At 63.7% G+C, this 57,671-nt stretch carries 48 protein-coding genes and 1 pseudogene (2 of these 49 cut by a window edge); 22 read left to right on the top strand and 27 right to left on the bottom strand.

Going from position 1 to position 57,671, the window contains the following annotated elements:
* From dnaJ to hrcA, 7 genes and pseudogenes are all read right to left on the bottom strand, one after another.
* Positions 1-813: the 5' portion of a molecular chaperone DnaJ gene (dnaJ, locus tag PQR42_RS30955; protein WP_091796668.1), read on the bottom strand. Its footprint begins 330 nt before the window's first position; 813 of the gene's 1,143 nt are visible here — the first part of the coding sequence; the start codon lies at positions 811-813; the stop codon falls past the left edge of the window.
* A gap of 280 nt (positions 814-1,093) precedes the next feature.
* Positions 1,094-3,046 carry a molecular chaperone DnaK gene (dnaK, locus tag PQR42_RS30950; RefSeq protein ID WP_408216878.1) on the bottom strand — a complete coding sequence of 651 codons (1,953 nt, stop codon included), beginning with the start codon at positions 3,044-3,046 and terminating at the stop codon, positions 1,094-1,096.
* A 153-nt stretch (positions 3,047-3,199) separates the two neighbouring features.
* Positions 3,200-3,432 (bottom strand): annotated as a pseudogene (locus PQR42_RS30945) (thioredoxin family protein); the annotation flags it as partial.
* A gap of 128 nt (positions 3,433-3,560) precedes the next feature.
* Positions 3,561-4,145, bottom strand: coding sequence for a nucleotide exchange factor GrpE (gene grpE, locus PQR42_RS30940; RefSeq protein ID WP_408216881.1), 585 nt, complete (start codon positions 4,143-4,145; stop codon positions 3,561-3,563).
* A 524-nt stretch (positions 4,146-4,669) separates the two neighbouring features.
* Entirely contained in the window at positions 4,670-5,077 is a 408-nt protein-coding gene (locus PQR42_RS30935; protein ID WP_408226906.1) for an RNA-binding S4 domain-containing protein, read from the bottom strand.
* A gap of 8 nt (positions 5,078-5,085) precedes the next feature.
* Positions 5,086-6,156: a ferrochelatase gene (gene hemH, locus PQR42_RS30930; protein ID WP_408216887.1), complete on the bottom strand. Its 1,071-nt coding sequence runs from the start codon at positions 6,154-6,156 to the stop codon at positions 5,086-5,088.
* Between the two features lie 174 nt (positions 6,157-6,330).
* Positions 6,331-7,350, bottom strand: coding sequence for a heat-inducible transcriptional repressor HrcA (gene hrcA / locus PQR42_RS30925; protein ID WP_408216890.1), 1,020 nt, complete (start codon positions 7,348-7,350; stop codon positions 6,331-6,333).
* Positions 7,351-7,680: 330 nt separating this feature from the next.
* Here hrcA and PQR42_RS30920 point away from each other — a divergent pair, with 330 nt between their 5' ends.
* Positions 7,681-8,583: an NAD kinase gene (locus PQR42_RS30920; RefSeq protein ID WP_168792627.1), complete on the top strand. Its 903-nt coding sequence runs from the start codon at positions 7,681-7,683 to the stop codon at positions 8,581-8,583.
* Positions 8,584-8,654: 71 nt separating this feature from the next.
* On the top strand, positions 8,655-10,325 hold the full coding sequence (recN, locus tag PQR42_RS30915; RefSeq protein ID WP_408390122.1) for a DNA repair protein RecN: 1,671 nt from the start codon (positions 8,655-8,657) through the stop codon (positions 10,323-10,325).
* A 175-nt stretch (positions 10,326-10,500) separates the two neighbouring features.
* Here the strand turns inward: recN and glnE are convergent, their stop codons facing one another.
* Positions 10,501-13,293 (bottom strand): bifunctional [glutamate--ammonia ligase]-adenylyl-L-tyrosine phosphorylase/[glutamate--ammonia-ligase] adenylyltransferase, encoded by a 2,793-nt coding sequence (gene glnE / locus PQR42_RS30910; RefSeq protein WP_408216894.1) that lies wholly within the window; start codon positions 13,291-13,293, stop codon positions 10,501-10,503.
* A 186-nt stretch (positions 13,294-13,479) separates the two neighbouring features.
* Here glnE and PQR42_RS30905 point away from each other — a divergent pair, with 186 nt between their 5' ends.
* The 6 genes from PQR42_RS30905 (at position 13,480) to PQR42_RS30880 (ending at position 22,578) form a co-directional block, all read left to right on the top strand.
* Positions 13,480-17,670 (top strand): YhdP family protein, encoded by a 4,191-nt coding sequence (locus PQR42_RS30905; protein ID WP_408390119.1) that lies wholly within the window; start codon positions 13,480-13,482, stop codon positions 17,668-17,670.
* A 128-nt stretch (positions 17,671-17,798) separates the two neighbouring features.
* The gene (locus tag PQR42_RS30900; RefSeq protein WP_106284499.1) at positions 17,799-18,650 is read left to right on the top strand and encodes a carbon-nitrogen hydrolase family protein; all 852 of its coding nucleotides are present in this window, start codon (positions 17,799-17,801) and stop codon (positions 18,648-18,650) included.
* A gap of 120 nt (positions 18,651-18,770) precedes the next feature.
* On the top strand, positions 18,771-20,237 hold the full coding sequence (tldD, locus tag PQR42_RS30895; protein ID WP_408216901.1) for a metalloprotease TldD: 1,467 nt from the start codon (positions 18,771-18,773) through the stop codon (positions 20,235-20,237).
* 378 nt (positions 20,238-20,615) lie between these two features.
* Positions 20,616-21,689 carry a 3-deoxy-7-phosphoheptulonate synthase AroG gene (gene aroG, locus PQR42_RS30890; RefSeq protein ID WP_012431785.1) on the top strand — a complete coding sequence of 358 codons (1,074 nt, stop codon included), beginning with the start codon at positions 20,616-20,618 and terminating at the stop codon, positions 21,687-21,689.
* Between the two features lie 189 nt (positions 21,690-21,878).
* Positions 21,879-22,226, top strand: coding sequence for a type II toxin-antitoxin system RelE/ParE family toxin (locus PQR42_RS30885; protein ID WP_408390117.1), 348 nt, complete (start codon positions 21,879-21,881; stop codon positions 22,224-22,226).
* 19 nt (positions 22,227-22,245) lie between these two features.
* A complete protein-coding gene (locus PQR42_RS30880; RefSeq protein ID WP_408390114.1) occupies positions 22,246-22,578 on the top strand; it encodes a helix-turn-helix domain-containing protein in 333 nt (110 codons plus the stop codon).
* A 75-nt stretch (positions 22,579-22,653) separates the two neighbouring features.
* Here PQR42_RS30880 and PQR42_RS30875 read toward each other — a convergent pair whose 3' ends face one another.
* Positions 22,654-23,208 carry a cob(I)yrinic acid a,c-diamide adenosyltransferase gene (locus PQR42_RS30875; protein ID WP_408216908.1) on the bottom strand — a complete coding sequence of 185 codons (555 nt, stop codon included), beginning with the start codon at positions 23,206-23,208 and terminating at the stop codon, positions 22,654-22,656.
* Positions 23,209-23,435: 227 nt separating this feature from the next.
* Here PQR42_RS30875 and PQR42_RS30870 point away from each other — a divergent pair, with 227 nt between their 5' ends.
* The 6 genes from PQR42_RS30870 (at position 23,436) to proC (ending at position 30,499) form a co-directional block, all read left to right on the top strand.
* Positions 23,436-24,851: an FAD-linked oxidase C-terminal domain-containing protein gene (locus PQR42_RS30870; RefSeq protein WP_408390112.1), complete on the top strand. Its 1,416-nt coding sequence runs from the start codon at positions 23,436-23,438 to the stop codon at positions 24,849-24,851.
* 71 nt (positions 24,852-24,922) lie between these two features.
* Entirely contained in the window at positions 24,923-26,416 is a 1,494-nt protein-coding gene (locus PQR42_RS30865; protein WP_408390109.1) for an FAD-linked oxidase C-terminal domain-containing protein, read from the top strand.
* Between the two features lie 150 nt (positions 26,417-26,566).
* The gene (glcE, locus tag PQR42_RS30860) at positions 26,567-27,655 is read left to right on the top strand and encodes a glycolate oxidase subunit GlcE (RefSeq protein WP_408390106.1); all 1,089 of its coding nucleotides are present in this window, start codon (positions 26,567-26,569) and stop codon (positions 27,653-27,655) included.
* Between the two features lie 8 nt (positions 27,656-27,663).
* On the top strand, positions 27,664-28,890 hold the full coding sequence (glcF, locus tag PQR42_RS30855; protein ID WP_408390103.1) for a glycolate oxidase subunit GlcF: 1,227 nt from the start codon (positions 27,664-27,666) through the stop codon (positions 28,888-28,890).
* A 37-nt stretch (positions 28,891-28,927) separates the two neighbouring features.
* Positions 28,928-29,626 carry a YggS family pyridoxal phosphate-dependent enzyme gene (locus PQR42_RS30850; protein WP_408390100.1) on the top strand — a complete coding sequence of 233 codons (699 nt, stop codon included), beginning with the start codon at positions 28,928-28,930 and terminating at the stop codon, positions 29,624-29,626.
* A gap of 57 nt (positions 29,627-29,683) precedes the next feature.
* Positions 29,684-30,499, top strand: coding sequence for a pyrroline-5-carboxylate reductase (proC, locus tag PQR42_RS30845; protein ID WP_408390098.1), 816 nt, complete (start codon positions 29,684-29,686; stop codon positions 30,497-30,499).
* Between the two features lie 214 nt (positions 30,500-30,713).
* Here proC and ubiA read toward each other — a convergent pair whose 3' ends face one another.
* From ubiA to PQR42_RS30795, 10 genes are all read right to left on the bottom strand, one after another.
* Positions 30,714-31,577: a 4-hydroxybenzoate octaprenyltransferase gene (gene ubiA / locus PQR42_RS30840; protein WP_408390094.1), complete on the bottom strand. Its 864-nt coding sequence runs from the start codon at positions 31,575-31,577 to the stop codon at positions 30,714-30,716.
* A gap of 192 nt (positions 31,578-31,769) precedes the next feature.
* Positions 31,770-32,267: a Dps family protein gene (locus tag PQR42_RS30835; RefSeq protein ID WP_132376013.1), complete on the bottom strand. Its 498-nt coding sequence runs from the start codon at positions 32,265-32,267 to the stop codon at positions 31,770-31,772.
* 154 nt (positions 32,268-32,421) lie between these two features.
* Positions 32,422-32,580, bottom strand: a complete 159-nt coding sequence (locus PQR42_RS30830; RefSeq protein WP_408216928.1) for a hypothetical protein — start codon at positions 32,578-32,580, stop codon at positions 32,422-32,424.
* 86 nt (positions 32,581-32,666) lie between these two features.
* Positions 32,667-34,121, bottom strand: coding sequence for a catalase (locus PQR42_RS30825; RefSeq protein WP_408390091.1), 1,455 nt, complete (start codon positions 34,119-34,121; stop codon positions 32,667-32,669).
* A 76-nt stretch (positions 34,122-34,197) separates the two neighbouring features.
* Positions 34,198-34,335, bottom strand: coding sequence for a hypothetical protein (locus PQR42_RS30820; protein ID WP_408390089.1), 138 nt, complete (start codon positions 34,333-34,335; stop codon positions 34,198-34,200).
* 179 nt (positions 34,336-34,514) lie between these two features.
* Positions 34,515-35,474, bottom strand: coding sequence for a LysR substrate-binding domain-containing protein (locus tag PQR42_RS30815; RefSeq protein ID WP_408216935.1), 960 nt, complete (start codon positions 35,472-35,474; stop codon positions 34,515-34,517).
* 265 nt (positions 35,475-35,739) lie between these two features.
* Positions 35,740-36,486: a PqiC family protein gene (locus tag PQR42_RS30810; protein WP_408390086.1), complete on the bottom strand. Its 747-nt coding sequence runs from the start codon at positions 36,484-36,486 to the stop codon at positions 35,740-35,742.
* Positions 36,483-38,141: a PqiB family protein gene (locus tag PQR42_RS30805; protein WP_408216940.1), complete on the bottom strand. Its 1,659-nt coding sequence runs from the start codon at positions 38,139-38,141 to the stop codon at positions 36,483-36,485. The genes PQR42_RS30810 and PQR42_RS30805 overlap by 4 nt, the downstream gene beginning before the upstream one ends.
* Positions 38,134-38,796, bottom strand: a complete 663-nt coding sequence (locus PQR42_RS30800) for a paraquat-inducible protein A (protein ID WP_408216943.1) — start codon at positions 38,794-38,796, stop codon at positions 38,134-38,136. Before PQR42_RS30800 ends, PQR42_RS30805 begins: the two co-directional genes overlap by 8 nt.
* A 7-nt stretch (positions 38,797-38,803) precedes the next feature.
* Positions 38,804-39,580 carry a paraquat-inducible protein A gene (locus PQR42_RS30795; RefSeq protein WP_408390084.1) on the bottom strand — a complete coding sequence of 259 codons (777 nt, stop codon included), beginning with the start codon at positions 39,578-39,580 and terminating at the stop codon, positions 38,804-38,806.
* A 416-nt stretch (positions 39,581-39,996) separates the two neighbouring features.
* On the opposite strand from PQR42_RS30795, the gene PQR42_RS30790 reads away from it, so the two are divergent.
* The 4 genes from PQR42_RS30790 (at position 39,997) to PQR42_RS30775 (ending at position 43,325) form a co-directional block, all read left to right on the top strand.
* Entirely contained in the window at positions 39,997-40,557 is a 561-nt protein-coding gene (locus PQR42_RS30790; protein ID WP_408216949.1) for a cytochrome b, read from the top strand.
* A gap of 8 nt (positions 40,558-40,565) precedes the next feature.
* Positions 40,566-41,129, top strand: a complete 564-nt coding sequence (locus PQR42_RS30785; RefSeq protein WP_408216951.1) for a YceI family protein — start codon at positions 40,566-40,568, stop codon at positions 41,127-41,129.
* Between the two features lie 67 nt (positions 41,130-41,196).
* A complete protein-coding gene (locus PQR42_RS30780) occupies positions 41,197-41,766 on the top strand; it encodes a YceI family protein (protein ID WP_408494392.1) in 570 nt (189 codons plus the stop codon).
* A gap of 281 nt (positions 41,767-42,047) precedes the next feature.
* Positions 42,048-43,325, top strand: coding sequence for an MFS transporter (locus PQR42_RS30775; protein WP_408390081.1), 1,278 nt, complete (start codon positions 42,048-42,050; stop codon positions 43,323-43,325).
* A gap of 128 nt (positions 43,326-43,453) precedes the next feature.
* Here the strand turns inward: PQR42_RS30775 and secF are convergent, their stop codons facing one another.
* From secF to queA, 5 genes are all read right to left on the bottom strand, one after another.
* Positions 43,454-44,404: a protein translocase subunit SecF gene (gene secF, locus PQR42_RS30770; RefSeq protein ID WP_408216956.1), complete on the bottom strand. Its 951-nt coding sequence runs from the start codon at positions 44,402-44,404 to the stop codon at positions 43,454-43,456.
* A gap of 18 nt (positions 44,405-44,422) precedes the next feature.
* The gene (secD, locus tag PQR42_RS30765) at positions 44,423-46,486 is read right to left on the bottom strand and encodes a protein translocase subunit SecD (protein ID WP_408216959.1); all 2,064 of its coding nucleotides are present in this window, start codon (positions 46,484-46,486) and stop codon (positions 44,423-44,425) included.
* A 117-nt stretch (positions 46,487-46,603) separates the two neighbouring features.
* Positions 46,604-46,933: a preprotein translocase subunit YajC gene (yajC, locus tag PQR42_RS30760; protein ID WP_007179286.1), complete on the bottom strand. Its 330-nt coding sequence runs from the start codon at positions 46,931-46,933 to the stop codon at positions 46,604-46,606.
* Between the two features lie 197 nt (positions 46,934-47,130).
* Positions 47,131-48,321, bottom strand: a complete 1,191-nt coding sequence (tgt, locus tag PQR42_RS30755) for a tRNA guanosine(34) transglycosylase Tgt (protein ID WP_408390078.1) — start codon at positions 48,319-48,321, stop codon at positions 47,131-47,133.
* Positions 48,322-48,428: 107 nt separating this feature from the next.
* Positions 48,429-49,487 (bottom strand): tRNA preQ1(34) S-adenosylmethionine ribosyltransferase-isomerase QueA, encoded by a 1,059-nt coding sequence (gene queA / locus PQR42_RS30750; protein ID WP_408390075.1) that lies wholly within the window; start codon positions 49,485-49,487, stop codon positions 48,429-48,431.
* A gap of 148 nt (positions 49,488-49,635) precedes the next feature.
* Between queA and recG the strand changes: the two genes are divergently transcribed.
* From recG to PQR42_RS30730, 4 genes are all read left to right on the top strand, one after another.
* Positions 49,636-51,987: an ATP-dependent DNA helicase RecG gene (recG, locus tag PQR42_RS30745; protein WP_408390072.1), complete on the top strand. Its 2,352-nt coding sequence runs from the start codon at positions 49,636-49,638 to the stop codon at positions 51,985-51,987.
* Positions 51,988-52,210: 223 nt separating this feature from the next.
* The gene (locus PQR42_RS30740; RefSeq protein WP_408216970.1) at positions 52,211-53,503 is read left to right on the top strand and encodes a THUMP domain-containing class I SAM-dependent RNA methyltransferase; all 1,293 of its coding nucleotides are present in this window, start codon (positions 52,211-52,213) and stop codon (positions 53,501-53,503) included.
* A gap of 219 nt (positions 53,504-53,722) precedes the next feature.
* Complete coding sequence (locus PQR42_RS30735) at positions 53,723-54,106, top strand: VOC family protein (RefSeq protein ID WP_408178339.1); 384 nt, start codon at positions 53,723-53,725, stop codon at positions 54,104-54,106.
* A 66-nt stretch (positions 54,107-54,172) separates the two neighbouring features.
* Positions 54,173-54,913, top strand: a complete 741-nt coding sequence (locus PQR42_RS30730; protein ID WP_408390070.1) for a helix-turn-helix transcriptional regulator — start codon at positions 54,173-54,175, stop codon at positions 54,911-54,913.
* A 59-nt stretch (positions 54,914-54,972) separates the two neighbouring features.
* Here PQR42_RS30730 and PQR42_RS30725 read toward each other — a convergent pair whose 3' ends face one another.
* The 3 genes in view from PQR42_RS30725 to PQR42_RS30715 are tightly spaced (at most 12 nt apart) and all read right to left on the bottom strand, a layout consistent with a single transcriptional unit that may run on beyond the window.
* Positions 54,973-56,427: an NAD(P)(+) transhydrogenase (Re/Si-specific) subunit beta gene (locus tag PQR42_RS30725; RefSeq protein WP_408443751.1), complete on the bottom strand. Its 1,455-nt coding sequence runs from the start codon at positions 56,425-56,427 to the stop codon at positions 54,973-54,975.
* Positions 56,427-56,759, bottom strand: coding sequence for an NAD(P) transhydrogenase subunit alpha part 2 (locus PQR42_RS30720; RefSeq protein WP_074763055.1), 333 nt, complete (start codon positions 56,757-56,759; stop codon positions 56,427-56,429). Before PQR42_RS30720 ends, PQR42_RS30725 begins: the two co-directional genes overlap by 1 nt.
* A gap of 12 nt (positions 56,760-56,771) precedes the next feature.
* A protein-coding gene (locus PQR42_RS30715) for a Re/Si-specific NAD(P)(+) transhydrogenase subunit alpha (RefSeq protein WP_408443748.1) crosses the window boundary here: on the bottom strand, positions 56,772-57,671 show its 3' portion. The gene runs 243 nt beyond the window's last position; the window shows 900 of its 1,143 coding nt (coding positions 244-1,143); its start codon lies beyond the right edge, outside the window; the stop codon is at positions 56,772-56,774.

The following is a 57,671-nucleotide window of genomic DNA, read 5'->3' as shown; positions in this document are numbered from 1 at the left end:
ATCGTCGCCGTCGCGCTCGAACACCGAGTGCTGTTTGATGTGAATCTCGACGTACAGATCGCCCGACGGCCCGCCGTTGATACCCGGCTCGCCGTTGCCGGCGGAACGGATACGCATGCCGTCGTCGATACCTGCCGGGATCTTCACTTCCAGCGTCTTGGTTTCCTTCACCTTGCCCGCGCCGTGGCAGTGGCCGCACGGGTCAGGAATGTAGGTGCCGGTGCCGTGGCACTTCGGGCAGGTTTGCTGAATGCTGAAAAAGCCTTGCGACATCCGCACCGAACCCGAACCGCTGCAGGTCGGGCAGGTTTCCGGCTTGGTGCCGGGCTTGGCGCCCGAACCGTGACAGATTTCGCACGACACCCAGCTCGGCACGCGAATCTGTGTGTCGTAGCCGTGTGCGGCCTGTTCCAGCGTGATTTCCATGCTGTAGCGCAGATCGGCGCCGCGATACACCTGCGGGCCGGCGCGGCCGCCACCGCCGCGTGCGGCACCACCGGCCGCCTGGCCGAAGATGTCGCCGAAAATATCGCCGAATGCGTCGGCAAAACCGCCGAAGCCTTGCGCCCCGGCACCGCCCATGTTCGGATCGACGCCCGCGTGGCCGTACTGATCGTACGCGGCACGCTTTTGCGAGTCCGACAGCATTTCATAGGCTTCCTTCACCTCTTTGAAATGCCCTTCCGCATCCTTGTTGCCCGGATTGCGGTCGGGGTGGTGCTTCATCGCAAGCTTGCGATAAGCCTTCTTGATTTCGTCGTCGCTCGCGTTCTTTGCGACGCCCAGAACCTCGTAGTAATCCCGTTTCGCCATATCGGTTCAACGCCACTCGCGCAATGCGCACGGTGGCTCCTCTTGAATGCTGGAGTCTCACGACTCGTCCGGCCGTCGTTTCATGCCGCCTGAATGCGGCTCAAAACAACGCCCTCCATAAAACAAATGTGCCCGGAGAGCCTAAAAGGCTCGCCAGGCGTGATAACCGCTCTTGCACGTTTCTGCTGTCCTGCCGTTCGACAAAGCAGGCGCGGTCTCTGGTGCAGCCGGGCCGCACACAAGGCTGTGTGCGGCTTTACGGTCGAAACGCGACCTGGCTTTAGTCTTTCTTGACTTCCTTGAACTCGGCGTCGACCACGTCGTCCTGCTGCTGGCTCGCGCCACCAGCCGAAGCGCCCGCGCCTGCCGCGCCCGCTGCCGCTGCTTCCGCACCTTGCGCAGCCTGCATGTCGGCGTACATCTTCTCGCCCATCTTCTGCGAGGCGGTGGCCACCACTTCGATCTTGGCTTCGATCGCGGCCTTGTCGCTCGAACCGCTCTTCAGCGTTTCTTCGAGGTCCTTCAGCGCGGCTTCGATCTTTTCCTTCTCAGAAGCTTCCAGCTTGTCGCCGTATTCGGTGAGCGCCTTCTTCGTGCTGTGGACCAGCGCGTCGCCCTGATTGCGGGCATCGGCCAGTTCACGCAGCTTGTGATCTTCTTCCGCGTTCGCTTCGGCGTCCTTCACCATCTTCTCGATTTCGGCTTCGGACAGACCCGAGTTCGCCTTGATCGTGATGCGGTTTTCCTTGCCGGTCGCCTTGTCTTTCGCGCCGACGTGCAGAATGCCGTTCGCGTCGATGTCGAAGCTCACCTCGATCTGCGGCGTGCCGCGCGGTGCCGGCGGAATGCCTTCCAGGTTGAACTCGCCCAGCAGCTTGTTGCCCGCTGCCATTTCGCGTTCGCCCTGGAACACCTTGATCGTCACGGCGCCCTGATTGTCGTCAGCCGTCGAGTAGACCTGTGCGTGCTTGGTCGGGATCGTGGTGTTCTTGTTGATCATCTTCGTCATCACGCCGCCGAGCGTTTCGATGCCGAGCGACAGCGGGGTCACGTCGAGCAGCAGAACGTCCTTGCGGTCGCCCGACAGAACCTGGCCTTGAATCGCGGCGCCGACAGCCACGGCTTCGTCCGGGTTCACGTCACGACGCGGATCCTTGCCGAAGAACTCCTTGACCTTGTCCTGCACCTTCGGCATGCGGGTCATACCGCCGACCAGAATCACGTCGTCGATCTCGCCGACCTTCACGCCTGCGTCCTTGATCGCCGTGCGGCACGGTTCGATCGTGCGTTCGATCAGCTCTTCAACCAGCGCTTCCAGCTTCGCACGCGTAATTTTCAGGTTCAAGTGCTTCGGACCCGACGCGTCGGCCGTGATGTACGGCAGGTTGATTTCGGTTTGCTGGCTCGACGACAACTCGATCTTCGCCTTTTCAGCCGATTCCTTCAGGCGTTGCAGCGCGAGCACGTCTTTCGACAGATCCACGCCCTGTTCTTTCTTGAACTCGGCAATGATGTAATCGATGATGCGCTGGTCGAAGTCTTCGCCGCCCAGGAACGTATCGCCGTTCGTGGAAAGCACTTCGAACTGCATTTCACCGTCGACGTCAGCGATTTCGATGATCGACACGTCGAACGTACCGCCGCCCAGGTCATACACCGCGATCTTGCGGTCGCCCTTTTCGGCCTTGTCCAGACCGAATGCCAGAGCGGCTGCGGTCGGTTCGTTGATGATCCGCTTCACTTCCAGACCGGCGATGCGGCCTGCATCCTTGGTTGCCTGGCGCTGGCTGTCGTTGAAGTACGCGGGAACCGTGATCACGGCTTCCGTGACCGGCTCGCCGAGGTAATCTTCAGCGGTCTTCTTCATCTTGCGCAGCGTTTCCGCGGAGATTTGCGGCGGTGCGAGCTTCTGGTCGCGCACTTCGATCCATGCGTCGCCGTTGTCGGCCTTCATGATCTTGTACGGCATCAGGCCGATGTCCTTCTGCACTTCTTTTTCTTCGAAGCGGCGGCCGATCAGGCGCTTGACCGCGTACAGCGTGTTCTTCGGGTTCGTGACCGACTGACGCTTCGCAGGCGCGCCGACGAGAATCTCGCCGTCTTCCATGTAAGCGATGATCGACGGCGTGGTGCGCGCGCCTTCCGAGTTCTCGATCACCTTGACCGAATTGCCTTCCATGATCGCCACGCACGAGTTGGTCGTGCCGAGGTCGATGCCGATGATTTTGCCCATTTTCACTATTCTCCTAACTTTGATCGCTGCGGGAAGCGCCTTGTTTGCCCAGCTGGCGGTAAGGCGATCCGCTCTCAATTCCTACCTGCACTCAACATAAGTGCGTCCGCATCGTTTTCAAGACCTCTTTTACGATGCGGTCTTTAATTTTTTTCAATCGGTCGAACTTTTGCCCGAATTTGTTCCATCAGCCTGCGGGACGTTCGCGGCGCCGATCGCCTTGGCCGCATTGACTGCGCCAATCTTCCCCTGTGCGGCCGCGGCCTGACACTGCCCACGGCCCGGCCGTGCCAGCCCGTTGCCCGGCCGAGCCGCTTGCCGCAGTACAAGAAAAACCATGTGGGCACGCCGTGCAGCATGAAGCGCCGGCCCAGTTCGCGATGCTCGCCGCCCGGCATCGAATTACCCGGCGCTGAGTTCCTGCGTCTCGAAGACGCCGAACGCGGTGGGTCGACGGGAAGGTCGGCCATGACGCTGCCAGCCGGACGAAACGGCTTGCCGAGCCTTCTGGCGCTTACTTCGGTGCGGCGACGGTCACGAGTGCCGGACGCAGCACGCGATCGGCGATCACGAAACCCTTTTGCAGCACGGCCACCACGGTGTTCGGCTCCTGTTCGGCCGGCACCATGGAAATGGCCTGATGGCGATGCGGGTCGAACTTCTCGCCAATCGGATTCAGGGCGACGACGCGGCCCTTTTCCAGTGCGCCGGTGAGCTGACGCAGCGTGAGTTCGACGCCTTCGCGAACCTTCTGCAGATCGTCGGACGAGTGGGTAACGGCTGCCTCGAGGCTGTCGATCACCGGCAGCAGATGCTCGGCGAAACTCTCGATCGCAAACTTGTGCGCCTTGGCGACGTCTTCCTGAGCGCGGCGGCGAACGTTTTCGGTTTCAGCCTTGGCCCGCAGGAAGCTTTCCTGCAACTCGGCGATCTTCGCTTCAGCTTCGGCCAAGGCCGCTTGCTCGGCGTTGACCGGCGAGTCGGTCGCGGCGTTGGCGGCCGCTTCCTGCTGAGGTGCCGCGGCCTCGGCGGCCTGGCGCGCGGTTTCGTCGGCGGGCGTGGGATTCTGGCTCGTCGGGTTCTCTTGCGTGTTTTCCATGTCGCTGAAAGTCGTTAAATGGGTGAAAGCGAGGTAAAAGCCAACGGTGGCAGGCAGCGCATCAAACCTGGCGCGGTTTGTGCGTTGCAAAATCGCGACAGACAACTTCGCGAGTCACCGCAAATCAGAACGGCAGATGAGGCCGGGAACAACCATTTCAAGCGGTTCTCCCGGATCTTTTCGTACCACGGACGTGCGGCGGAAATGCCCGGTTACAACCATTTTTGCTGCGCAATCAGATTGAGATTGAGTGCGGCCGACAAGTGGCCTATGCTCCATTAAAGCATCGGAAAAGACGCGTTAACCCTAATCTGACGTAAACCTTTCCGACATATTGCAATTTCCACCCGATTCGCCCGTCTTTATCCTGAACCTTCCCGAGGGGAGTACCGTGAAACTGACCTTTGCAATCTCGGTGGTCGCATTGGTTCTGATTGCGGGCACCACGACCATCTGCATGTCCGGGGCTGTCAACGACCACACTACCGAATACGGCGGTGTGCACGCGACCATGGAACAGCTGTTCAACCCCCACCTGAAAGTTTGTCGATAGTGCGCCTGTCGCGTTTGGTCGGCCGGCCGTGCAACGCGGCCGCCGGTTCGCGATACGTCTTGCGCCGCTCCTGCTCGACCTGCCGCTTCACCTTGCTCGCTTCGGTTTCCGCATAAAGCGTCTGCGCGACGCTCGCCGGGCCGCGCACGTCGCACACGCCCAGCACTTCCACCTGCCACACAATCCGCTCGATCTCGATCTCGACCAGGTCGCCGACCCGCACGTCTTTGGCCGGCTTGACGCTGGCGCCGCCAATACGCACATGCCCTTTTTCGACGGCGTCCGCGGCGAGCGAGCGCGTCTTGAAGAAGCGCGCCGCCCAAAGCCATTTGTCGATGCGCAGCTTCGCGCCTGCTTCGGTTGAAATCCTGTAATTCATGAGCCTGTTCAAGCTCCTGTCGTATGCGGCACCGGCAGCGCCTGCACCGGCCAGCCTTGCAGGTTCTGCGCGACGATTTCGCCCAGCGCGGCAATCCACGCCTGTGAAGCGTTCAAGCAGGGAATCCGATGGAAATCCTTGCCGCCCGCGTGGAGGAATTCGTCGCGCACTTCCATGCCGATTTCCTCGATAGTTTCAAGGCAATCGGCCGTAAAGCCCGGACAGAACACATCGGCGCGCCGCACGCCCGCCGCGCCCAGTTCCTTCAACGTCGGCGCCGTGTACGGCTGCAGCCATTCGGCCTTGCCAAAACGCGACTGGAACGTGATGCGGCATTCCACCTGCGTCAGTTCGAGCGCCTGCATCAGCAGCGCGCCGGTTTGCTGGCATTGCTCGTGGTATGGGTCGCCGAGATCCAGCGTGCGCTTGGGCACGCCGTGAAAACTCAGCACCAGCTTGTCGCCCGCGGCGAAATCCGGCCGGCCGTGCTGATGCCAATAGTGATGCACCTGCGCGGCAAGCGCCGCAATGTACGCCGGATGGTCGGCGTACTGCCGAACCGTGCGGATCTCCGGCTGATTACGCATGCGCTTGAGCGCCGAAAAGGCTTCGTCGAACGCGGTGGCGGTGGTCGACGACGAATACTGCGGATACATGGGCATCAGCAGCACGCGCTCGGCGCCCGCCAGCTTGAGCTGGTTCAGCATGGCCGGAATGCCCGGCGTGCCGTAGCGCATCGCGTAATCGACCAGTACCGTGTAGTCGTTCAATTGCAGCAGATGGCGCAAGCCTTCCACCTGCTTCTCCGTGTGGACCCGCAGCGGCGAGCCTTCGGGCATCCACACCGCGGCGTACTTCTTGGCGGAGGCGCGGCCCCGAACCGGCAAAATCAACAGCCGCAGGATGATCTGCCAGAGCAGCGCCGGAATTTCGACCACGCGCGGATCGGACAGAAACTGCGCGAGATAGCGGCGGACCGCACGCGGCGTCGGCGCGTCGGGCGTGCCGAGATTGATCAGCAGCACGGCGACACGGTGTGACGTGGCGTTCTGTGAGGGCCGCTCGAGGTCGAAGCGCATAGGCAGCAGAAATAACCGGTTTTGGCGGAGAGTCGGTTCAGGTGGGATTCATTATAGCGGCGCGGTTCATGCACCGGTCCGCCGGACACCCCTGGCCATTCGGCCAATTGGCAAGCCGCGCGCGCTCACGCATTATTTGCAGCAGGCACCGCCGCGGCCAGGAGTCGAAGCTGTTTATTGCTGGCTGAGAGTCAGGGAAAGCAGGCGCGCGGTGATGTCCACAATCGGAATCACACGGTTGTAGGCCATGCGGGTCGGCCCGATCACGCCGAGCGTGCCGACGATCTTGCCGTTCACCTCGTACGGCGCGGTGACCACGCTCATTTCCTCGATCGGTACGAGATTCGACTCGCCGCCGATGAAAATCTGCACACCCGCCGCGTGACTCGACACGTCGAGCAATTGAAGGAGACTGGTCTTTTGGTCGAACACATCGAACAGCTTGCGCAAGCGCGCCATGTCCGACGAAAGGTCGGCCACTTCGAGCAGGTTGCGCTCGCCGGAAATCAGCACGGTCTCGCCCGTGTCGGATTCGTCCGTGCTGGCCGTGACGGCGGCGTGCATCAGCGTGGTCATGTCGCCGCGCAGTTCGTCGATTTCTTCGCGCAGGCGGCGGCGCACGTCGTCGAACGAAAGGCCCGCGAAGTGCGCGTTGATGTAGTTCGAGGCTTCGACCAGTTGCGACGGCGAGAAATCGCGCTGGGTCGCCATGATGCGGTTCTGCACGTCGCCTTCCGGCGTGACGATGATCAGCAGAATGCGCTTGTCGGACAAACGCATGAACTCGATCTGCTTGAACACGTGACTGCGCCTCGGCGTGAGCACCACGCCGGCGAACTGCGACAGATTGGAGAGCACGCTCGCCGCCGCCGCGACGATTTTCTGCGGGTCGCCCGCCTGCAGCGTAGTCTTCACGGTACGCGTCACGGCTTCTTCGTCCGCGGCGGACTCCACTGTGAGCATGGTGTCCACGAACAGGCGGTAGCCGCGCGGCGTGGGAATGCGGCCCGCGGAAGTATGCGGACTGATCACGAGCCCCAGGTCCTCGAGGTCGGACATCACGTTGCGGATCGTTGCGGGACTCAGTTCGAGGCCCGAATAGCGCGACAACGTGCGCGAGCCGACCGGCTGACCTTCGGCGATGTAGCGCTCGATCAGCGTTTTGAGGAGGGTTTGTGCGCGAGGATCTAGCATGACGGAAAATTTTAGCTCAATGGCACGACTACCGCGAGCGCTAGGGGCGCCCATCCCTGACGAACGCGCCGCCACTTGCCAGCGCGGCGCATTGCCTTCGGTCCGGCCTGCTAGCCGGCGTTCCGCCCGGCGCTTTGCGGACCACCTTGCGGGCCACCTTCTGGGCGGCCCGGCTGCCGGCACCCCGCCGCACTTTAGCCGGCGCATATGTCATCAAGGCTTCACCATTCTAACGATAATCGCGAGATGCGCTGATGGCCCGCGCGCGCCGGCCCGCTACCGGGTCTGTCTGCGGTTCTTTTCAGGCCCTACCTATGGTGTAATGCCGGCATGCAAGTGACCAGCCAGTTCAAGACCGTCGCGCTCGTCGGGCGCAACAATACGCCGGGCATCGCCGAGCCGTTGACCGCGCTCGCCTCGTGCATCGCGAAGCGCGGCTTCGAAGTCGTGTTCGAAGCCGACACCGCCGCCGAGATCGGCGTCACCGATTATCCGGCGCTGCGTCCCGCCGAGATCGGCGCGCGTGCCGACGTGGCCGTGGTGCTGGGCGGCGACGGCACCATGCTCGGCATCGGCCGCCAGCTCGCGCCGTATCGCACGCCCCTGATCGGCATCAACCACGGGCGCCTCGGCTTCATTACCGACATTCCGATCTCCGACATGCGCGAGATCGTGCCGCAAATGCTGTCGGGCAATTTCGAGCGCGAGGAACGCGTGCTGCTCGAAGCGCGCATCATGCGCGGCGGCAATCCGATCTATCACGCGCTGGCCTTCAACGACGTGGTGGTCAACCGCAGCGGCTTCTCGGGCATGGCGGAACTGCATGTCTCGGTGGACGGCCGCTTCATGTACAACCAGCGCTCGGACGGTCTGATCGTGGCTACGCCCACCGGCTCGACCGCTTACGCGCTGTCGTCGCAAGGGCCGATTCTGCATCCGCAATTGCAGGGGATCGTGCTGGTGCCGATCGCGCCGCACGCGCTCTCGAACCGGCCGATCGTGCTGCCGGACGACTCGAAGGTGAGCATCCAGATCGTCTCGGGGCGCGAAGTGAACGTCAATTTCGACATGCAGTCGTTCACGTCGCTCGAACTGAGCGACACGATCGAAGTGCGCCGCTCACGTCATACGGTGCCGATGCTGCATCCCGTCGGCTACAGCTACTTCGCCACGCTGCGCAAGAAGCTGCACTGGAACGAATACCCGTCGCACGAAGAAGACCCGAAGCCCTGAGCGGCAAGGACACCGGAACGCGAACGCCGCCGCTGCCGAAACCCGAACATCAAGCTCACCAGACGACCTCCATGCTTCGCCACCTCTCGATACGCGACTTCGTCATCGTCGCCGCGCTCGATCTCGAATTCGACAGCGGCTTTACTGTTTTCTCCGGCGAAACCGGCGCCGGCAAGTCGATCCTGATCGACGCGCTGGCGCTCGCGCTCGGCGCCCGCGCCGATGCGAACGTCGTGCGCACCGGCGAAAGCCGCGCCGACATCACCGCGGAGTTCGAGACTCATCTGCAGGTCGAGCAATGGCTTGACGAGCAGGCGCTCGGCACGACCGGCGACGACGGCCATCACGGTGGCACGGTGATGCTACGGCGCGTGGTGGACGCCAACGGCCGCTCGCGGGCCTTCATCAACGGCACCGCGGCGACGCTCGCGCAGTTGCGCGAGGTCGGCGAAATGCTGGTGGATATTCATGGTCAGCACGCGCACCAGTTGCTGATGCGCCCCGACGCGCAACGCGAATTGTTCGATACCCACGCGGGCCTGTCCGACACCGCAGCGACCGTCACGCGGGCATGGCGCGCATGGCGCGAGAAGGTTCAGGCGATCGAGCACGCGCAAACGCGTGACCGTGAACTGCAACTCGAGCGCGAGCGGCTCGCCTGGCAGCTCACCGAACTGGACAAGCTCGCGCCGCAGCCGGGTGAGTGGGAAGAGGTCAACACCGAGCATCGGCGGCTGTCGCATTCGGCCAATCTGATCGACGGCGTGCAAGGCGCGCTCGGCGCGCTATCCGAATCGGACGAGGCGATGATCACGCATCTGTCCTCGATCGTCTCGAAGGTGCGCGATCTGGCGGAGATCGATCCGGCCTTGAACGACGTGCTGGCCGCGCTCGAGCCGGCCGAAATCCAGTTGCAGGAAGCGGCTTATTCGCTGAGCCATTACGCGCAAAAGCTCGAACTCGATCCGGACCGGCTGGCGCAAGTCGAAAAGCGTCTCGACGCGTTGCATTCGGCCGCGCGCAAGTTTCGTCTGCAGCCGGAAACGCTGCCTGAGGAACACGAGGCGCGTCGCGCGCAACTGGCCGCGCTCGACGCGGCCGCCGACCTCGACAGCCTGCACGCCGCCGAAGCCAAAGCCAAGGAAGACTTCCTGACCGAGGCGAAGAAACTTTCGAAGGCGCGCGCCAAGGCCGGCAAGGCGCTAGGCGCGGCGGTCACCACGGGCATGCAGGAACTGTCGATGAAAGGCGGCAGCTTCGAAGTCGCGCTGGTGCCGCTGCCCGAAGGCGGCGCGCATGGGCTCGAACAGGTCGAGTTCCGCGTCGCCGGTCATGCCGGCGTGCCGCTGCGGCCGCTTGCCAAGGTCGCCTCAGGCGGGGAACTGGCGCGGATCAGCCTCGCGCTCGCCGTGATCGCCAGCGCCGCCAGCCCGACACCCACGCTGATTTTCGACGAAGTGGACACGGGCATCGGCGGCGGCGTCGCCGAAGTGGTCGGGCGGCTCCTGCATCAGCTTGGCCAACAGCGCCAGGTGCTATGCGTGACGCACTTGCCGCAAGTTGCGGCGCGCGGCGACCATCATTTCCAGGTGGCCAAGGCAGGCAACGGCAAAGGCGGCACGGTGAGTAGCGTGACCTCGCTCGACAAGGCGAGCCGCGTCGAGGAAGTCGCGCGCATGCTCGGCGGGTTGGAGATCACGCCGACCACGCGTAAGCATGCGAAGGAAATGCTGGCGGCGTAGTGGTTCGTTGGCTGGGGATGCCCTCGCCGTCTACGACAGGCGATCGGAGCACTGGCGGCGACGAACGACGGCTAAAGGTGAATCGCCGGGCGCGTCGTCCGCTTGGCAGAGTGAAAGCCGCGACGCCGCTCGAAGCGCCCGCAGACAGGCCCGCTTGAGAAACCCCTGCGCGCGTTTAACCAAACACACGCTTCCACAGCCCCAGCACCGCCTCACGCTCGGTGGCCACCAACGCCGGCTCGACGCGCGCCTTCTCCATCCCGTCCAGCCGCAGCTGGTGCTGCAACTTGCGGTACGTGCGATACGCCGCGCCAACCGTCTCCGCTTCCGCCTCGCTCATCAGGCCGAAGCGCGACACTTCCCGCAGCAACGCGATGTTGCCGGTATTGCGGATCAGCTCCGGATCGCTCGCCGCATGCAACAACACCCAGTACTGCACGGTGAACTCGATATCCACCATGCCGCCGCTATCGTGCTTCAGATCGAACAGCGCCGTATGGTTCGGATGCCCCGCTTCGACGCGCGCCCGCATCTCGACGATCTCCTTCATCAGCGGCACCGCTTCGCGCGGCGTGGTCAGCACCTGTTCACGGATGGCCTCGAACTTCGCGCCGATCTCGGCATCGCCCGCACAGTAACGCGCGCGACTCAATGCCTGGTGCTCCCATACCCACGCCGTATTGGCGGCATCGCCCTCGCGCAACTGGTAACGGCGGAACGCGTCCAGATCGGTGACGAGCAGGCCCGATTCGCCGTTCGGCCGCAGGCGCAAGTCGACGTCGAACAGGGTGCCGGCGCCGGTTGCGGTCGTGAGCCAGGTGATCAGACGGCGCGTATAAGTGGAGTAGACGTCGGCTGCGGCGTCGTCGGGGTCGTCGTAGAGGAAGATCACGTCGAGGTCGGACGCATAGCCCAGTTCCTTGCCGCCCAGCTTGCCGTACGCGATCACCGCGAAACGCGGCACCTCACGATGGCGTTTCGGCAATTGGTTCCAGACGGCCTCGAGCGTGACGTCTAGCACGGCATCGGCGAGTTCGGACAGCCGGTCGCTCACATGTTCGACGCTCAGCTTGCCGGCCAGATCGATCAGCAGAATGCGAAACACCTCGGCCTGATGGGCATGGCGCAACAGGTCCATCTGTTGCTCGACGCCGTCCGCCGCGGCCAGGCGCAGGCGCAGTGTGCGCTTGAACTCGGGCCAGTCGAACGGGCTGTTGATTGCTTCGTCGTCCAGTAACTCGTCGAGCAATTGCGGATGGCGGATCAGGTAGCCGGCCGCCCAGCGCGATCCGCCGAGCACCGACAGCACACGATGCAGCGCCTGCGGATATTCGGTCAGCAGCGCGAGATACGCACCGCGCCTGCTCACCGCTTCGAGCAGGTCGAAGAACCGCGCCACCGTATCGCCGCGCCGCTCGGCAGGCTCCAGCGTGCGCGCGGCTTCGAGCGCGCGTTGCGCGACGATATCGAAACGTTGCCGGCTGCGCTCGGCCAGCCCCGCGTAACGCGACGACACCCAGATCGCGCGCAGCCGCGCGAGCAGTTCGCCCGGCTCGGCCACGCCGAGTTCGGCGAGGCGCGCCTGCAAGGCTTCGTCGGCGCTGTCATCGGCGAGCGCGCTGCTCCAGACCCATGCGGCGGCGCCGTCTTCGGGTGCGCCACAACCGTCGCGGCCGCTCACCTTGTCGGCGAAAATCTGATCGAACTGCTGTTCGACAAATTCGCGATGCGCATCGAGCTTGGCCATCAGCGCGGCGTAGTCGTCGCAACCCATCGCATGAGCGAGCGCCGCGCGTTCCTCGGGATCAACCGGCATCGCATGGGTCTGCGCATCGTTGCGATATTGCAGCCGATGCTCGAGTTCGCGCAGAAAGCGATACGCCTGCGACAGCTTCACGCAAACCGACGTGTCGATCAGCCCATGCGCGGCCGCGTGACGCAGCACGGCAAGCGTCGGGCGCACCCGGAAGCCCGCGTCCTGGCCGCCACGAATCAACTGGAACACCTGCGCGCTGAATTCGATTTCGCGGATGCCGCCCCGCCCGAGCTTGATGTCGTCCGCCTTGTCGGGCCGCATCGACGCGCGCCGCTGCGCCTCCTGGCGAATCTGCAGATGCAGCGCGCGAATCGCGCTGATCACGCCGAAGTCGAGATAGCGGCGGTAGACGAACGGCGTGACGATCGCATCGAGTTGCTTCTGCAGCCGTTGCGCCGCATCGCTCGCGCCTTCGGACACGAGACGCCCCTTGATCCACGCATAGCGCTCCCACTCGCGGCCTTGCACGTAGAAATACTCTTCGAGCATGCCGAGACTGCACACGAGCGGCCCCGAGTCGCCGTTCGGCCGCAGCCGCATATCGACGCGGAACACGTAGCCGTCGCCGGTCACTTCGGCGAGGGCGCCGATCAGGCGCTTGCCGAGGCGCGTGAAAAAGTCCTGCGTGGCGATCGGCGAACGCTGGCCACCGGCAGTCTCGCCATCCTCTTCATAAATGAAGATCAAGTCGATATCGGACGACACGTTCAGTTCGCGCCCACCCAGCTTGCCCATTCCCACCACCCCGAGCGAGAGCCGTTCGCCTTGCGGCCCGCGCGGCTCGCCGTACAGCGTTTCGAGTTCACCGGACAGGACCGCGAGCGCACGCTGGATGGTCGTCTCCGCCAGGTCGGTCATCGCGCCGGTGACTTCGGCAACATCCGCCTCGCCCGCCAGATCACGCTCCATCACGGCGCAAAAGACCTCGGTACGCAGTTGGCGCAAGGCCCGTTTGAGTGCATCTTCACTCAATGGCGCATCGGCCGCGCCGGCCGCCGCGGCGCACAAGGCGTCGAACCGCGCGTCGATACGCTCGCGCGTGAGCGGCCCGGACGCCAGCGCCGCCACCTGCGCCACGAGTTGCGGACGGGCTGCGGCAGCGCGCGCCGCGTAGTGTGAATAGTTGGAACTCAGGAGAGTGGCGTCAGTCATCAAGGGTCTGGCTCGCTCGTTGCTTGATCAGCGTGGTTCAGTTCGTAGTAATGCACGGTCGCGGCAGCCTCGCGGAAGTCGCGAGACGGCATGCAGACAGGGTTTGCAGGAGGTCCGCCTACGCTTTCCCGTGTGTTACATTTCGTCGTTAATTCGCAAAACTACCATACGCCCACCCGCCGCAGCATGTCCGAGCGAAACGAATCCGCCGACCCGCACGAAACTGTGCAAGTCCGGCCTGTGAGCGGAAGCGACCACATCGTGCTGCGTCGGACCTTGCACGTGGTCCTCGCGCTCGCGCTCGTCCTGTACTTCATTGCGATGGGTCTGTTTCTGGGCTTGCGCTACGTGGTCCTGCCGCGTGTCGACTCGTTCCGGCCGCGCATCGAAGCCACCGTTTCAGAAAAGCTGCACGCGCAGTTCACCATCGGCAAGCTCGCGCCGCATTGGAGCGGCTTCCAGCCGGGCCTCGACGTTACCGATCTCGTGATCCGCGATCACGACGGCAAAGCCGCGCTGACGATTCCCCACGCCACCGCCACGCTCTCGTGGCGGTCGCTCTGGCAGTTTCATCCCGCGCTGTCCAGCCTGATCGTCGATCAGCCGGACGTGCTGGTGTCGCGCAGCAGCGACGGCGTGCTTTCGGTGGCGGGCGTGCCGGTGCCGACTCGCCACAGCGGCAACGACACCTTGTCCACCTGGCTACTGCGTCAGCAGGCGATCGTGGTGCGCGGCGGCGCGCTGCGCTGGCGTGATGCGCAGCATGACGCGCCGGAGTTGGCGCTGCGCGACATCCGCATCGCGATTCTCAACGACGGCTACGATCACCGCCTCGCGCTGCAGGCGCCCGCCGACGGCCAGGTCCTGCACGGCGCGCTCGATTTCCGCACGCACTTCAAACACGCGCCGCTCTCCGCGATCGGCAAGCCGATCAACTGGACCGGCCAGGTGTACGTCTCGACCGGCCCGGTCGATCTGCCGACGCTCGCGCGCTACGTCAATTTTCCGATCGAGACGTTTGCCGGCCGTATCGACAACGCCATCTGGATCGATTTCGCCGACGGGCGCATCAAGTCGGCGGGTGGCCAACTCGCCGGCACCGACGTCGCCCTGCGAGTGCGTCCGACCCAGCCGAAGCTGCTGGTGCCGGTCGCCAATTTCTCGTGGCGCCTCGAAGCCGACCAGGGCGACTACAAACTGCAACTGACCAATCTGCACGCCGAACTCGGCCAGCCGCCGCTCGACGACGGCACGCCGCTCACCCGCACGCTCGCGTTCACCATCCTCAATGGCCGCTACCGGACCGCCTCGCAGCAACACGGGCAACTCGTCAGCGTGAGCGGCGACCGCGTCGACCTCGGCATCCTCGCCGAATTCAGCCGTGCGTTGCCGCTGCCGCGGCGCCTCCTGAACAACCTGGTACGTATCAATCCGCGCGGTCTGGTGGCCAACTATGTCATCGAGGTCGAGCGCGGCAAGCCGGAGTCGGGCGAAGCAGGCAGCGATCATCGCCCGAGCGGCGCCGAGCCGATCGAGCGCTATCGCTTCAAGGGCGATCTGCAAGGCATCAGCGTCGCCGCCCAGGAACCGCCGCCGGGGCTCACGCCGCTGAATCACCCGCGCGCGGGCATTCCCGGCATCGAGAATCTGTGGGGCAAGGTGGATGCCGACGAGACCCACGGCACAGCCCTGCTCAACACGTCTAATGTCGCCATTACGCTGCCGGGCGTGTTCGACGATCCGCGGCTGAAGCTCGACCATCTGCATGGCCGCGCCGACTGGACCATTACGCCGAAAGCGCCGGGCGAGAACCACCCGGCCTTCACCGTGAAGCTGGCCGATTTCGCCGTCTCGAACGCCGACGTCGCGGCCACCGCCTCCGCCGACTACAGCAACCCGGGCCACGGACGCGGCTCGCTCGATCTGAAAGCCGACTTCCAGCGCGCGCAGGTGACGCGCATCGTGCGCTATCTGCCGACCAGCATCGGCGAAAAGCTGCGCATCTATCTGGGCCACGGCTTGCAGGCCGGCATGTCGCACGGCGCGACCATCGAGGTGCACGGCGATCTGACCAAGTTCCCCTACTCGCGCGATCCGAGCGCTGGGCTGTTCCATATCGTTGCGCCGTTCAAGGGCGGCAAGTTCGATCCGACGCCCTTCCCGCCGCGCAAGATGAGGAACGGCACGCCGAACGTGTGGCCGGCGCTCGACGGCATCGACGGCGTGTTCGAGCTCAAGCAGAACGTACTGCGCTTCGACATCGATCGGGCGCATTACAAGCAGGTCGCGCTGATCGGCGTCAACGGCAGGATCGAGGACCTCGGCACCAAAGCGTCGAGCCTTGTCATCAAAGGCGATGGCCACGGGCCGCTCGCCGACATGCTCGACTATGTGAACGCCAGCTCGCTCGGCATCATGGCAAAGCATGAAACCGACAAGGTGCGCGCCGAAGGGCCCGCGTCGCTCGCGCTCCAGCTCACGGTGCCGCGCACGCCGAAGCCGCACATCGCCGTGGAAGGCGCGGTCGGCTTCCAGAACAATCGCTTGAGCGTCGAGAACGTGCCGCCGCTGTCGCAACTGAAGGGCAAGGTGCATTTCACCGAACACACGGCGCAGGTGGACCGGCTCTCCGGGCAATTCCTCGGCGGCGACGTGCATGCGAACGGCGGATTGAAGAAGGACGGCACCTATGCGCTCGACCTCGGCGGCCATATCGCCGTCGACGCGGCGCGCGGCCTCAACCTGCATGGCCCGGCCGCGCAGGTGCTGACGCGCATGAGCGGCAGCGCGCCCTATGCACTCAACGTGCGCGGCGCCAAGGGGCGGCTGCCCGAAGTGACGGCGAACTCCGATCTGAGCGGCCTCGCGCTCGACTTTCCCGCGCCGTTCAACAAGCCGGTCGGCACGCCGATGCCGCTGCGTTTCGCCGTCAGCCCGTCCGCCGCACCGGGCGAAGCGGGACTGCAGCGTGCCGATCTCACCTTCGGCCCGGTCGCCGCCACCTATCTGCTGCGCTATCAGCCGAAAACGACGCCGACGGTCGTGCGCGGCGCGGTCGGCGTGAACAAGCCCGCCGACCTGCCGTCCGAAGGCGTGATCGCCGCCGTCGATCTGGACGCATTCGATGCGGACGCGTGGCGCGCGGCCATCACGCAAATACGCAGTAAAGAAACACCCGGCTCCGCCGCGTCGACGCCGGTCGTGTCGAACCCCACCGTCGCGCAATTCCTGCCGAGTCGCTTCGCGCTGCACGTCGGCACGCTGACGCTGCTCAAGCGTCACTGGGACAGCGTGATCGTCGGCGCGTCCCATACGGACCGCACCTGGCAGGCGAACATCGCGTCGAACCAGGTGTCGGGCCATGTGTCGTGGCTGCCGGGCGCGACGAAAGAGTCGCCGGGCACGCTGCAGGCGCGCTTTGCCCGCGTGGTGATTCCATCGGCGACCGACAAGGACCTGCTCGGCCAGGCAATGTCGGCGCCGGCGCAGAACATGCCGTCTATCGATCTGGTGGTCAACGAGTTGATCGTGCGCGACCGCAACATCGGCCGCCTCGAAGTCGACGCGCACAACTTCGAGGAAGACGGCGTGCCGGTCTGGCAACTCGATAAGCTCGACATCACCAACCCCGCCGCCACGCTGACCGCCACCGCGAACTGGCGCACCTCGACCGGCCTCGGCAACAGCGCCGTCGAAGCCACGCCGCGCCGTACCGTGTTCGATTTCAAGCTCGACATCAAGGACGCCGGCGCCCTGCTGGAACGATTCGGCCAGCCGCGCACGATCAAGGCCGGCAGTGGCTCGTTGTCGGGCAAGGTGGTGTGGCAGGGCGGCCCGACCAGGATCGACTATCCGACGCTCAACGGCAATCTCGCCGTCGATCTGCGTCACGGCCAGATTCTCAAGGTCGATCCGGGCGTCGCCAAGCTGCTGGGCGTGCTCAGTCTGCAGAGCCTCGCGCGCTTCGCCACCCTGAACTTCCGCGACGTGATCGGCGAAGGCCTGCCGTTTGAACGCGTCACCGGCACCGCGCAGATTCACAACGGCATTGGCCGCACCGAGAACTTCGAAATGGTGACCGCGCCGGCACGCGCCGAGATGAAAGGCTCGGTCGACCTCGCCCAGGAGACCCAGGATCTGCACGTCCAGGTCGTGCCGACGGTTAGCGCCGGCGCCGCCGTGATCGCCGCGACGGTGATCAATCCGCTGCTCGGACTCGGCGCGCTGGTGGCCGATCTGGCCTTCACGCAGTCGGTCTCGCACGCGTTCGCGCGGGAGTATGCGATCACCGGATCGTGGTCGAAACCGCACGTTGAGCGGGTGAAGAGCGATCGCGGTAAGATGGACGCTCCGGCTTCGACCGTGGAAGCGCACTGAGCCTGTATCCGGCCCTTTGTTGGCCGGGCAGTCACCGTGCCGCACCAGCGGCCCCAGCCAGCCTTGAACGACGTTTGCGGCGCCAGCGGTTCGCGCCGCCGCCTTGCCGGGAGTTTTTCGAAACGCTCATGAGCGAAACACACGTCTCTTCAACCGTCTCCAGCGGTTCCCTGGAAAGCGCATTCCGTGTCGCCGCGCTGCAAATGGTGAGCACGCCGGATCGCGAGCGCAATCTCGCCGAAGCCGGGCGCCTGATTGCCGAAGCCGCCGCAGACGGCGCGCAACTCGTCCTGCTGCCTGAATACTTCTGCTTCATGGGCTTCAAGGACACGGACAAGCTTGCCGTGCGCGAACCCTATCAGGACGGTCCGATCCAGCGTTTTCTCGCCGACGCCGCGCGCCGCCACCAGGTCTGGGTGATCGGCGGCACGCTGCCATTGATGTCGCCCGAAGCCTCGCGCGTGCTGAACACCACGCTGGTGTTCGACCCGCAGGGCAACGAGGCCGCGCGCTACGACAAGATCCATCTGTTCAACTTCGAAAAGGGCGAGGAATCGTTCGACGAGGCGCGCACCATCTGCCCCGGCGGCGAGGTTCGCACGTTCGAGGCGCCGTTCGGCCGTGTCGGCCTGTCGGTCTGCTACGATCTGCGCTTTCCGGAGCTGTACCGGCGCATGGGCGACTGCGCGCTGATCGTGGTGCCGTCGGCGTTCACTTATACGACCGGCCGCGCGCATTGGGAAATGCTGCTGCGCGCCCGGGCGGTCGAAAACCAGTGTTACGTGCTGGCCGCGGCGCAAGGCGGCAAACATGAAAATGGCCGCCGGACGTGGGGCCACAGCATGCTGATCGACCCGTGGGGCGAAATCGTCGCGGTGCGCGACGAAGGCGCAGGCGTGGTCGCCGGCAATCTCGAGCGTGCGCGCATCGACGAAGTGCGACAGAGTCTGCCCGCCTGGCGTCATCGTGTGCTTAGTTGACTCCTCTGACCCAGTTGATAAATCCATCCGCGTGACATTGAAACTGCGGCGTCTCCTACTCACATAGCGTGTGACAGAGGCGCTAACCGAATCCTTCGTATCGAGCAGAACATACTTCGCATGAACATCATCGAACCCGGTATCCGTAACCTCGCCACCGCCAAGGACATCCTCCTGACGCCCTACGGTCTCGACGAATCCCTGCTTACCCGCACGCTCGCCGAAATCTTCACGCACAAGATCGACTACGCGGACCTGTACTTCCAGTACACGCGCAGCGAAGCGTGGAGTCTCGAAGAAGGCATCGTGAAGTCCGGCAGCTTCAGCATCGACCAGGGCGTCGGCGTGCGCGCCGTGTCGGGCGACCGCACGGCTTTCGCCTATTCGGACGATCTGTCGCCCGAAGCGATCCGCCAGGCGGCGCTCGCCACGCGTTCGATCGCCAAGGCGGGCGGCGGCAAGCAGAAGATCAAGGTGGCGTCGTCGCTGACCGGCATCGCCGGGCGCGATCTGTACCTGCCGGCCGATCCGCTGCATTCGCTCGACGCCACGGCCAAGGTCAAACTGCTCGAGCGCATCGAACAGATGGCGCGCGGCCGCGATCCGCGCATCCAGCAAGTCATGGCCGGCCTCGCCGGTGAATACGACGTGGTGCTGGTCGCGCGCAGCGACGGCGGATTCGCCGCCGATATTCGTCCGCTGGTGCGCGTGTCGGTCACGGTGATCGCCGAGCAGAACGGCCGCCGTGAAATCGGTAGTGGCGGCGGCGGTGGCCGCTTCGACTACGGCTATTTCACCGACGAGATCCTCTCCAGCTATGTCGACGACGCCGTACACGCCGCGCTGGTGAACCTCGACGCGCGCCCCGCTCCGGCCGGCGCGATGACCGTCGTGCTTGGACCGGGCTGGCCCGGCGTGCTGCTGCACGAAGCGATTGGCCACGGCCTGGAAGGCGACTTCAACCGCAAGGGTTCGTCGGCATTCGCTGGGCGGATCGGCGAGCAGGTCGCCGCCAAGGGCGTCACCGTGGTCGACGACGGCACGCTGCCGAACCGCCGCGGCTCGCTCAATATCGACGACGAAGGCAACCCGACTCAGTGCACGACATTGATCGAGGACGGCATTCTGAAAGGCTACATTCAGGACACGCTGAACGCGCGTCTGATGAAGATGCCGGTCACGGGCAATGCGCGCCGTGAGTCGTATGCGGCGCTGCCCATGCCGCGCATGACCAACACCTACATGCTCAACGGCGACAAGGACCCGCAGGAAATCATCGCTTCCGTGAAGAACGGTTTGTATGCGGTGAATTTCGGCGGCGGCCAGGTCGACATCACCAACGGCAAGTTCGTGTTCTCGGCTTCCGAGGCGTACATGATCGAAAACGGCAAGGTCACGTACCCGGTCAAGGGCGCGACGTTGATCGGCAGCGGCCCCGAATCGCTCAAATTCGTCAGTATGATCGGCAACGACATGAAGCTCGATTCGGGCGTCGGCGTGTGCGGCAAGGAAGGCCAGAGCGTGCCGGTGGGCGTCGGCCAGCCGACGCTGCGGATCGACCGGATGACGGTCGGTGGCACGGCCTGATTTGGCAGAAAATGCATACTTCGTGCATGCATTGCGCGAAGTATGCGGATTTTCCGCATTTTTATACCCTGTGGCTTGCAAGCGCCGCCTGCCCGGGTTATAAAGTCACTCACCCTTTTTGACCTGCGACCTCATTCGTCATGTCCGCCAAGTTTTATTTTTACTTTTTTTGGCATCTCAGACCGCTGGCGGATCGAGAGGGGTGTTAGTGCACGCAGGACACCGAGAATTCCCGAAAAACCGCCAGCTAGCCTGGCGGTTTTTTTTCGCCTCATGCCTTTGAAACTTTATTTTTGATGATCGTCCGCTCTGGCATCGCTGCTTCATCGCAACCCTGATTGCCCGCGCGAACACGCTACGAACCGATTGGAGAACAACATGCCCCCGCACAACACCGACGATGTCCGCATCCGCGAATTGAAAGAACTCACGCCGCCCGCTCACCTGATCCGCGAATTCGCTTGCGACGAAACGGTGTCCGACGTGATCTACAACTCGCGCACCGCGATGCATCGCATTCTGCACGGCATGGAAGACCGGTTGATCGTGATCATCGGACCGTGCTCGATTCACGATACCAAGGCGGCCATGGAATACGCGGGGCGTCTGATCGAGCAGCGCAAGCGCTTCGCCGGCGAACTCGAAATCGTGATGCGCGTGTACTTCGAAAAGCCGCGCACGACGGTGGGCTGGAAGGGTCTCATCAACGACCCGCACATGGACAACAGCTTCAAGATCAACGACGGCCTGCGCACCGCGCGTGAGCTGCTGTTGCGCATCAACGAACTGGGCCTGCCGGCCGGCACCGAATACCTCGACATGATCAGCCCGCAGTACATCGCCGATCTGATCTCGTGGGGCGCGATCGGCGCGCGCACCACCGAATCCCAGGTGCACCGCGAACTGGCTTCGGGACTGTCGTGCCCGGTCGGCTTCAAGAACGGCACCGACGGCAACGTCAAGATCGCCGTCGACGCGATCAAGGCCGCCTCGCAGCCGCACCATTTCCTGTCGGTCACCAAGGGCGGCCACTCGGCGATCGTGTCGACCGCGGGCAATGAGGACTGCCACATCATTCTGCGTGGCGGCAAGACGCCGAACTACGACGCGGACAGCGTCAACGCCGCGTGCGCGGACATCGGCAAGGCCGGTCTCGCCGCGCGTCTGATGATCGACGCGAGCCACGCGAACAGCTCGAAGAAGCACGAGAATCAGATTCCGGTGTGCGCGGATATCGGCCGCCAGATTGCTTCGGGCGACGAACGGATTGTTGGCGTGATGGTGGAATCACATCTGGTGGCCGGCCGCCAGGATCTGCAGGAAGGCTGCGCGCTGACGTATGGCCAGAGCATCACCGACGCGTGCATCGGCTGGGACGAAAGCGTCGCCGTGCTCGAAGGTCTCGCCGACGCCGTCAAGCAACGTCGTGTGGCACGCGGCAGCGGCAACTAAGGCCACGCTGATTGCAGTAGTAGATGCATCGGAAAACCCGGCTCGATGGATGAGCCGGGTTTTTTGTTAGCCGAACGGACGAATGGTGCTCCTTTAACCGCCTCTGTACCGTAACAACTCATGGCCGGGTCGAATGCGACTTGACCGGGGTGAATGTTACGTATAAGATTTTGTACATGAAAGGTGGCTATGGAGCAGGAAAAAGAAATTCGCTGGCTAGGCTCCAGCTATCACGATTTACTCGCCTTTCCCGAGGAGATGCGCCGTCAAGCGGGGTTCCAACTCGGCAAGATTCAGGCAGGCCTCGACCCTGATAACTGGAAACCGTTCGACTCGATCGGCCCGGGAACACGCGAGATTCGCATCAGGGAAGCAGACGGCATTTTTCGCGTCATGTACGTGACGAAGTTTGTGGAAGCGCTGTATGTGCTGCATTGCTTCCAGAAGAAAACGCAGAAGCTGGGTCCGCATGACAGGAAGATTGCCGAAATGCGGTATCGCGCCATCGGGTTGCATCATCGGCCGCGCCAACATTAACGATAGGAAAACTTAACAAATGACGATCGACACCAAAATTCGTCACGTAACCAAGCCCGGCGCCAATTTGTTCCTCGAACTCGGCTTTTCCGCTGAAGAGGCCAAACGCCTGCACGCCGCTTCGCAAAACCAGATCAACGACACGCGGCTGCTCAAGGAGCAGCTCATGACGGAACTGTCCACCTGGATCGAACAGCATCATTTGAAGCAGGCCGAGGCGGCCGAGATTCTGATGGTGTCGCGCCCGCGCGTGTCCGACGTGGTCAACAAGAAGACCACCAAGTTCACCATCGACACTCTGGTGGAAATGATGAGCCGGATCGGCAAGCCGGTCACGCTGGCGGTCGGCTAACGTGTAAAGCTCGTCAATGCGCGTCACGCTGCATGCGCCGTCACGTGATCAAATGCGTATCGCCACGGCTGCGCTCTAGCCTGCGCTTCGCTCGTGTTGCCACAGCACGTCGGTGCCGCCGTCCGCACGATTGAGCACGCGCGCGAGCACGAACAGCAGATCGGACAGCCGGTTCACATACTGGCGCGGCGCGGCGTTGATGGTCTCGTGCTCGCCCAACGCAACGATCGCCCGTTCGGCACGGCGGCACACGGTGCGGCACACATGCGCGAGCGAGGCCGCGCGCGAGCCGCCGGGCAGAATGAACTCCTTCAACGGCGGCAAAGCCGCGTTGTAGTCGGCAAGCCAGTCGTCGAGTTGCGCGAGTTGCCGGTCGGTAATCATCGTGTGGCCGGGAATGCATAATTCACCGCCAAGGTCGAACAGATCATGCTGGATCGCCACGAGCGCTGCCCGCACCTTGTCCGGCAAGGTTTCACACAGCAGCACGCCGAGGTTCGAGTTGAGTTCGTCCACGTCGCCGATCGCGGCAATGCGCGCGCTGTCTTTGCGCACACGGCTGCCATCGCCGAGACCGGTGGTGCCGTCGTCGCCCGTGCGGGTGGCGATCTTGCTCAAGCGGTTGCCCATGGTGTCTCCCTTGCATTCAGTGACGATGCGCCCCGCCGTGTGCTCGGACTGGCCAAGGGGGTTCGAAACAAACCCGATCAGCCACCGCGTTTATCCATATTGCGCGCATCGTGAAGTCGCCGCCATTATAGAAGCGCTGGCCGGCCGCAACGCCGGCCCACGGGCGATCGGCGTAAAATGAAACACATGCTGTAAACCAGCACCGCCCCAAATACCAGGAGACATGCGTGAATCATCCCGTGCCGCCGGCCCCGCTGCGCCGGCCGTTTCCCGCCGAGTTGCTGAGCGCGCTCAAAGCCGTCTTCGCCGATCGCGTGTCCGTGTCCGAAGCCGTGCGCGCCCATCATGGCCGCGACGAATCGCCGTTCGACCCGCAACTGCCTGACGCCGTCGTCTTCGCACGCACGACTGAAGACGTGCAAACCGTCGTCAAACTGTGCGGCCAGTACAACGTCCCGATCATCCCTTACGGCAACGGCTCGTCGCTCGAAGGGCATCTGCTCGCCGTGCAAGGCGGCGTCTCGATCGATCTGTCGGAAATGAACCGGGTGTTGTCGATCAACGCCGAAGATCTGACGGTCACCGTCGAACCCGGCATCTCGCGCAAGCAGTTGAACGAGGCATTGCGCGACACGGGTCTGTTCTTCCCGATCGACCCGGGCGCGGACGCGAGCATCGGCGGCATGTCGGCCACGCGCGCCTCGGGCACCAACGCCGTGCGCTACGGCACGATGCGCGAGAACGTGCTCGGGCTGACCGTGGTGCTGGCCGACGGCCGCGTGATCAAGACCGGCACGCGGGCTCGCAAGTCGTCCGCGGGTTACGACCTCACGCGCATGTTCGTCGGCTCGGAAGGCACGCTCGGCGTGATCACGGAAATCACGGTGCGCCTGTATCCGCAACCGGAAGCGGTGTCCGCAGCGGTGTGCGCGTTCCCGTCCATGGGCGATGCGGTGCGCGCGGTCATCGAAACGATCCAAATGGGCGTGCCGATTGCGCGCGTCGAGTTCGTCGATTCGCTCGCCATCCGCTCGATCAATCGCCACTCGAATCTGACACTGCGTGAAGCGCCCACACTGTTCTTCGAATTCCACGGCACCGAGGCCGGCGTGAAAGAGCAAGCCGAACTGGTCCAGGACATCGCCGCGCAGAATGCCGGCGAGGGTTTCGAATGGGCGACCCGGCCGGAAGACCGCAGCCGCCTGTGGAACGCGCGCCACAACGCTTATTTCGCCATGCTGCAACTGAAGCCCGGCTGCCGCGCGGTCACGACCGACGTCTGCGTGCCGATCTCGCGTCTCGCGGAATGCGTGGAGGAAACGGAACAGGATCTGAAAGCGTCACCGCTGCCCTGCCCGATCGTCGGCCATGTCGGCGATGGCAATTTCCACGTCGCGATCCTGATCGATCCGAACAAGCCGGAAGAGCTCGTCGAAGCCGAGCGTCTTAATCATCGCATTGTGCAACGCGCGCTGCGCATGGACGGCACCTGCACGGGCGAGCATGGCGTCGGCCTGCACAAGATGGGATTCCTGCTCGAAGAGCACGGTGAAGTCGCGGTCGATACCATGCGTTCGATCAAGCATGCGCTCGATCCGCACAATCTGATGAACCCGGGCAAGATCTTCACCTGGGCAGCATGAGGCGTATTCAGGCGCGGCAGCGCTGGAAAGCCAGCCGCGTTGGACTTGAAGGGCACGAGGAGACAAGTCACATGAACGCACCCGCTGAACTGACGGCCGAAGTACTCGCCCAGCGCCAGCGCGAAGTCGTGCAGGCGTTGATGGCCGTATTGCCGACCCATTGTTTGCTGTATCGCGAGGAAGATACCGTCGCCTACGAATGCGACGGTCTCGCCGCCTACCGGCGTCTGCCGCTCGCGGTCGCGTTGCCGGAGACGGAATCGCAGGTGCAGCGCATCGTGCAGATCTGCCATCGCCTCGACGTGCCGATCGTGCCGCGTGGCGCGGGCACCGGTCTGTCCGGCGGCGCCATGCCGATCCGGCACGGCGTGGTGGTATCGCTCGCGCGCTTCCGCAAGATCGTCGAAGTCGATTCGTACGCACGGACCGCTACGGTGCAACCCGGCGTGCGCAATCTGTCGATCTCAGAAGCCGCCGCACCTTACGGTTTGTATTACGCGCCAGACCCGTCGTCGCAGATCGCCTGCACGATTGGCGGCAATGTCTCGGAGAATTCCGGCGGCGTCCACTGCCTCAAATACGGTCTCACGGTGCATAACGTGATGCGCGTGCGCGCCGTGACCATGGAAGGCGAAATCGTCGAGTTTGGCTCGCTTGCCCCGGACGCGCCCGGCCTCGATCTGCTGGCCGTACTGATCGGCAGCGAAGGCATGTTTGCGATCGTCACCGAAGTCACCGTCAAGCTGATCCCGAAGCCGCAAACGGCGCAGGTCATCATGGCCAGTTTCGACGACGTCGTGAAAGGCGGCGACGCGGTGGCCGGCATCATTGCGGCGGGCATCATCCCCGCGGGCCTGGAGATGATGGACAAGCCGGCCACGCGCGCCGTCGAGGAATTCGTCAACGCCGGCTACGATCTCGACGCGGCGGCCATCCTGCTGTGCGAATCGGACGGCACGCCTGAAGAAGTCGCGGATGAAATCGTGCGCATGACCGCGGTGCTGCGCGAACAGGGCGCCACCCGCATCCAGATTTCCCGCTCGGAGAATGAGCGGCTGCGCTTCTGGTCGGGCCGCAAGAACGCTTTCCCGGCCGCCGGGCGCATTTCACCCGACTATTACTGCATGGACGGCACGGTGCCGCGTCGCAGTATCGGTCCGCTGCTCGCGCGCATCGAGGCGATGGAAAAGACCTACAACCTGCGCTGCATCAACGTATTCCACGCGGGCGACGGCAATATGCATCCGCTGATCCTGTTCAACGGCAATGACCTGGACGAGTGGCACCGGGCCGAAGCGTTTGGTTCCGACATCCTCGAAACGTGCGTCGAACTGGGGGGCACGGTGACCGGCGAGCACGGCGTCGGCATCGAGAAGATCAATTCGATGTGCGTGCAGTTTTCGCCCGAAGAGCGCGACGCGTTCCACGCGGTCAAGCGGGCTTTCGACGCGCCCGGCCTGCTCAACCCCGACAAAGGCATTCCCACGCGAGCGCGTTGCGCCGAGTACGGCAAGATGCATGTGCGCGGCGGCTTGCTGCCGCATCCTGAGTTGCCGCGGTTCTAACGCTGTACTGCCCCGCCCACGCATCGCGCATAGCCTGCGTGGGCGCCGTTTTTCCTGCTCTCACCCTGATTACCCGATGCGGGTCCGCTCCTGGTTGCCAGCGAGCCCCCGCCCGGTACAATCAAACGAAACACAACGAAGCAGGACACCATGGAAGAGGACGACATCGTCGCCGTGTGGTCGGAACGTGTGCGTTCGGCCAGCGCCGAGGGGCGCGCGTTGCGTATCCGTGGCGGCGGCACCAAAGACTGGTACGGTCAGACGTTGCAAGGTGACCTCCTCGACACGCGCGCTTATCGCGGCATCATCGCGTACGATCCGGCGGAGCTGGTCATCACCGCGCGCGCGGGCACGCCCCTGCTGGAGATCGAGGCCGCGCTCGCCGACCATCATCAGATGCTCGCCTTCGAGCCGCCGCACTTCGGGCCGCAGGCCACCTTCGGTGGCTGCATCGCGGCGGGCATCGCCGGTCCGCGCCGCCCGTCGGCCGGCGCGGCGCGCGACTTCGTGCTCGGCGCTGTGATCATGAATGGTCAGGGGCAGAAGCTGCATTTCGGCGGCCAGGTGGTGAAGAACGTCGCGGGCTATGACGTCTCGCGCCTGATGGCCGGCTCGCTCGGCACCCTGGGACTGATCCTCGAACTGTCGATCAAGGTGCTGCCATTGCCGCAGGCCGAAGCCACGCTCAAATTCGACATGAACGGCACCGACGCGGTCCGTAAGCTCAACGAATGGGGTGGCCGGCCGCTGCCGATCACCGCGAGCGCCTGGCGTCACGGCACGCTGGCCGTGCGCCTCGCCGGCGCCGAGGCCGCAGTCAAGTCGGCGAAGATGGCGCTCGGCGGCGAAGTGGTCGATGCGGTCGAAGCCGAACGTTTCTGGGCGGGCCTGCGCGAACAGACCGACTCGTTCTTCGCCGCCATTCCGCCGCGGGCCGCGCTGTGGCGCCTCGCGCTGCCTTCGATCACTGAGCCGCTGCAACTGCCCGGCGCGCAACTCATGGAATGGGGCGGCGGCCAGCGCTGGTGGATCACCGATACCGACGCACAGACCGTGCGTATTAGCGCCAAGCAAGCCGGCGGCCACGCCACGATCTTTCGCACCGGCCACGGCTACGACCGCGGCGCCGGCGTGTTCACCCCGCTTCCCGCGCCGCTGATGAAAATCCATCGCGGTCTGAAAACCGCTTTCGACCCGGCCCGCATCTTCAATCGCGGCCGTCTCTACCCCGACTTCTGAGCGACGCGATGCAAACCAACCTCGCGGACTTCATTCGCAACACGCCCGATGGCGACGAAGCCGACGGCATCCTGCGCAATTGCGTGCATTGCGGTTTCTGCACGGCCACCTGTCCGACCTACCAGATACTCGGCGACGAACTCGACGGCCCACGCGGACGCATCTATCTGATCAAGCAGATGGTCGAGGGTGCGCCGGTCACGCGCAGCACTCAGCTCCATCTCGACCGGTGCCTGACCTGTCGCAACTGCGAAACGACCTGCCCGTCCGGCGTGCAATATGGCCGGCTGGTGGAAATCGGCCGCAAGCTCACCGAAGAAAAAGTCACGCGCCCGTTCAGTCAACGGCTGGTGCGGCGCATGCTCGCGAGCTTCGTGCCGAACAGCGCGCTGTTCACGCCGACCATGCGGATCGGCCAGCATTTTCGTCCGTTGCTGCCCAAGAAGTTGCGCGACAAGGTGCCCGCGCGGCAGCGTCCGCTCGAATGGCCGACCGCGAAACATCCACGCAAGATGCTGATGCTCGCGGGTTGCGTGCAACCGTCGATGATGCCGAACGTCAACATCGCCACCGCGCGCGTGTTCGACGCACTCGGCGTCGAAATGCTGATCGCGCCGGATGCCGGCTGCTGCGGCGCGATCCGCCTGCATCTGGGCTACAACGATGAAGCGCTCGACGACCTGCGCGCCAACATCGACGCATGGTGGCCCTACGTCGAAGAGGGCGTGGAGGCGATCGTGATGAACGCGTCGGGCTGCGGCGCGACCGTCAAGGAATACGCGCACCTGTTGCGGCACGATCCGGTGTATGCGGAGAAGGCGCGCCGCGTGGTGGAATTGACGCGCGACGTCGCGGAGATCCTGCCGGAGTTCGAAGAAGCATTGGTTTCGGTCACGCGACGCCGCTCGGTTCACACCGTGGCGTTTCATCCGCCCTGCACCTTGCAGCATGGTCAGCAGATACGCGGCAAGGTCGAGCATCTGCTGGCCGCGCTGGGTGTCGAAGTGCGCCTGCCCGCCGACAGCCACCTGTGCTGCGGCTCGGCCGGCACCTACTCGCTGACGCAGCCCAAGCTCTCGTATGCGCTGCGCGATCAAAAGCTCGAGCGGCTGCAAGTGCAGGAGCCGCAGGTGATCGTGTCGGCGAACGTCGGCTGCATTGCGCATCTGCAAAGCGGCACGTCGACGCCGGTCGCGCACTGGATCGAGTTGGTCGAGCACATGCTGTCCGTATAATCGGGTAATCGACTTTCGCTGGACTTCCGGTTCCGACATGCCCGATCTGATTCACAATCTCGAGGCGGTGCAGCAGCGCATCGCCATGGCCGCCCACGTGGCCGGACGCGATACGCGCTCGGTCCATCTGCTCGCGGTCTCCAAGACCTTCCCCGCCGAAGACGTGCGCGCCGCCTACAACGCCGGCCAGCGCGCGTTCGGTGAAAACTACGTGCAGGAAGCGCTCACCAAGATCGAGACGCTCGCCGATCTGCGCGTCACGCTCGAATGGCACTTCATCGGTCCGTTGCAATCGAACAAGACGCGGCCGGTCGCCGAGCAGTTCGACTGGGTGCATTCCGTCGATCGGTTGAAGATCGCGCAGCGGCTCTCGGAGCAGCGTCCCGATAATTTGCCGCCGCTCAACGTGTGCCTGCAAGTCAACATCAGCGGCGAGGCGTCGAAGAGCGGCGTGAGCGTTCCCGAGGCGGTGGAAGTCGCGCAGGCGATCGCCGCGCTGCCAAAGTTGAATTTGCGAGGCCTGATGGCGATTCCCGAGCCGACCGGCGGCATCGACGAGCAACGCGTGCCGCACCGGCACTTGCGCGAGTTGTTCGAGCGCCTGTGTAACGACGGACTCGAACTCGACACGCTATCCATGGGCATGTCGAGCGACCTCGAGGCCGCCGTGCTGGAAGGCGCGACGATCGTGCGCGTGGGCACCGCGATCTTCGGCGCGCGAGATTACTCTAACTGACCCTTGCGGGCCTTTTCAGGCTCCTTAGGCTCTTCACGGCACTTCCTTCGGAACATCATGAAAATTGCTTTTATCGGCGGTGGCAATATGGCCGCCGCGTTGATCGGCGGCCTCATCAAGCGTGGCGTCGCGCCCGCTGACCTCTACGCAATCGATCCCAACGAAGACGCGCGCAAGCGCAATGAGCAGCAGTTCGGCATCAAGACGGGCGCCGCCGCGGATGCCGCGCTCGCCGCGTACGACGCCGTCGTGCTGGCGGTGAAGCCGCAGATCCTGAAGAGCGTCGCCGAGGCGGTGGCGCCGCATCTGAACGCGTCGCAACTGGCCGTAAGCATCGTCGCCGGCATTCGCATGGGCGACATGTCGCGCTGGCTGAATGGGCACAACCGTATCGTGCGTGTCATGCCGAATACGCCGGCGTTGATCGGCATGGGCGTGACGGGTCTCGTCGCGACCGGCAGCGTCGACGAAGCGAGCCGCGCGCTCGCGTCGCAAGTGCTGGGCGCGGTCGGCGAAACGGTCTGGTTCGACGATGAGGCGAAGATCGACGCCGTCACCGCGATCTCGGGCAGCGGACCGGCCTACGTGTTCTATTTCATCGAGGCGTTACAGGAAGCCGCGCGCCAGCTCGGCATGGATGAAGCGCAAGGCCGCGCGCTGGCGGTGGCGACCTTCACCGGTGCGGCGCAGTTGGCGGCGAATTCCGACGAACCGCCGAGCTTGTTGCGTGAACGTGTGACGTCCAAAGGCGGCACGACTGCGGCGGCGCTGGCGTCGTTCGACGCAAGCGGCGTCAAGGATGCGATCGTGCGCGGTGCGCTCGCCGCCGATGCCCGCGCCAAGGAAATGGGCGACGAGTTCGGCAAGCAGTGAGCGCGCCAGGCAGCGCCGGGTATTCGAGAGGATTTAGAAAAGGAAGTCTGCCGTAGCACGCAGCGCCGCGATTCGAACCGGGGCGGCGTCTACGGCGCGAGAAGCTCGAAGAAAAGTAGCACGGTGAATTGAGCGCGCCGTAGCGCTTCGATTCAAGCTGCTGCGGCGCCTGCTCAATAGAAACGCAAACCCGGCGTAAAGCCGCGCAGAAAAACTAAAACGAACCCACCGCGTAATGCGCGGCGATGCCGACGAACAGCGCGCCGCCCAGCCAGTTGTTATGCCGGAACGCGGCGAAGCACGCCATTCGTTCACGGTCGCGGATCAGCGTGTAGTGATAGATCGCGCAACCCGCGGCCGCCGTCCATCCCAGCCAGTACAACACGCCGAAGCCGAGCATCACGCCGATGCCGACGTAAATCCCCAGCGTCACCGCGTAGCAGAGCATGATGGCGGCCACATCGAAGCGGCCGAACGTCAGCGCCGACGTGCGGATGCCGATCTTGATGTCATCGTCACGGTCGACCATCGCATATTCGGTGTCGTACGCCACCGACCAGAACACATTGGCCAGCAGCATCACCCACGCGAGCAACGGCACGTGGCCCTGAATCGCGGCGAACGCCATCGGAATGCCGAAGCCGAACGCGATCCCCAGATACGCCTGCGGAATCGCGAAGAACCGCTTGGTGAACGGATACGAACCGGCGACGAAGAGCGCCGCCACCGACAGTTCCTTGGTCAGCGTGTTCAGCGGCAGAATCAGAAGAAACGCCAGCAACGACAAAGCGGCCGCCAGCGCCACCGCTTCCCACGCCTTGATCTTCCCCGACGTGATCGGACGATTCTCCGTGCGCTTCACATAGCGATCGAAGTCGCGATCCGCGTAATCGTTGATCGCGCAGCCCGCCGAGCGCATCAGCACCGTGCCCACGATGAAAATCACCAGCAGCGGCCACGTCGGATGACCGTCGGAGGCGATCCACAGCGCGTTGAGCGTCGGCCACAGCAGCAGCAGGCTGCCGATCGGCTTGTCCATGCGCACGAGGCGCAAATACAGGGGAAGTCGGGCGAACATGGGCGGAGTCGGTGAAAGTGCGAAGACGGTGCGGCTATTTTACGGGATGCGGACGGTGGGCCGCTTGCGGGCTGGCACGGCTGACAAAGCCGGTGCCGCAAAAAACAAAGCCCCCCTTGTAGGGAGGCTTTGTTGGTGTCGCACTCAACGTCAACACCGACGCCGAAACGAAGGCGCCACGTATGCTGATGCTTAAGCCAGCATCGAGCGCAGCATCCACGCGGTCTTTTCGTGCGTTTGCATGCGTTGTGTCAGCAGGTCGGCGGTCGGCTCGTCGTTGGCGGCTTCCGTCGACGGGAAAATCGCGCGTGCGGTACGCACGACGGCTTCCTGACCTTCCACCAGTTGGCGGATCATTTCTTCCGCGGCCGGCACACCGTCCGCTTCCGGAATCGACGACAGCTTGGCGAAATCCTTATAGCTGCCCGGCGCATGCACGCCCAGCGCGCGAATTCGTTCAGCGATCGAATCGACCGCCAGCGCCAGCTCGTTGTACTGCGTTTCGAACATGAGGTGCAGCGTATTGAACATCGGACCCGTCACGTTCCAGTGGAAGTTGTGGGTCTTCAGGTACAGCGTATAGGTGTCGGCGAGCAGGCGCGACAAACCTTCTGCAATCTTCTTGCGATCTTTGTCGCTGATCCCGATATTGACGTGCTGTACGGCTGCTGCGGCTTCTTTTTTGGCCATGACGACTCCTTTGAAGAGTGATACGAACCGGTCGGCAAAGTGACGGTCTGCGGATAGCAAACTCGACAGCTCGAACGCTCGACAGTTTAGCCTGGAAAACTGCTGCGTTCGTATGACGCGTGGCCACTTGCCGCATCCACGTACCGGGCTCCGATCAGCCGGCGAGCGCGTGTTGCAGCGCCTGCGCGACGATCACTGCGAACCCGCTCGCGACGATCGCAAAGCCCACTGCCTTGCGCGCCATCACTGCGTACTGTTGCGCGCTGCGTGCGCGCGACGTGCCGCCCAGCGTGGCCATCATCATCTGCATCATGATCGTGCTCCCTCGGTTCGTATCGGTACCAGCGGGACGCAGATGCGCCCCGCTTTGCTGCATCACTTCAACTGCGTAATTGCTGCTTAATTCTTGTTGCGTTCCGCGAGGTCGGCCATCGCCGCGATCACGCCTTCCGCGTAAGCCGGGTCGGCGCGACGGAAATGCTCGATCTGACGCGCAACGATTTCCTGCGGCACACCGTCGATATGGCGTGCGATGTTGCCGAACAGACGCTCGCGCTGTGCCGCATCGAAGAGCGCAAACAACATGCCTGGCTGCGTGTAGTAGTCGTCGTCCAGCCGATGATCGTAGCGATCCACCGCACCCGCCGCGAGCGGCGGCTCGGACGCATTGGCGTCCTGCGCGAAATCGCCGAAGCGGTTCGGCTCGTAATTCACGTTGCGGCCGAGGTTGCCGTCCGTGCGCATCGCGCCGTCGCGATGGAACGAATGCGGGCTCGGCACGCGCGATGCATTCACCGGAATCTGGTGGTGATTGATGCCGAGGCGATAGCGCTGCGTGTCGCCGTACGAGAACAGACGACCTTGCAACAGACGATCCGGCGAGAAGCCGATACCCGGCACCACGTTGGCCGGCGTGAACGCCGCCTGCTCCACGTCCGCAAAGTAGTTCTGTGCGTTGCGATTCAGCTCGATCGTGCCGACGTCGATCAACGGATAGTCCTCCTGCGACCACACTTTCGTGATGTCGAACGGATTGAAGCGATACGTTGCCGCTTCCGCTTCCGGCATCACCTGAATCGCGAAGCGCCACTTCGGGAAGTTGCCCGCGTCGATGTTGCCGACCAGATCGCGTTGCGCGCTTTCGCGGTCTTGCGCGACCACTTGTGCCGCTTCGGCATCGGTGAAGTTCTCCATGCCTTGCATCGACTTGAAATGGAACTTCACCCAGAAACGCTCGTTGCCGGCGTTGATAAACGAATACGTGTGCGAGCCGAAGCCGTGCATCTGACGGTAATTCTGCGGAATGCCGCGGTCGCTCATCAGAATCGTCACCTGATGCAACGACTCCGGATGACGCGACCAGAAATCCCACGCCGCGACATTGCTGCGCATGTTGGTGTACGGGTCGCGCTTTTGCGTGTGGATGAAGTCCGGGAACTTCAGCGGATCGCGGATAAAGAACACCGGCGTGTTGTTGCCGACCACGTCCCAGTTGCCTTCTTCCGTGTAGAACTTGATCGAGAAACCGCGCACGTCGCGTTCGGCGTCGGCTGCGCCGCGCTCGCCGGCCACCGTCGAAAAACGCATGAAGAGCGGCGTTTCCTTGCCGACTTGCGCAAACACCTTCGCCTTCGTGTAGCGCGAGATATCGTGCGTGACCTTCAGCGTGCCGAACGCGCCCGAGCCTTTGGCGTGAACACGGCGTTCCGGAATCACTTCGCGATCAAAGTGAGCGAGTTTTTCGAGCAGCCAGACATCTTGCAGAACAACCGGACCGCGCGCGCCGGCGGTCATCGAATTCTGATTGTCGGCGACAGGTGCGCCGGCGGCACTGGTGAGCTTACGTTCGGACATGCGTGACTCCTGGTTGGCTTTTATCGAAACAGATTGTGGGGAGCGGCGCGGCACACTGATGCCAGAGGCTCATGCGCTATGCGGACAAGGCCCGATCGACCAGCAGGGACAACGCGACGGTGCGCACGTCGAGCATCGACGCGACAAAACCGCGCCGCACGATGGCCGCTTGAGCGATGAGGGCGTGGACTTGTTGCGGCTTGGATTGCGTCATGATTTCCTCCGGGTCGTGTGGGATCAGGCGATCCATGGAGGAAACTATAACAACACTATCGAATTAGCGTCTTTGATTAATTTTATCTATTCGATAGGGCTTGTGGCTATTGGCGCCTCGGACGGGCGCCGGGCTGGTCGCTGGACGTGCGCAGCGAGCCGGCCTTCTCGGTGCGCTTGTCAGTTGACGGCGACCGGCAACTCGAGCTTCTTGACGCCCGCCAGATCGCAGGAGCTAATGGCGTCGCAAATGGCCTCGATGGCGGGCATGCGCGTGAAGCTCTTGCGCCAGGCCAGCACGACGCGGCGATCCGGCACGGGTTCGTCGAAAGCGACGTAGCTGAGCAATCCCGAATCGATGCCACCGGCGTGCGGCTTGACTTCATGCACCGACATGCGCGGCAGCACCGTAATGCCGACACCGCTCGCCACCATGTGACGGATGGTTTCCAGCGACGATCCTTCAAAAGTCTTCTGGATGCCGTCCGCGTTTTGCGAAAAGCGCATCAGTTCCGGGCAAACGCCGAGCACGTGGTCGCGGAAGCAGTGACCGCTGCCGAGCAGCAGCATGGTTTCCTGCTTCAGATCGTCGGCGTCGATTTTCAGGCGGTTTTCCCAGGCGTGACCGGACGGCAAGGCGACCACAAAAGGCTCGTCGTACAGCGGGCGCAGCATCAGGCCCGTTTCCGGAAATGGCAGCGCCATGATGGCGACGTCGATTTCGCCTTGCTTGAGCAGTTCGATCAGCTTGAGCGTGTAATTTTCCTGCAGCATCAAGGGCATTTGCGGGACGCGCTTGATCATCTGCTTGACGAGCGTGGGCAGCAGGTACGGCCCGATCGTGTAGATGACGCCAAGGCGCAGCGGCCCGACCAGCGGGTCTTTGCCCTGTTTGGCGATTTCCTTGATGGCGAGCGTCTGTTCGAGAACGCGTTGAGCTTGCGTGACGATCTGTTCGCCGATCGGCGTGACGCTCACTTCGCTGGTGCCGCGCTCGAAGATCTGGACGTTGAGCTCGTCTTCGAGCTTTTTGATCGCCACCGACAGCGTCGGCTGGCTGACGAAACACGCTTCGGCGGCCCGGCCGAAGTGCCGCTCGCGGGCGACCGCGACGATGTATTTCAATTCGGTGAGCGTCATTAGGGGACCAATCAGTGCAGTGAATTCGATAGGTTCTAGTTATACACCTATAGGGTCGGTTCGCCAACCTTTTGGGTTTATTTGCGCGGGGCGCTGGGTGGGGTTTGGTGCTTGTTGTGCTGGCCTCTCCTTGAAATCTGGGTTGGCCTTTCCTTGAAATCATGGCGGTCTATTAGCGTCGCCCCTGTGCGGGGCGACGCCAATAGACCACTAACAAAGCAAGGAAAGGCCAACAGCGCCAGGACCACATCCAAACCAAAAGCCTTCAACTACCAGCAACAGCAGCCCCACCATCAGAAGGACACGCCGGCACAGCCACGACTCCAACTTTGCCAGCAGAAGCCCCACCCTTACCCTGCGGAGCCGCCACAGGAGCAGCAACCGCCATGGCTTGCATGGCAGAAGCCACCTGCATGGAAATTCGCTGCAATGCCTTCCGGTGCCCCTCGACCAGCGCGTCATACCCACCGCTAACCGGCTCGCTCACCACACTCCGGCAAGTCATCACAGCCGTAGTCCGCACAGCCCGCACACTCCACACGGCATCGATCAACGCATGCGAACCCGGCCATGACTCAAACCGCTGCACATTCATGCTGACGCGATACACCGGTGTCGCATCCGGATAGGCCGTGCCGTACACATCGATCGTGCCTAATTGCTGCGTCAGATTCGTAGAGAGCGCACGACGGATTTCGTCGCCAGGCAAGGAAGCCCAGCGCTCCTGTTCGAGTACCTGAACTTGCGTCGGCCCCGTCTGCACGACGAGCTGATTCTTGGTCACCTGCGGCGGCACGTCGATCGGCGCGACTTCGATCAGCCATGCCGGGGCAGCCGAGGTCCGGGCGCTGACCGGCGTAGCGGATCCGGCAGCGCTGCCGGCACCCAGCGTATAGAAGTGGCTCGAAGGCGACGAGCATGCCGCCAGCGCCACGAGTCCGGCCAGAGCGCCGGCAACGGCAGCGCCGCGCACGAGCCCGCGCGGCGGGCGGGGGAGCCGGGCAAACATCATGGTTTATCTCCTGATTTACCGCGCAACAGCGATTCGGGGTGACGCTCCAGATAATCCGACAGCGCATTCAGCGACTGCAACGTGCGCGTCAATTCCTGCAACGCCTGATGAACATCGGACTGCAGCGGCGAATCCTGCTGCAACGTCGCCTCGGCCGAACCGAAGGTTTGCTTCGCCGCCGCAAGCGTGTCGCGGGCCTGCGGCACGACTTCCTTGTCGAGTCGCGTGAAGAGCTGATCGGCGTTCTTCAGCGCGCTGTTCAGGTTGTTGCCGATCTGGTCGAACGGAACCTTGTCGAGCTTTTTCGCAATGTCGGCGACCTGGAGCTGCAACTCGTCGAGCGTGTTCGGAATCGTCGGCAGTTCGAGCGGATCGCTCGCCACATCGACGGTCGCCGGCGGCGCCTTCGGGAAGATGTCCAGCGCCACATACAACTGGCTCGTGATCAGATTGCCGGTGCGCAACTGGCCGCGCAAACCGTGCTTGACGAGTTGTTGCAGCAGCGTTTGACCGGCCAGCGTGCCCGGCACCGGCGCCGTCTCGCGGAAGCGCTTGCCGAGACGGTCGGGGTACAGGTTCATGGTCACCGGCATCGTGAAGCTGCGCGTTTTCGGATCGTAGTCGATGCTGATGCTGGTCACCTGGCCCAACACGATGCCGCGGAAATCGACCGGCGCGCCGACCGACAGCCCACGCAGCGACTGGTTGAAGTTCATCACCACGCGCAACGGCACGCCGTCCGGTTCGCGCATCGCATCCGCTTCGTCCGAGCCGAGGCGGAACGTCATGTTGTTCGGTGCCTGCGCGCCCACGCCTTGACCCGGCGGCGACTGGAACGACAAGCCGCCCACGATCACCGTGGCAAGCGACTGCGTGTTCAGCTTGAAGCCGCTGGAATCGAGCCGCAGATCGACGCCGCTCGCATGCCACCAGCGCGAATTGGTGCCGACGTACTGGTCGAACGGCGCTGACACGAAGACCTGCATGGTCACGCCGGTGCCGTCCTTGTCGAGCGAGAAGCCGACCACCTGGCCGACCTGCACGCGCCGGTAAAAGATCGGCGAGCCGATATCGATCGAGCCGAGCGAGTCGCCGTGCAGGACGAACTGGTGGCCCTTCTGGTCGCCGGTAATTGGCGGCGGCGTTTCGAGGCCCACGAAATTCTTCTCGCTATCCGGCGAGTGCCCGGCGTCCGCACCGATGTACGCGCCCGAGAGCAGCGTGGTGAGACCCGACACGCCGCTCGCGCCGACGCGCGGCCGCACCACCCAGAAACGCGAATCCTTGACCGCGAAGTCTTCGCCTTCCTTGGTCAATTGCACCTGCACCAGCACGTGGGACAGATCTTTCGACAGCGTGATGGTCTTCACCGAGCCGACGTCGACGTCCTTGTACTTCACCTTGGTCTTGCCGGGTTCGAGGCCTTCGGCGCTGATGAAGCTGATCGTGATGGTCGGGCCTCGTGCGGTCACCGACTTGATCACGAGCGCGATCCCGATCAGCGCGGCGATCAGAGGAATCACCCAGACGAGCGAAGGCAGCCAGCGGCTGCGCGGCTCAATTTCAGGGTCGGGGAGTTGGGGCGGCAGCTTCGGTCCGTTCGAATCGTTGCGCGGCGCATCGGAGGCGGGCGTCGGTTCTTGCGGGCTAGTCATGTTTGAGATCCTGAGGTTTTTGGGTACTGCCGTCCACGCCGCCTTCCACGTTATCCCAGATGAGCCGTGGATCGAATTGCATGGAGGCCATCATGGTCAGAATCACCACCGAGCCGAAGGCGATCGCCCCGGGGCCGGCCGTGATGACGGCAAGCGATTTGAAGCGCACCAGCGCGACGGTCAGCGTGACGACGAACACGTCGAGCATCGACCAGCGCCCGATCCGTTCGACCATCCGGTAAAGCGTGGTGCGCTGCTCGGGCCGCCAGCGCGAACGACGCTGCGCCGTGACGGTGAGCAGCACCAGCACGCTCAGCTTGAGCATCGGCACCATGATGCTGGCGATGAACACGATCACCGCGAGCGGCCAGTCGCCCGAGGTCCAGAAATAGACGACGCCACTCATGATGGTGTCGTCTTCGGAACCGAGCAGCGACGAGGTGTGCATCACCGGCAGCAGATTCGCGGGAATATACAGCAGCGCCGCGGCGATCAGCAGCGCCCAGGTGCGCATCAGGCTGTCGGGGTTGCGCGAGTGCAGACGCGAGCCGCACCGTGCGCAGTGCTGCGGCGTGACGGAGCGGATGCGCGGTTCGACGCGTCCGCACGCATGGCAGCTGAGCAGGCCCGCGCGTTTCGCGGTGACGTATTTCATGGCGTGCTCATCCTCGACGTGGCACCGGCGGCGTGCCCGGCGGCAAGGCGGACGGTGCGGTCTGCACGTCGGGCGCCGCAGCGGTGTGCACCTCGGACGGCGCGGGCGGTCCGGCGACCGAACTGACGGCGGCCGCCGCGCTGTCGGCGGAGGTGCGCGGCAGCGGCCGCTGGTTGCGGGCGCCGAGTTCGTCGGCGAGGTCCCACAGGATGCTCGGATCGAACGTGACCACCACCGCGAACATCAGCGTGAGCACGCCGAACGCGAACAACGCCGCTTCGGGAATCACGCGCGCGAGGCTCACCATCTTCACGATCGTGATCAACACGCCGAGCATGAACACTTCGATCATGCCCCACGGGCGCACGAACTGAATGGCGCGCAGCACCTGATTGAAGGCAGGCGGCACATAACCCGCGCGCAGCGGAATCAGCACATACAGCAGCGCGACGAGCTCAGTCAGCGGAAACAGAATGGTCGAGCAGAACACCATGATCGCGACAATCTGCATCTCCTCGCCCCACAGGGCGACGAGCGCGCCGAACAGCGTGGTCTGCGAGGTGATGCCGTTGGCTTCGAGTTCGACGATCGGGAAGCCTTGCGCGATCAGGAAAGTGATCAGCGCGCCGAGCGTCATCGCGCTGATGGCGTCGAGCTTGCGGGACACGCCGCGATAGAGCGTCGCTCCGCAACGCGGACAGCGCGCGACCGTGCGCCCGACAAGTCGTGGCTTGCGGAACAGCGTATCGCATTCATGGCACGCGATCAGATTGTCATGGTCCATAGGGCAAAGGGCCGACGGTGTGAGGGGAAGCGTGCAATGCCCGTTCTATGGCAGGTCTGATAAAAAGGTGCAGCAATAGTACCAAAACGCGCCCGGCCGTCGCACAGACCGTCGCGCGGGGTGCGGCCTTTGGGCTAGAACGGCTGTCGGCGGACGATTGATCCTACATGGAATCGGTATAACTCTGACAGCCTCCGTCCCCAATTGTTCAATGCGGGCGCCACTGCGCTGGAGCGGCCGGTCCGCGGCATATCAGCGGGCTGCAGCCAGTTTTTTCCGATTGGGGTAGCATGGCCGCCTTGGCGTGTGCCCCAGCAGGCATGGTCCGATCGTACGCGCCGATGCGCTGCGCATCGGTACCTGGAATAGCAGTGCGGGCTGCGCCGTTAACCTCACTTAGCTTGCGTTGACCTGTCATGGCACTCAATCCTTCATTCGGCAGCCGGGAGTCGTACACGCGGACTGCCATCGCCTTGCATTGGCTGATCGCGTTGCTGATCGTGTGCGGCTTCGCGCTCGGCTGGGTGATGACCGATATCCCGGGCTTCACACCCACCAAGCTGAAGTACTTCTCGTGGCACAAATGGATCGGCGTGACGGTGTTCGCGCTCGCCGTGCTGCGCATTCTGTGGCGCGCCACGCACGCGGCCCCCGTGATGCCACGCCGCATGCCCGTCTGGCAGCGCGGCGCCGCGCATCTCGTGCACCTGCTGCTGTACGTGCTGATGATCGCGATTCCCGCCTCGGGCTATCTGTACAGTTCGGCGGCCAACATCCCGGTGGTGTACCTCGGGCTGATTCCGCTGCCGCGCCTGATCGCGCCGGATCCGCATCTCAAGGAACTGCTGAAGAACGTGCATATCACGCTGAATTACACCTTGCTCGTGCTGGTCGCGTTGCACGTCGCGGCCGCGCTCAAGCATCAATGGCTGGATCGCGACGGCCTGCTCTCGCGCATGCTCCCTTTCCTCAAATAAGGACAACCATGAAGGTCTCGTTTTATCGCTACATGCTCGCCGCCTTCGCCGCGGCCTCGCTGACGGTGGCCGGCAGCGCTCTCGCGCAAGTCGACGTCGCGAAGAGTTCGGTGACAGCCACGTCGAAGCAGATGAACGTGCCGGTGGAAGGCAAGTTCGGCAAGTTCACCGCGCAGCTCAAGTTCGATCCTGCCAAACCGGCCGACGGCACCGCGCAGCTCAGCATCGACGTGGCCAGCTACGATCTCGGCGACGAAAGCTACAACGACCAGGTGCGCGGCAAGGACTGGTTCGACGCGAAGACGTATCCCACCGCCACTTTCGTCTCGAGCGCGATCGCGCCGGCCGGCGGCAACCAGTTCAAGGTAACGGGCAAGCTGACCATCAAGGGCAAATCGCAGACGGTGGTGGTGCCGGTCACGGTGTCCCAGCAGGGCGCCGTGCAAACCTTCGACGGTTCACTGCCGATCAAGCGCTCGCAATTCGACATCGGCACCGGCGAATGGAAAGACACCTCGGTGGTCGCCGACGAGGTCGTCATCAAGTTTCATATCGTTGCAGCACATAAGTGACGTTTGCCGCGCCGTTCGGGCGCGGCAGCTTTTTTCAAGAACCTAGGAGCGTGAATTGAAAACATCCATGTTGATCGCCGTCGGCGCGCTGGCTTCTTCTTTCTCGTTCGGCGCGTTCGCGGCCGTCGATACCTATCAGCTCGACCCGACTCACACGTATCCGAGCTTCGAGGCGGATCACTTCGGCGGCCTCTCGGTGTGGCGCGGCAAGTTCACCAAGAGCTCCGGCACGGTCACGCTCGACCGCGCGGCGAAAACTGGCACGGTCGACGTGACGGTCGATCCGGCGTCGATTGAAACGGGCAACGGCAAGCTCGACGAGCATCTGAAGTCGAACGAGTTCTTCGACGTCGCCAAGTATCCGTCGGCGACTTATAAGGGCACCGACCTCAAGTTCGACGGCGACAAGCCGGTCGAAGTGATCGGCAACCTGACGATGCACGGCGTCACCAAGCCGCTGAATCTGAAGATCGATTCGTTCAAGTGCATGCCGCATCCGATGCTCAAGCGCGAAGTGTGCGGCGTGGAAGCGAGCGCGCATTTCAGCCGTGCCGACTACGGCATGGATTTCGGCACCAAATACGGCTTCAGCATGGATACCAAGCTGCATATTCAATCCGAAGGCATCAAGCAATAAGGGCCTAACGCGTCTCTTGAACCTTAGGCATTGAATCGCGGCGATCATTGCGCCGCAACAAAAAAACCGCTTCGTTCGCTTTTGCGACGAAGCGGTTTTTTATTGACCGTCTGAAACGCTGGAAGCCTTATGCGGCGGCGTAGCGCAATTTCGCACTCGCGTCGTATTAATTTTTCGGGTACATAGAGCGCAGGCACCGTATTGGTTGTGCGCGCATCCAGTCGGGTGTTTTGAGGCGTCAAGCCGACATGAATAATATTTCGCGCGACTTGGAGATCTGCATGAACGCAACGACGGCAGCAAGCCTGGCGGGGAGCCGGCAAAACTCGTGGCGCGCGGTGATCGCGGCCTCGATCGGTAACGCGCTGGAATGGTTCGATCTGGTGGTGTACGGTTTTTTCGCGGTGATCATCGCCAAGCTGTTTTTCCCGGCCGGTAACGACACGGTCTCGCTGCTCCTCACGCTCGGCACGTTCGGCGTGTCGTTCTTCATGCGGCCGCTCGGCGCGATCGTGATCGGCGCGTATGCCGACCGCGCCGGCCGCAAGGCGGCGCTCACGCTCTCGATCCTGCTGATGATGGCCGGCACGCTGATCATCGCGATCCTGCCGACCTATCAAAGCATCGGCCTCGCCGCGCCGGTGATTCTCGTGTTGGCGCGCCTGATGCAGGGCTTTTCGGCGGGCGGCGAGTTCGGCAGCGCCACCGCGTTTCTTGCGGAGCACGTGCCGGGAAGGCGCGGCTTTTTCGCTAGCTGGCAGGTGGCGAGCCAGGGACTCACTACGCTGCTTGCCGCCGGTTTTGGCGTGTTGCTCACCGGCAAGCTGTCGCCTGAGCAGATGGGTTCCTGGGGTTGGCGCGTGCCGTTCATTTTTGGTCTGCTGATCGGGCCGGTCGCGTGGTACATCCGCACAAAGCTCGATGAGACGCCCGAATTCCTCGCGGCCGAAACGACCACGACGCCGCTGCGCGATACCTTCACCAGCCAGAAATTGCGCCTGCTGATTGCGATCGGCGTGGTGGTGCTCGGCACGGTATCGACGTATCTGGTGTTGTTCATGCCGACGTTCGGCGTAAAGCAGTTGGGACTGGCGCCTTCGGTCGCGTTTGCGGCGATTGCGCTGACCGGTTTGATACAGATGGTGTTCTCGCCGCTGATCGGCCATCTGTCGGACCGGCACGGACGCACCACGATCATGCTGATCTCGGCGCTGCTGCTGCTTGTGCTCATCTACCCGGCCTTCGTGTATCTGGTTGCGCATCCGACTTTCGGCACCTTGATCGCCATGCAGATCGTGTTCGGCTTTCTGATGACGGGGTATTTCGCGGCGTTGCCAGGTCTGCTCTCGGAGATGTTCCCGGTGCAAACGCGCACGACCGGCATGTCGCTGGCTTATAACATCGCCGTGACGATCTTCGGCGGCTTCGGGCCGTTCATCATCGCGTGGCTGATCAGCTTTACGGGCTCGAAGGCCGCGCCGAGTTACTACCTGATTTTCGCCGCGATCGTGAGTCTCGTCGCGCTGATGGCGGCGCGTCGCAAGCTCGGCTTTCGCTGAAGCGGGCGCCGCCCGTCCCTGCTGTGCAATGACGTAGCGCGGCCACGAAGAAGAGCGGCGGTAAACGCAAAAGGCCGGTTCGTGATGAACCGGCCTTTTGCATTGCGAGGTCTGAAGCTACAACAGGATCAGACTTGCGCGCCTGCGTTCGGATCGTCGACGTCGGTGCGATCCTTCTTGTCCTTGATCAGATCTTCGCGCTTCACGCCGAACCACATGGCGAGCGCCGCGGCGACGAACACCGACGAGTAGATACCGAACAGAATACCGACCGTCAGCGCCAAGGCGAAGTAGTGCAACGTCGGGCCGCCGAACAGGAACATCGACAGCACCATCATCTGCGTACAGCCATGGGTGATGATGGTTCGCGACATCGTGCTGGTGATCGCGTGGTTGATCACTTCGATCACGGTCAGCTTGCGTTCGCGGCGGAAGGTCTCACGAATCCGGTCGAAGATAACCACCGATTCGTTCACCGAATAGCCGAGCACCGCGAGCACCGCGGCCAGCACCGACAGCGAGAACTCCCACTGGAAGAACGCGAAGAAGCCGAGAATGATGATCACGTCGTGCAAGTTCGCGATCACGCCGGCCACCGCGTATTTCCATTCGAAGCGGAACGACAGGTAGATCACGATACCGACCACCACGCAGGCCAGCGCGAGCAGGCCGTCGGTCGCGAGTTCCTTGCCGACCTGCGGGCCGACGAACTCGACACGCTGCAGTTGCACCTGCGGAGTCTCGGTCTTCAGCGCGGTCATCACCTGATCGCTCTGTTGCGCGGACGTATAGCCCTGCTTGAGCGGCAGCCGGATCAGCACGTCACGCGAGGTGCCGAAGTTCTGCACCTGGGCGTCGGCATAACCGAGCTTGCCTAGCGTGCCGCGCACCGGCTCGAGCGGCGCGGCGCCCGGATACTGCACTTCGATGACGGTACCGCCGGTGAACTCCACCGACAGATGCAGCCCCCGATGCACCAGGAAGAACACAGCAGCAAGGAACGTCAGCAGCGAAATCGCGTTGAAAATCAACGCACGCTGCATGAACGGAATGTCTTTGCGGAAACGGAAAAATTCCATGGTCTTATTCTCCGGGACTCAGCGGGATGAACCCGGTTTCTGCGGCGTATTCGTCGTATTCGACGAGCCCGGCGCGTTGCGGCGGCGCACGGTCGGCTTGCCGGCGCGTGCCTGCGCGACCGCTGCCTTGGCCTTCGACGGCTTGGCGGCAACCGCGGCGATGGCTTGCGCGGTGTCGGTCGCGGCGTCTTCGCTACCGAGATAAGCGGCCGAGCCCGCAGGCGCCGTATCAGGACGCCACACCTGGCCAATGGCCAGCGACTTCAGCTTCTTCTTGCCGCCGTACCAGAGGTTGACGATGCCGCGCGAGAAGAACACGGCCGAGAACATCGACGTCAGAATGCCGATACAGTGCACGATCGCAAAACCGCGCACCGGGCCCGAGCCGAAGGCGAGCAGCGCGATACCGGCGATCAGCGTGGTGACGTTCGAGTCGAGAATCGTCGCCCAGGCGTGCGCGTAGCCGTTCTGGATCGCCAGTTGCGGCGGCGCGCCGTTGCGCAGTTCTTCACGCACGCGTTCGTTGATCAGCACGTTCGCGTCGATCGCCATACCGAGCGCGAGCGCGATAGCCGCGATACCCGGCAACGTGAGCGTGGCCTGCAACATGGACAGCACGGCGATCAGCAGCAGCAGGTTGACCGACAAGCCGATCATCGAGATCACGCCGAACAGCATGTAGTACGCGATCATGAAGACGGCGATCGCCGCGAAGCCCCACACCACCGAGTGGAAGCCCTTCTTGATGTTGTCCGCGCCGAGGCTCGGGCCGATCGTGCGTTCTTCGATGATGTCCATCGGCGCGGCCAGCGAACCGGCGCGAAGCAGCAGCGCGAGGTCGGCGGCGCCTTGCGGCGTGGCCTGGCCGGTGATCTGGAAGCGGTCGCCCAGTTCCGACTGGATGGTCGCCACCGTCAGCACTTCGCCCTTGCCTTTTTCGAACAGCACCATGGCCATCGGCTTGCCGATGTTGTCGCGCGAGATGCTGGCCACTGCGCGGCCGCCGGCCGAATCCAGACGGATGTTGACGGAAGGACGTTGATGTTCGTCGAAGCTCGCCGACGCGTCGATAATCCGGTCGCCCGTGAAGATGATCTGCTTGCGCAACAGCACCGGCGTCTGGTTGCCTTGCGTGAACAGTTCGTCGCCCGGCGGCACCGGATCGGACGGATTCGGATGCGTGTTGACCGGATCGGCGAGGCGCGCTTCGAGCGTGGCCGTGCGGCCGATGATGTCCTTCGCCTTCGCCGTGTCCTGCACGCCCGGCAGTTCGACCACGATGCGGTCCGAACCCTGTTGCTGGATCACCGGCTCGGCCACGCCGAGTTCGTTCACACGGTTATGCAGCGTGGTGATGTTCTGCTTGAGCGCGGCGTCCTGCACGGCTTTCTGCACCGTCGGCGTGAACGTGCCGACCAGTTGCACGCCGCCGTCCGAGCCGGGTTGCGAGGCCCACTGGAGTTCGGCGATGCTGCGGCTCAGTCGCTTGGATGCGTTGTCCGCCGTGGCCTGATCGGCGAAATTGATCACCACCGACTGGTTGACGCGGTTCACGCCGCCGTCGCGGATGTTGCTGTCACGCAGGAGCGTGCGCGCGTCCGAAGCGTCCGAATCGAGCTTCTTGTTCAGCGCGCCGGCCATGTCGACCTGCAGCAGGAAGTGGACGCCGCCGCGCAGATCGAGACCGAGGTACATCGGCAGCGCATGCAAGGCGGTCAGCCAGCGCGGCGACGCGCTTTGCAGGTTCAGTGCCACGATGAACTGCGGGTCGGTCGGGTCGCTGTTCAGCGACTTCTGCAACAGGTCCTTCACGCGCAATTGCGTGTCGGTGTCCGGCAGACGCACGCGGATGTTCGCGTTGGTCGCCGAGTTGTCGAACGTGACGTCGTCCGGCTTGATCTGATTCGCGGCGAGCGCGGCTTCGACAGCCGACAGCGTGGTCGAGTCGAGCTTGACCGTTGCCTTGCCGCTCGACACCTGCACCGCCGGCGCTTCGCCGAACAGATTGGGCAGCGTGTACACGAGGCCGATGACCAGAGCCACCAGCATCACGGCGTATTTCCAGAGGGGGTAACGATTCATGAGTGGTCCAACGGGAAGGTTGGCTTGGAAGCGATGCGTCCGGCGATGAGCGCGGGCGGTTCACGGTGTGCTGCGTGGACCGCCGGCGAGGCCGCGCCGGACGCGAGAGAGCAGGCCTTACAGCGACTTGATCGTGCCCTTCGGGAGAATCGTCGTGACCGACGCTTTTTGCACGGTGATTTCCGTGCCTTCCGAGATTTCGACGCCGACGTAAGCTTCGCCCACCTTGGTCACCTTGCCGACGATGCCGCCATTCGTCACCACTTCATCGCCCTTGGCCATGGCGGCGAGCATGTTGCGATGTTCCTTCTGGCGCTTCATTTGCGGGCGAATCATGATGAAGTACAGCACGCCGAACATCAGGATCAGCGGCAGGAAGCTCATCAGGTTCGATTCAATGCCACCTGTTGCTGTGCCTTGGGCGAAGGCATTGGAAATGAACGACACGTTGGTCTCTCCGTTATAAGTCAAAACGATCAAAAAAATCAGCCGGTTATTCTACCACCGGCCCGACGCGCGCCGGCGCGGCGAATCGGCTTTGCGATCAACCGTTTAAAGCCTTTTTCGCCGTCCGCGAAAGTTGATTGTAAGGTTTTCCTTGCGAGGCGGACGGATTCTTCGGCTGAATCCATTGCCCCGCGCCGTCATGGCGCCTCGGCGGTGCCGCGCGCGCGGTTCTCGTGAAAGCGTTTGCGGAAGGCCTCGAACATTTTCGCGTCGATCGCGTCGCGGATTTCCTGCATCAGTTCGAGGTAGTAGTGCAGGTTGTGGATCGTGTTCAACTGCGCACCGAGGATTTCCCCTACACGATGCAGATGATGCAGGTAGCCGCGAGTGAAATTTCGGCAGGTGTAGCAGCCGCATTGCTCGTCGAGCGGGCGCAGCGAATTCTTATGCGCGGCGTTGCGGATCTTGACGTCGCCGAAACGCGTGAAGAGCCAGCCGTTGCGCGCATTGCGGGTCGGCATCACGCAGTCGAACATGTCGACGCCGGAGGCGACGCCCGCCACCAGATCTTCCGGCGTGCCGACGCCCATCAGGTAGTGCGGCTTGTTGGCCGGCAGCTTCGGGCCGATGTGGTTCAGCACCCGCATCATGTCTTCCTTCGGTTCGCCGACCGACAGGCCGCCGATCGCCAGACCGTGGAAATCCTTCTCCGCGAGGGCCGCCAGCGACTCCTCGCGCAGGTCTTCGAACATGCCGCCCTGAACGATGCCGAACAGCGCGTTCGGATTGCCCAACCGCCTGAATTCGTCGATCGAGCGCTGCGCCCAGCGCATCGACATGCGCATCGAATCGGCCGCTTCCTTGTGCGAGGTCGGCACGTTGTTGGTCGCGTACGGCGTGCATTCGTCGAACTGCATGACGATGTCCGAGTTCAGGACTTTCTGGATCTGCATCGACACTTCAGGCGACAGGAAAAGCTTGTCGCCGTTGATCGGCGACGCGAACGTGACGCCATCTTCGGTGATCTTGCGCAGATCGCCGAGCGAGAACACCTGGAAGCCGCCCGAGTCGGTCAGAATCGGTTTCTTCCAGCCCATGAAGCCGTGCAGGCCGCCGTGCGCCTCGATCGTTTCCAGACCGGGGCGCAGCCACAGGTGGAAAGTGTTGCCGAGGATGATCTGCGCGTGCATTTCCTCCAGCTCGCGCGGCTGCACGGCCTTCACGGTGCCGTAGGTGCCGACCGGCATGAAGATCGGCGTTTCCACCACGCCATGATTCAGCGTGACGCGGCCGCGGCGGGCCTGGCCGTCGACCCCGAGCAGTTCGAAATTGAGGCCGTTGTCAGGGCGCTCGAAAGTCGCGTCTGGCGACTGATGACCGTCGGTCATGAAAAAACTCCTGTGCTACCGGAGAACAGTCCGGCGCAATGTTGAAACGCCGCCGGAAGGGCTCGCGGCGGCTTGAGGAACTGCAAAAACTGAAGGCCTATCTGACTTCAAGCGTCGCGCCGCGTGAGCAGCATCGCGTCGCCATAACTGAAGAAGCGGTAACGCTGCTCGATCGCATGGCGATACGCCTCGCGAATCGTCTCGACCCCCGCGAAGGCCGACACGAGCATCAGCAGCGTCGACTTCGGCAGATGGAAATTGGTGACGAGCCGGTCGACCACGCGGAATTTATATCCCGGCGTGATGAAGATGTCGGTTTCCGTGCTGGCGGCGGCAAGCGGTCGGCCCGCGGCTTCGGCGTCGCGCGCGGCGGCTTCGAGCGCGCGCATCGAGGTCGTGCCCACCGCGATCACGCGGTTGCCGCGCGCGCGCGTCGCCGCGATCTTGTCGGCGAGCGCCTGCGGCAGGTGATACCACTCGCTGTGCATCTTGTGTTCGGCGAGATTTTCAACCCGCACCGGCTGGAACGTGCCTGCGCCGACATGCAGCGTCAGCGTCGCGCGTTCCACGCCTTTGGCGTCGAGGCGGGCCAGCAGCGCGTCATCGAAATGCAGGCCGGCCGTGGGCGCGGCGACCGCGCCCGGATTCTGCGCGAACACCGTCTGGTAGCGGGTTTCGTCGGTCGCATCGGGATCGTGCTCGATGTACGGCGGCAACGGCAGACGGCCGAACTGCTCGATCAGCGTCAGACAGTCGCCGGGGAAATGCAGCGTGTAGAACGGCTCGACGCGTTCGCCGACCGTGACGTCGAAGGCATCCGCCAGCCGGATCGTGGTGCCTGGCTGCGGCCTCTTGCTCGCGCGGATCTGCGCGAGCGCCGTGTGCTCACCCGTGAGGCGCTCTACCAGCACCTCGATCTTGCCGCCACTGGCCTTCTGGCCGAGGAAGCGCGCCTTCAAGACTTTGGTATCGTTGAAGACCAGCAGATCGCCGGCCGCGATGCATTCGGGCAACTCGGCAAAGCGGCGGTCGATCAGGCGCGCCGGGCCGGCGGCGTCGGCCGGGTGATCCACCTCGAGCAGGCGGCTGGCGCTGCGCTCGGGCAGCGCGACTTGCGCGATCAGCTCGGGAGGCAGATCGAAATCGAAATCGGAAAGCGTCAACATGCGAACGACTGGAAGCGAAATGAAACGGAATTGAGCCGAAGCCGGAGCCGGGCGGCTATGATTGCGGGACGCCAGAGCGGCCCGCGAGCCCGCGCGCTGTATGGCGCCGAACCCTTTGACAGCCGATATTGTACTTGCGAAGCAGCCCATGTCTTTGTCCGACCGCCGATTGCCCTCCGCTACCGATGAAGTGAGCGCCGAGCCCAAGCGCCGCGTCTCGCGCGGCAAGGCGGCGGCGGCGAGCGAAGCAGGCGCGGGCGTGGCGCTGGATCACGAAACGGCCGTTCCTGAAAGCGGCGCACCGGCTGATAAGCCCGCTGGCACAGCGGGCGACTCATCCGGCAACAAGCCTGCCGACATATTCGGCGACAAACCCGCCGGCAAGGGCGCGCCCAAGGCCGCCGCGAAATCCTCCACGAAGCCCGCGGCCAAACCTGCGGAAAAAACCGCCGACAAGCTCGCCAAACTCGGCCTCACACGCGACATCGACCTGGTGCTGCATCTTCCCATGCGCTACGAGGATGAAACCTCGCTGACGCCCATCGGGCATCTGCTGCCGGGCGGCATTGCGCAAACCGAAGGCGTGGTGTTCGACAACGAGATCGCCTATCGTCCGCGCCGTCAATTGTTGGTGAGGCTGCGCGACGATGCCGGCGACGAACTCGTGCTGCGCTTTCTGAATTTCTACGGCTCGCAGGTCAAGCAGATGGCGATCGGCGCGCGGCTGCGAGTGCGCGGCGACGTGCGCGGCGGTTTCTTCGGCATGGAGATGGTGCATCCGGCCGTGCGCGTGGTCGACGAAGACACGCCGCTGCCGCAGGCGTTGACGCCGGTGTATCCGAGCACCGCGGGCGTGACGCAGGCGTATTTGCGCAAATCGATCGATAACGCACTGTCGCGCACATCGTTGCCGGAGTTGTTGCCCGAAGCGGTCGCGCGGACGTTCATGGAGCCGCTCGGCGTGCCGTCGCTGATGGACGCCGTGCGGACTTTGCATCATCCGGGTGCGCAGTCCGATGAGACCGCGTTGATCGACGGCACGCATCCGGCCTGGGTGCGTATCAAGTTCGAGGAATTGCTCGCGCAGCAGATGTCGCTCAAGCGCGCGCACGACGAACGCCGCACGCGCGCGGCACCGGCCATGCCGCGCCGCAAGCTGGGCGACGAATCCGCGCTGGTGGCGCGCTTGCTGAAGGCGCTGCCGTTTTCGCTGACGGCGGCGCAGGAGCGCGTCGGCGGCGAGATCGCGCTCGATCTGACCCAGCCTCATCCGATGCAGCGGCTCTTGCAGGGCGACGTCGGCAGCGGCAAGACGATCGTCGCCGCGCTGGCCGCGGCACAGGCCATCGACGCCGGCTACCAGGCCGCGCTCATGGCGCCGACCGAAATCCTCGCCGAACAGCACGCGCGTAAATTGCGCGGCTGGCTGGAGCCGCTCGGCGTGAGCGTCGCGTGGCTGGCCGGCAGTCTGAAGACCAAGGAAAAGCGCGCCGCGATCGAAGCCGCCGCGCTCGGCACGGCGCAACTCGTGATCGGCACCCACGCGATCATTCAGGACGCGGTGGAGTTCGCGCGTCTTGGACTCGTGATCGTCGACGAACAGCACCGCTTCGGCGTGGCGCAGCGGCTCGCGCTGCGCGCCAAGGCGCAGAACGCCGCTGACGGCGCAAGCGACTTCCAGCCGCATCAATTGATGATGTCCGCGACGCCGATTCCGCGCACGCTCGCGATGACGTATTACGCCGATCTCGACGTCTCGACCATCGATGAATTGCCGCCTGGGCGCACGCCGATCCTGACCAAGCTGGTGTCCGACGCGCGGCGCGAGGAGGTGATCGGGCGCGTGCGCGAGGCCGCGTTGACGGGACGCCAGGTGTACTGGGTGTGTCCGTTGATCGAGGAAAGCGAGACGTTGCAGTTGCAGACCGCGGTCGAGACGTATGAGACGCTGGTGGCCGCGTTGCCCGAGCTGAATGTCGGTCTTGTGCATGGGCGTCTTGCTCCGGCTGAAAAAGCCGCTGTGATGGATGCGTTTACTCGCAACGAGGTGCAGTTGCTGGTGGCGACGACGGTGATCGAGGTGGGTGTCGATGTGCCGAACGCGTCGTTGATGGTGATCGAGCATGCTGAGCGGTTTGGGCTTGCGCAGTTGCATCAGTTGCGCGGGCGCGTGGGGCGTGGGAGTGCGGCTTCGGTTTGCGTGCTGCTTTATACCGGGCCTTTGTCGATGACTGCGCGGGCGCGGCTTCAGACCATGCGGGAGACGACCGATGGGTTTGAGATCGCCAGACGGGATCTTGAGATTCGTGGGCCGGGGGAGTTTTTGGGGGCGCGGCAGTCGGGGGCGGCGATGCTCAGGTTTGCCGACCTTCAGAATGATCAGTGGTTGATTGAGCCTGCGCGGGAGGCTGCGGCGGTTTTGCTTGAGAAGTATCCCGAGGTGGTGATGCAGCATTTGGCGCGCTGGCTTGGCGCGCGGGAGCAGTATTTGAAGGCGTGAAGGTGGTGCCGGTTTTTGCCTGCGGCGCTTTTGGGTGTTCTTCGGGTGTTGGCCTTTCCTTGCTTTGTTAGTGGTCCCGCCCCGCACAGGGGCTACGCTAATAGACCACTAACAAAGCAAGGAAAGGCCAACACCCCAAAAGCGCCACGCAGACACCCTCGCATAACCCCCCACCCCGACCGCGTACAATACGCCCTTACCCAATCGCCTTCCGGCAACCTCAATGTCCTTCGATTTCTTCCTCCCTTGCCCACGCGGCCTTGAAGCCTCGCTTGCGGCTGAACTCGCCGAAATTGCCGCCAACCACCTGAACGGCGCGCCGTTCACGGCCGGCGCACAAGTGCCGGGCGGCGTGCATTTCCGCGGAGGCTGGGCCGCCGGCATGGCCGCCAACCTGTATTCGCGTCTCGCAAGCCGCGTGCTGCTAAAAATCGCGCATCGCCCGTATCGCAGCGAGCAGGACATTTATGCGCTCGCAGTCGAACAGCGTTGGGAACAATGGTTCTCGGCAAACGAAACGCTGCGCGTGGACGTCACGGCGATCAAATCGCCACTGCGCAGCCTGGAATTCACGACGCTGCGCGTCAAGGACGCCATCTGCGATCGTCTGCGCGAAGTCAGCGGCGCGCGTCCGAGTATCGACACTGCCATGCCCGACGTGCGCGTGTTCGCCTTTCTCACCGCCACCGACTGCACGCTGTATCTCGACACCTCGGGCGATCCGCTCTTCAAGCGCGGCTGGCGCCTCGACAAGGGCGCGGCGCCGCTGCGCGAGAATCTGGCCGCGGGCATTCTGCGTCTGACCGGCTGGACCGCCGGCACGCCGCTGTACGACCCGATGTGCGGCAGCGGCACGTTCCTCGCGGAAGCCGCGCAAGTGGCGCTGAATATCGCGCCGGGCGCGGAACGCCGCTTCGGCTTCGAGAAGCTCAAGCAATACGAAGCCAAAACCTGGCAAACGCTCAAGGCCGCCGCGCTCGACGCGAAGCACGCCGCGCGTAGTTCGCGCGCCGATCTGCAAATCTTCGGCAGCGATATTTCCGGCGACATGCTCGACAAGGCGCGCGCCAACTTCCAGCGCGCCGGCTTGCCGACGATTGCCCTCAAACAGGTCGACGCGCGCGGCATGACGCCGCCGACGTCCGCAGCGGGCATCCTCGTCGCCAATCCGCCGTATGGCGAACGGATCGAAGTGCGCGGGCGCAATGCTCGCGGCGAGCTTCGCGAAGGCCGCGGCAATCGTGACAGCCGCGAAGACGAGGGCTTTCGCCGCGTCCAGGAAGAAGCGCCGGACAGCGAGTTTTTCCAGTCGCTCGGCGACGCGCTCAAGCAGCGTTTCACCGGCTGGCACGCGTTCATCCTGACATCGGATCGCAAGCTGCCGGGCCAGTTGCGCCTGCGTGAATCGACCAAGACGCCGCTCTTCAACGGCGCGCTCGAATGCCGTCTGTTCCGCTTCGATCTGATCGCGGGCAGCGTGCGGCAGCGGCCGCAGAGCGATACGCCGGCGGCTTGAGGCGCGCTGCGTCTGACAGGCAGTATGGCGACGAAAACCGCGGACTGGCTCCGCGGTTTTTTTTCGCCTGCGGCCCGCGGGCCGTCCGTTTTTTCACCACCCCTTTCATCGCTCCTGCCACCTCCTACTGACACCACGCTGTCAGTAGCACCCCTGCACACTCCTTCTCACGCCATCCGGCGCTTTGCACGGCTTACCCGCCATCCACAGGAGAGTGACATGTCCGCATCATCCAAAGTTGTTGCATGGTTCGAGATTCCGTCCGTCGATTTCGATCGCGCCGTCCGTTTCTATGAAGCGGCGCTCGACGTCAAATTGAATGTCCAGGAAGTCGGCGGCCAGCCGATCGCCGTGTTCGGCTACGAGGAGCCGGCCACCGGCGGCGCGATCGTCCACAGCCCGTCGATGACCCCGACCGACGACGGCGTGCTCGTCTATCTGAACGCGCAACCGACCGTCGACGCCACCCTCGCGCGCGTCGAGCAAGCCGGCGGCAAGACCGACGGCCCGGTGATCAAACTGCCGCAGGACATCGGCTATATCGCGTTCTTCACCGATACGGAAGGCAACCGCCTCGGCCTGCATTCGCGGACCAACGGTTAAACGCAACACAGCGCTCGCGCGCGGTGGCCGGCGAGCACCGCGCACGAACGCCGACCGGAGCGCGGCATGCGGCGCTATCATCGCGGGACTGTCCCCGTCCTCTTCTACAAGACGCCCACGATGACGCGCCGCGCCGACCGCCTGTTCCAGATCGCCGAACTGCTGCGCGGACGGCGTCTGACCACCGCGCAGCAACTCGCCGACTGGCTGCATATCTCGCTGCGCACGGTCTATCGGGACGTGCGCGATCTGCAACTGTCAGGGGTGCCGATCGAAGGCGAGGCCGGCATCGGCTACCGTCTAAGCCGCGCGGCGAGTTTGCCGCCGCTTACTTTCACCGCCGATGAACTGGCCGCGCTCGCCGCGGGCGCCCGCATGCTCGAATCGTGGGGCGGCGCGAGCTTCGCGGGCGGCGCGCGCGGAGCGCTTGCCAAGATCGCCTCGGCCATGCCCGCCGACAAGCGCGCGACGCTGGAAAGGCTCGCGGTCTTCGCGCCGTCGTTTCACATCAAAGGGGATTTTTCCGCGCAACTGGACGCGCTGCACCGCGCGATCGACACGCGACATGTGGTGAGCTTTGCCTACGTCGATGTGAATGGCGCGGCGACCGAACGCCGTGTCTGGCCGCTCGCCCTCGCCTATTGGGGCGCGCGCTGGACGCTTGGTGCGTGGTGTGAATTACGGAGCGATTTCCGCAATTTCGGGCTGGAGAAGATCCAGAATCTTCAGGTGCTCGAACAGTATCCGGATCAGGAAGGCAGGCGGCTCGCGGACCTGTTGCGGCATGTGAATGCGAAGCCGAAGTGAGTGAGGATCGCGGTTAGCCGATGCGAGGCGAACCGCGATCTCGTTCCTTCCAGGCAGGCTTATTCCACGGCCTTCACCATGTCCTCGATCACTTTCTTCGCGTCGCCGAACACCATCATCGTCTTGTCCATGTAGAACAGGTCGTTGTCGAGACCGGCGTAACCCGCTGCCATCGAACGCTTGTTCACGATCACCGTGCGCGCCTTGTACGCCTCGATGATCGGCATGCCCGCGATCGGCGACTTCGGATCGTTCTTCGCGGCCGGATTCACCACGTCGTTCGCGCCGAGCACCAGCACCACGTCGACCTGACCGAATTCGCCGTTGATGTCGTCCATTTCGTAGACCATGTCGTATGGCACTTCGGCTTCCGCGAGCAGCACGTTCATATGCCCCGGCATCCGTCCGGCCACCGGGTGAATCGCGTATTTCACCTCGATGCCCTTCTCGACCAGCTTGTCGGTGAGTTCCTTCAATGCGTGCTGCGCACGCGCCACCGCCAGACCATAACCCGGCACGATCACCACGGTTTCCGCATTGCCAAGCATGAACGACGCATCGTCGGCCGAACCCGATTTCACCGGACGCTGTTCCGCCGACCCACCCGCCGCCGCCGCGCCGGCCTCGTTACCGAAGCCACCGAGAATCACGTTGAAGAACGAGCGGTTCATCGCCCGGCACATGATGTACGACAGAATCGCACCGGACGAACCGACCAGCGAACCCGCGATGATCAGCATCGGATTGTTCAGCGAGAAGCCGATGCCCGCCGCCGCCCAGCCCGAGTACGAATTGAGCATCGACACAACCACTGGCATATCCGCGCCGCCGATCGGAATGATGATCAGCACGCCGAGCACGAACGCGATCAGCGTCATGATGATGAACGGCAGCCACGCCTGCGTGAGGAAGAAGATCACGCCGAAGCCGAGCATCGCCAGCGCGAGCAGCAGGTTGATCAGATGCTGTCCGGCATAGACGACCGGCGCGCCCTGAAAGAGCCGGAACTTGTACTTGCCCGACAATTTGCCGAACGCGATCACTGAACCCGAGAACGTGATCGCGCCGACGAACGTGCCGATGAACAGTTCGACGCGATTACCGTAAGGCAGGAAGCCCGGCGCCGTGTTCTCCGGATCGACGAGCCCGAACGCGGACGGCTCCGACACCACCGCATACGCGATGCACACGGCGGCGAGACCGATCAGCGAGTGCATCGCCGCGACCAGTTCCGGCATCTTGGTCATCTCGACGCGTGCGGCGACGAACGCGCCGACCGCGCCGCCGATCACCAGCGCGACCAGCAGCAGGCCGAGCCCGAGGCCAAGATTCGAGCCGAGCCCGTTAGCCTGTTTGACGATCAGCGCGATGGTCGTGAGGATCGCGATCGCCATCCCCGCCATGCCGAAGGTGTTGCCGATGCGCGCCGTCTTCGGATTCGACAGCCCCTTGAGCGCCTGAATGAAGCAGACCGACGCAACCAGATAAAGCAGCGTGACGACGTTCAGACTCATTACGCGTTCTCCTTGGCCGTCTTGTCAGCGATGAGCTTCTTCGGCTCTTTCTTGCGGAACATCTCCAGCATTCGCCTCGTCACAAGAAATCCGCCGAACACGTTCACCGCCGCGAGCGCGACGGCCAGCGTGCCGAAGAACTTGCCGGGCGTGCCCAAGGTCAGCCCCGCGGCGAGCATCGCGCCGACGATCACGATCGCCGAAATCGCATTCGTCACGGCCATCAGTGGCGTGTGCAGCGCGGGCGTGACGTTCCAGACCACGTGGTAGCCGACATAAATCGCCAGCACGAAGATGATCAGATTGATGACGGTGTGGTTGATGACTTCCATCGCCGTTCTCCTCTATGCCTTGCGCGTGACTTCGCCGTCACGGGCCAGCAGCGTGGCCGCGACGATGTCGTCCGCGAGATCGATGTTCAGGGCGCCTTCCTTCGTGATGATCAGCTTGAGGAAGTCGAGCAGGTTGCGTGCGTAGAGCGAGGACGCGTCGGCGGGCACCATCGAGGCCAGATTCGTATAGCCGACGATCGTCACGCCGTGCTTGATGACGACCTTGTCCGTTTCGGTGAGCGGACAGTTGCCGCCGCGCTGGCCTTCGTACTCCGCGCCGCGGCCTGCGGCGAGGTCGACCAGCACGGAGCCCGGTTTCATCGCCTGCACGGTTTCGACCGAGATCAGCGTCGGTGCGGCGCGGCCTGGAATCAGCGCGGTGGAGATCACCACATCGGCCTGTTTGGCCCGTTCATGGACCAGCGCGGACTGCCGCGTGAGCCACGAAGGCGGCATCGGCCGTGCATAACCGCCGACGCCCTGCGCGGCTTCGCGCTCCTCGTCGGTTTCGTAGGGCACGTCGAGAAACTTGGCGCCGAGCGATTCGATCTGTTCCTTCACGGCGGGACGCACGTCGGAGGCTTCGATCACGGCGCCCAGGCGCTTGGCGGTCGCGATCGCCTGCAGACCAGCCACGCCCGCGCCGAGAATCAGCACGCGGGCCGCTTTCACAGTCCCGGCAGCGGTCATCAGCATCGGCATGAAGCGCGGATAGAGCGTGGCGGCCAACAAAACCGCCTTGTAGCCCGCGATGTTCGCCTGCGAGCTCAAAACATCGAGACTCTGCGCCCGCGTGGTGCGCGGCGCGGCCTCCAAAGCGAACGCGGTGACACCCGCGGCCGCCAGCTTTGATGAGTTTTCGGTATTAAACGGATCGAGCATGCCGACGAGCGTCGCGCCGCGTTTAAGCAA

Source organism: Paraburkholderia sediminicola (assembly GCF_046027355.1).
Classification (GTDB): domain Bacteria; phylum Pseudomonadota; class Gammaproteobacteria; order Burkholderiales; family Burkholderiaceae; genus Paraburkholderia; species Paraburkholderia sediminicola_B.
The sequence above is the reverse complement of the archived record's forward strand: the minus strand, read 5'-3'. Positions and strand labels throughout refer to the sequence as shown.

Bases quoted from the DNA above. Each gene is read 5' to 3' on its own strand.
- dnaK (WP_408216878.1), bottom strand. From the start codon at position 3,046: ATGGGCAAAATCATCGGCATCGACCTCGGCACGACCAACTCGTGCGTG.
- grpE (WP_408216881.1), bottom strand. From the start codon at position 4,145: ATGGAAAACACGCAAGAGAACCCGACGAGCCAGAATCCCACGCCCGCC.
- PQR42_RS30935 (WP_408226906.1), bottom strand. From the start codon at position 5,077: ATGAATTACAGGATTTCAACCGAAGCAGGCGCGAAGCTGCGCATCGAC.
- hemH (WP_408216887.1), bottom strand. From the start codon at position 6,156: ATGCGCTTCGACCTCGAGCGGCCCTCACAGAACGCCACGTCACACCGT.
- hrcA (WP_408216890.1), bottom strand. From the start codon at position 7,350: ATGCTAGATCCTCGCGCACAAACCCTCCTCAAAACGCTGATCGAGCGC.
- PQR42_RS30920 (WP_168792627.1), top strand. From the start codon at position 7,681: ATGCAAGTGACCAGCCAGTTCAAGACCGTCGCGCTCGTCGGGCGCAAC.
- recN (WP_408390122.1), top strand. From the start codon at position 8,655: ATGCTTCGCCACCTCTCGATACGCGACTTCGTCATCGTCGCCGCGCTC.
- glnE (WP_408216894.1), bottom strand. From the start codon at position 13,293: ATGACTGACGCCACTCTCCTGAGTTCCAACTATTCACACTACGCGGCG.
- PQR42_RS30905 (WP_408390119.1), top strand. From the start codon at position 13,480: ATGTCCGAGCGAAACGAATCCGCCGACCCGCACGAAACTGTGCAAGTC.
- PQR42_RS30900 (WP_106284499.1), top strand. From the start codon at position 17,799: ATGAGCGAAACACACGTCTCTTCAACCGTCTCCAGCGGTTCCCTGGAA.
- tldD (WP_408216901.1), top strand. From the start codon at position 18,771: ATGAACATCATCGAACCCGGTATCCGTAACCTCGCCACCGCCAAGGAC.
- aroG (WP_012431785.1), top strand. From the start codon at position 20,616: ATGCCCCCGCACAACACCGACGATGTCCGCATCCGCGAATTGAAAGAA.
- PQR42_RS30885 (WP_408390117.1), top strand. From the start codon at position 21,879: ATGGAGCAGGAAAAAGAAATTCGCTGGCTAGGCTCCAGCTATCACGAT.
- PQR42_RS30880 (WP_408390114.1), top strand. From the start codon at position 22,246: ATGACGATCGACACCAAAATTCGTCACGTAACCAAGCCCGGCGCCAAT.
- PQR42_RS30875 (WP_408216908.1), bottom strand. From the start codon at position 23,208: ATGGGCAACCGCTTGAGCAAGATCGCCACCCGCACGGGCGACGACGGC.
- PQR42_RS30865 (WP_408390109.1), top strand. From the start codon at position 24,923: ATGAACGCACCCGCTGAACTGACGGCCGAAGTACTCGCCCAGCGCCAG.
- glcE (WP_408390106.1), top strand. From the start codon at position 26,567: ATGGAAGAGGACGACATCGTCGCCGTGTGGTCGGAACGTGTGCGTTCG.
- glcF (WP_408390103.1), top strand. From the start codon at position 27,664: ATGCAAACCAACCTCGCGGACTTCATTCGCAACACGCCCGATGGCGAC.
- PQR42_RS30850 (WP_408390100.1), top strand. From the start codon at position 28,928: ATGCCCGATCTGATTCACAATCTCGAGGCGGTGCAGCAGCGCATCGCC.
- proC (WP_408390098.1), top strand. From the start codon at position 29,684: ATGAAAATTGCTTTTATCGGCGGTGGCAATATGGCCGCCGCGTTGATC.
- ubiA (WP_408390094.1), bottom strand. From the start codon at position 31,577: ATGTTCGCCCGACTTCCCCTGTATTTGCGCCTCGTGCGCATGGACAAG.
- PQR42_RS30835 (WP_132376013.1), bottom strand. From the start codon at position 32,267: ATGGCCAAAAAAGAAGCCGCAGCAGCCGTACAGCACGTCAATATCGGG.
- PQR42_RS30830 (WP_408216928.1), bottom strand. From the start codon at position 32,580: ATGATGCAGATGATGATGGCCACGCTGGGCGGCACGTCGCGCGCACGC.
- PQR42_RS30825 (WP_408390091.1), bottom strand. From the start codon at position 34,121: ATGTCCGAACGTAAGCTCACCAGTGCCGCCGGCGCACCTGTCGCCGAC.
- PQR42_RS30820 (WP_408390089.1), bottom strand. From the start codon at position 34,335: ATGACGCAATCCAAGCCGCAACAAGTCCACGCCCTCATCGCTCAAGCG.
- PQR42_RS30815 (WP_408216935.1), bottom strand. From the start codon at position 35,474: ATGACGCTCACCGAATTGAAATACATCGTCGCGGTCGCCCGCGAGCGG.
- PQR42_RS30810 (WP_408390086.1), bottom strand. From the start codon at position 36,486: ATGATGTTTGCCCGGCTCCCCCGCCCGCCGCGCGGGCTCGTGCGCGGC.
- PQR42_RS30805 (WP_408216940.1), bottom strand. From the start codon at position 38,141: ATGACTAGCCCGCAAGAACCGACGCCCGCCTCCGATGCGCCGCGCAAC.
- PQR42_RS30800 (WP_408216943.1), bottom strand. From the start codon at position 38,796: ATGAAATACGTCACCGCGAAACGCGCGGGCCTGCTCAGCTGCCATGCG.
- PQR42_RS30795 (WP_408390084.1), bottom strand. From the start codon at position 39,580: ATGGACCATGACAATCTGATCGCGTGCCATGAATGCGATACGCTGTTC.
- PQR42_RS30790 (WP_408216949.1), top strand. From the start codon at position 39,997: ATGGCACTCAATCCTTCATTCGGCAGCCGGGAGTCGTACACGCGGACT.
- PQR42_RS30785 (WP_408216951.1), top strand. From the start codon at position 40,566: ATGAAGGTCTCGTTTTATCGCTACATGCTCGCCGCCTTCGCCGCGGCC.
- PQR42_RS30780 (WP_408494392.1), top strand. From the start codon at position 41,197: ATGTTGATCGCCGTCGGCGCGCTGGCTTCTTCTTTCTCGTTCGGCGCG.
- PQR42_RS30775 (WP_408390081.1), top strand. From the start codon at position 42,048: ATGAACGCAACGACGGCAGCAAGCCTGGCGGGGAGCCGGCAAAACTCG.
- secF (WP_408216956.1), bottom strand. From the start codon at position 44,404: ATGGAATTTTTCCGTTTCCGCAAAGACATTCCGTTCATGCAGCGTGCG.
- secD (WP_408216959.1), bottom strand. From the start codon at position 46,486: ATGAATCGTTACCCCCTCTGGAAATACGCCGTGATGCTGGTGGCTCTG.
- tgt (WP_408390078.1), bottom strand. From the start codon at position 48,321: ATGACCGACGGTCATCAGTCGCCAGACGCGACTTTCGAGCGCCCTGAC.
- queA (WP_408390075.1), bottom strand. From the start codon at position 49,487: ATGTTGACGCTTTCCGATTTCGATTTCGATCTGCCTCCCGAGCTGATC.
- recG (WP_408390072.1), top strand. From the start codon at position 49,636: ATGTCTTTGTCCGACCGCCGATTGCCCTCCGCTACCGATGAAGTGAGC.
- PQR42_RS30740 (WP_408216970.1), top strand. From the start codon at position 52,211: ATGTCCTTCGATTTCTTCCTCCCTTGCCCACGCGGCCTTGAAGCCTCG.
- PQR42_RS30735 (WP_408178339.1), top strand. From the start codon at position 53,723: ATGTCCGCATCATCCAAAGTTGTTGCATGGTTCGAGATTCCGTCCGTC.
- PQR42_RS30730 (WP_408390070.1), top strand. From the start codon at position 54,173: ATGCGGCGCTATCATCGCGGGACTGTCCCCGTCCTCTTCTACAAGACG.
- PQR42_RS30725 (WP_408443751.1), bottom strand. From the start codon at position 56,427: ATGAGTCTGAACGTCGTCACGCTGCTTTATCTGGTTGCGTCGGTCTGC.
- PQR42_RS30720 (WP_074763055.1), bottom strand. From the start codon at position 56,759: ATGGAAGTCATCAACCACACCGTCATCAATCTGATCATCTTCGTGCTG.